Source organism: Dokdonella fugitiva (assembly GCF_004342425.1).
Lineage (GTDB): Bacteria > Pseudomonadota > Gammaproteobacteria > Xanthomonadales > Rhodanobacteraceae > Dokdonella_A > Dokdonella_A fugitiva.
This window is the reverse complement of record NZ_SLWQ01000007.1, coordinates 228,611-276,090: the sequence shown is the minus strand read 5'-3', so window position 1 is coordinate 276,090 and position 47,480 is coordinate 228,611. Positions and strand designations below refer to the sequence as shown.

General features: G+C 70.0%; 52 protein-coding genes and 3 pseudogenes (1 of these 55 cut by a window edge). 35 read left to right on the top strand and 20 right to left on the bottom strand.

Features of this window, described 5'->3' with window-relative positions; genetic code table 11:
- Positions 1–96: 96 nt before the first annotated feature.
- Positions 97–534, bottom strand: a complete 438-nt coding sequence (locus EV148_RS13810) for a hypothetical protein (protein WP_131999222.1) — start codon at positions 532–534, stop codon at positions 97–99.
- Positions 535–769: 235 nt separating this feature from the next.
- Between EV148_RS13810 and EV148_RS13800 the strand changes: the two are divergent.
- Positions 770–1,731, top strand: a pseudogene (locus tag EV148_RS13800) (integron integrase).
- Between the two features lie 303 nt (positions 1,732–2,034).
- Here EV148_RS13800 and EV148_RS13795 read toward each other — a convergent pair.
- Positions 2,035–2,769: a 16S rRNA (uracil(1498)-N(3))-methyltransferase gene (locus tag EV148_RS13795; RefSeq protein WP_131999216.1), complete on the bottom strand. Its 735-nt coding sequence runs from the start codon at positions 2,767–2,769 to the stop codon at positions 2,035–2,037.
- Positions 2,770–2,954: 185 nt separating this feature from the next.
- Between EV148_RS13795 and EV148_RS13790 the strand changes: the two genes are divergently transcribed.
- From EV148_RS13790 to EV148_RS13780, 3 genes are all read left to right on the top strand, one after another.
- On the top strand, positions 2,955–3,485 hold the full coding sequence (locus EV148_RS13790; RefSeq protein WP_131999214.1) for a hypothetical protein: 531 nt from the start codon (positions 2,955–2,957) through the stop codon (positions 3,483–3,485).
- Entirely contained in the window at positions 3,482–3,703 is a 222-nt protein-coding gene (locus EV148_RS13785) for a hypothetical protein (RefSeq protein WP_131999212.1), read from the top strand. The genes EV148_RS13790 and EV148_RS13785 overlap by 4 nt, the downstream gene beginning before the upstream one ends.
- 128 nt (positions 3,704–3,831) lie before the next feature.
- On the top strand, positions 3,832–4,641 hold the full coding sequence (locus tag EV148_RS13780) for a class I SAM-dependent methyltransferase (RefSeq protein WP_158287473.1): 810 nt from the start codon (positions 3,832–3,834) through the stop codon (positions 4,639–4,641).
- A gap of 112 nt (positions 4,642–4,753) precedes the next feature.
- Here the strand turns inward: EV148_RS13780 and EV148_RS13775 are convergent, their stop codons facing one another.
- Both EV148_RS13775 and bioA read right to left on the bottom strand, forming a co-directional pair.
- Positions 4,754–5,257 (bottom strand): hypothetical protein, encoded by a 504-nt coding sequence (locus tag EV148_RS13775; protein ID WP_131999208.1) that lies wholly within the window; start codon positions 5,255–5,257, stop codon positions 4,754–4,756.
- A 596-nt stretch (positions 5,258–5,853) separates the two neighbouring features.
- Positions 5,854–7,353: pseudogene (gene bioA, locus EV148_RS13770) on the bottom strand (adenosylmethionine--8-amino-7-oxononanoate transaminase); the annotation flags it as partial.
- Between the two features lie 73 nt (positions 7,354–7,426).
- Here bioA and gspG point away from each other — a divergent pair.
- The 13 genes from gspG to EV148_RS13705 all read left to right on the top strand — a co-directional run bounded on the left by gspG (position 7,427) and on the right by EV148_RS13705 (position 17,123).
- A complete protein-coding gene (gene gspG / locus EV148_RS13765; RefSeq protein WP_131999206.1) occupies positions 7,427–7,876 on the top strand; it encodes a type II secretion system major pseudopilin GspG in 450 nt (149 codons plus the stop codon).
- 123 nt (positions 7,877–7,999) lie between these two features.
- A complete protein-coding gene (gene gspH, locus EV148_RS13760) occupies positions 8,000–8,503 on the top strand; it encodes a type II secretion system minor pseudopilin GspH (RefSeq protein WP_158287472.1) in 504 nt (167 codons plus the stop codon).
- A complete protein-coding gene (gene gspI / locus EV148_RS13755) occupies positions 8,500–8,871 on the top strand; it encodes a type II secretion system minor pseudopilin GspI (protein ID WP_131999202.1) in 372 nt (123 codons plus the stop codon). Before gspH ends, gspI begins: the two co-directional genes overlap by 4 nt.
- Positions 8,872–8,888: 17 nt before the next feature.
- The gene (gene gspJ / locus EV148_RS13750; protein ID WP_158287471.1) at positions 8,889–9,701 is read left to right on the top strand and encodes a type II secretion system minor pseudopilin GspJ; all 813 of its coding nucleotides are present in this window, start codon (positions 8,889–8,891) and stop codon (positions 9,699–9,701) included.
- Complete coding sequence (gene gspK / locus EV148_RS13745) at positions 9,698–10,690, top strand: type II secretion system minor pseudopilin GspK (RefSeq protein WP_158287470.1); 993 nt, start codon at positions 9,698–9,700, stop codon at positions 10,688–10,690. Before gspJ ends, gspK begins: the two co-directional genes overlap by 4 nt.
- Before the next feature lie 60 nt (positions 10,691–10,750).
- Positions 10,751–11,953, top strand: a complete 1,203-nt coding sequence (gene gspL / locus EV148_RS13740) for a type II secretion system protein GspL (protein WP_131999196.1) — start codon at positions 10,751–10,753, stop codon at positions 11,951–11,953.
- Positions 11,950–12,441 carry a type II secretion system protein GspM gene (gene gspM, locus EV148_RS13735; protein WP_131999194.1) on the top strand — a complete coding sequence of 164 codons (492 nt, stop codon included), beginning with the start codon at positions 11,950–11,952 and terminating at the stop codon, positions 12,439–12,441. The genes gspL and gspM overlap by 4 nt, the downstream gene beginning before the upstream one ends.
- Positions 12,442–12,562: 121 nt before the next feature.
- Positions 12,563–13,327, top strand: coding sequence for a type II secretion system protein N (gspN, locus tag EV148_RS13730; protein WP_131999192.1), 765 nt, complete (start codon positions 12,563–12,565; stop codon positions 13,325–13,327).
- Positions 13,324–14,130, top strand: coding sequence for an inositol monophosphatase family protein (locus tag EV148_RS13725; protein WP_182518061.1), 807 nt, complete (start codon positions 13,324–13,326; stop codon positions 14,128–14,130). The genes gspN and EV148_RS13725 overlap by 4 nt, the downstream gene beginning before the upstream one ends.
- 250 nt (positions 14,131–14,380) lie before the next feature.
- Positions 14,381–14,941 carry an ADP compounds hydrolase NudE gene (gene nudE, locus EV148_RS13720; RefSeq protein ID WP_131999190.1) on the top strand — a complete coding sequence of 187 codons (561 nt, stop codon included), beginning with the start codon at positions 14,381–14,383 and terminating at the stop codon, positions 14,939–14,941.
- Positions 14,938–15,741, top strand: a complete 804-nt coding sequence (cysQ, locus tag EV148_RS13715; protein ID WP_131999188.1) for a 3'(2'),5'-bisphosphate nucleotidase CysQ — start codon at positions 14,938–14,940, stop codon at positions 15,739–15,741. The genes nudE and cysQ overlap by 4 nt, the downstream gene beginning before the upstream one ends.
- A gap of 88 nt (positions 15,742–15,829) precedes the next feature.
- Positions 15,830–16,618, top strand: coding sequence for a nucleoside triphosphate pyrophosphohydrolase (mazG, locus tag EV148_RS13710; protein ID WP_131999186.1), 789 nt, complete (start codon positions 15,830–15,832; stop codon positions 16,616–16,618).
- A 118-nt stretch (positions 16,619–16,736) separates the two neighbouring features.
- Positions 16,737–17,123, top strand: a complete 387-nt coding sequence (locus EV148_RS13705; RefSeq protein ID WP_131999184.1) for a VOC family protein — start codon at positions 16,737–16,739, stop codon at positions 17,121–17,123.
- 34 nt (positions 17,124–17,157) lie between these two features.
- Here EV148_RS13705 and murU read toward each other — a convergent pair whose 3' ends face one another.
- Genes murU through EV148_RS13690 form a run of 3 tightly spaced genes read right to left on the bottom strand, consistent with a single transcriptional unit; the run spans position 17,158 to position 20,060 of the window.
- Positions 17,158–17,829, bottom strand: coding sequence for an N-acetylmuramate alpha-1-phosphate uridylyltransferase MurU (gene murU, locus EV148_RS13700; RefSeq protein WP_131999255.1), 672 nt, complete (start codon positions 17,827–17,829; stop codon positions 17,158–17,160).
- A 2-nt stretch (positions 17,830–17,831) separates the two neighbouring features.
- Positions 17,832–18,887 (bottom strand): aminoglycoside phosphotransferase family protein, encoded by a 1,056-nt coding sequence (locus EV148_RS13695; RefSeq protein WP_131999182.1) that lies wholly within the window; start codon positions 18,885–18,887, stop codon positions 17,832–17,834.
- Positions 18,888–18,944: 57 nt separating this feature from the next.
- A complete protein-coding gene (locus EV148_RS13690; protein ID WP_131999180.1) occupies positions 18,945–20,060 on the bottom strand; it encodes a serine hydrolase domain-containing protein in 1,116 nt (371 codons plus the stop codon).
- Positions 20,061–20,184: 124 nt separating this feature from the next.
- Here EV148_RS13690 and EV148_RS13685 point away from each other — a divergent pair, with 124 nt between their 5' ends.
- The 10 genes and pseudogenes from EV148_RS13685 (at position 20,185) to EV148_RS13645 (ending at position 27,930) form a co-directional block, all read left to right on the top strand.
- The gene (locus EV148_RS13685) at positions 20,185–20,631 is read left to right on the top strand and encodes an SUF system Fe-S cluster assembly regulator (protein ID WP_131999178.1); all 447 of its coding nucleotides are present in this window, start codon (positions 20,185–20,187) and stop codon (positions 20,629–20,631) included.
- 50 nt (positions 20,632–20,681) lie between these two features.
- Positions 20,682–22,166 carry a Fe-S cluster assembly protein SufB gene (sufB, locus tag EV148_RS13680; protein ID WP_220484975.1) on the top strand — a complete coding sequence of 495 codons (1,485 nt, stop codon included), beginning with the start codon at positions 20,682–20,684 and terminating at the stop codon, positions 22,164–22,166.
- The gene (locus tag EV148_RS13675; RefSeq protein WP_131999176.1) at positions 22,163–22,576 is read left to right on the top strand and encodes a hypothetical protein; all 414 of its coding nucleotides are present in this window, start codon (positions 22,163–22,165) and stop codon (positions 22,574–22,576) included. Before sufB ends, EV148_RS13675 begins: the two co-directional genes overlap by 4 nt.
- Positions 22,573–23,199 carry a class I SAM-dependent methyltransferase gene (locus EV148_RS13670; protein WP_131999174.1) on the top strand — a complete coding sequence of 209 codons (627 nt, stop codon included), beginning with the start codon at positions 22,573–22,575 and terminating at the stop codon, positions 23,197–23,199. The genes EV148_RS13675 and EV148_RS13670 overlap by 4 nt, the downstream gene beginning before the upstream one ends.
- A gap of 14 nt (positions 23,200–23,213) precedes the next feature.
- The gene (sufC, locus tag EV148_RS13665; protein ID WP_131999172.1) at positions 23,214–23,993 is read left to right on the top strand and encodes a Fe-S cluster assembly ATPase SufC; all 780 of its coding nucleotides are present in this window, start codon (positions 23,214–23,216) and stop codon (positions 23,991–23,993) included.
- Positions 23,990–25,255, top strand: coding sequence for a Fe-S cluster assembly protein SufD (gene sufD / locus EV148_RS13660; RefSeq protein ID WP_131999170.1), 1,266 nt, complete (start codon positions 23,990–23,992; stop codon positions 25,253–25,255). The genes sufC and sufD overlap by 4 nt, the downstream gene beginning before the upstream one ends.
- Positions 25,252–26,490: an aminotransferase class V-fold PLP-dependent enzyme gene (locus EV148_RS13655; protein WP_131999168.1), complete on the top strand. Its 1,239-nt coding sequence runs from the start codon at positions 25,252–25,254 to the stop codon at positions 26,488–26,490. The genes sufD and EV148_RS13655 overlap by 4 nt, the downstream gene beginning before the upstream one ends.
- 3 nt (positions 26,491–26,493) lie before the next feature.
- Positions 26,494–26,889 (top strand): annotated as a pseudogene (gene sufU, locus EV148_RS18980) (Fe-S cluster assembly sulfur transfer protein SufU); the annotation flags it as partial.
- A 51-nt stretch (positions 26,890–26,940) separates the two neighbouring features.
- Entirely contained in the window at positions 26,941–27,483 is a 543-nt protein-coding gene (locus tag EV148_RS18975) for a GNAT family N-acetyltransferase (protein ID WP_241988100.1), read from the top strand.
- A 132-nt stretch (positions 27,484–27,615) separates the two neighbouring features.
- Positions 27,616–27,930 carry a Rieske (2Fe-2S) protein gene (locus EV148_RS13645; RefSeq protein WP_131999164.1) on the top strand — a complete coding sequence of 105 codons (315 nt, stop codon included), beginning with the start codon at positions 27,616–27,618 and terminating at the stop codon, positions 27,928–27,930.
- Positions 27,931–28,048: 118 nt separating this feature from the next.
- Here the strand turns inward: EV148_RS13645 and EV148_RS13640 are convergent, their stop codons facing one another.
- From EV148_RS13640 to EV148_RS13630, 3 genes are all read right to left on the bottom strand, one after another.
- Positions 28,049–29,434 carry a sensor histidine kinase gene (locus EV148_RS13640; protein ID WP_131999162.1) on the bottom strand — a complete coding sequence of 462 codons (1,386 nt, stop codon included), beginning with the start codon at positions 29,432–29,434 and terminating at the stop codon, positions 28,049–28,051.
- A gap of 28 nt (positions 29,435–29,462) precedes the next feature.
- Positions 29,463–30,143, bottom strand: coding sequence for a response regulator (locus EV148_RS13635; protein ID WP_131999160.1), 681 nt, complete (start codon positions 30,141–30,143; stop codon positions 29,463–29,465).
- A gap of 114 nt (positions 30,144–30,257) precedes the next feature.
- Positions 30,258–30,602 carry a hypothetical protein gene (locus EV148_RS13630; RefSeq protein WP_131999158.1) on the bottom strand — a complete coding sequence of 115 codons (345 nt, stop codon included), beginning with the start codon at positions 30,600–30,602 and terminating at the stop codon, positions 30,258–30,260.
- Between EV148_RS13630 and EV148_RS13625 the strand changes: the two genes are divergently transcribed.
- The gene (locus EV148_RS13625) at positions 30,583–31,716 is read left to right on the top strand and encodes a PepSY-associated TM helix domain-containing protein (RefSeq protein WP_158287469.1); all 1,134 of its coding nucleotides are present in this window, start codon (positions 30,583–30,585) and stop codon (positions 31,714–31,716) included. The two genes, EV148_RS13630 and EV148_RS13625, sit on opposite strands and share 20 nt — an antisense overlap.
- Before the next feature lie 198 nt (positions 31,717–31,914).
- Here the strand turns inward: EV148_RS13625 and EV148_RS13620 are convergent, their stop codons facing one another.
- The 7 genes from EV148_RS13620 to EV148_RS13590 all read right to left on the bottom strand — a co-directional run bounded on the left by EV148_RS13620 (position 31,915) and on the right by EV148_RS13590 (position 38,120).
- Complete coding sequence (locus EV148_RS13620; RefSeq protein WP_131999154.1) at positions 31,915–32,592, bottom strand: Fe2+-dependent dioxygenase; 678 nt, start codon at positions 32,590–32,592, stop codon at positions 31,915–31,917.
- 103 nt (positions 32,593–32,695) lie between these two features.
- Positions 32,696–35,020, bottom strand: coding sequence for a catecholate siderophore receptor Fiu (locus EV148_RS13615; RefSeq protein WP_131999152.1), 2,325 nt, complete (start codon positions 35,018–35,020; stop codon positions 32,696–32,698).
- Between the two features lie 346 nt (positions 35,021–35,366).
- Positions 35,367–35,951 (bottom strand): HutD/Ves family protein, encoded by a 585-nt coding sequence (locus EV148_RS13610; RefSeq protein WP_131999150.1) that lies wholly within the window; start codon positions 35,949–35,951, stop codon positions 35,367–35,369.
- A 174-nt stretch (positions 35,952–36,125) separates the two neighbouring features.
- Positions 36,126–36,641 (bottom strand): GNAT family N-acetyltransferase, encoded by a 516-nt coding sequence (locus EV148_RS13605; protein ID WP_131999148.1) that lies wholly within the window; start codon positions 36,639–36,641, stop codon positions 36,126–36,128.
- 4 nt (positions 36,642–36,645) lie between these two features.
- Positions 36,646–37,107 (bottom strand): SET domain-containing protein, encoded by a 462-nt coding sequence (locus EV148_RS13600; protein WP_131999146.1) that lies wholly within the window; start codon positions 37,105–37,107, stop codon positions 36,646–36,648.
- Between the two features lie 91 nt (positions 37,108–37,198).
- Positions 37,199–37,501, bottom strand: coding sequence for a ComEA family DNA-binding protein (locus EV148_RS13595; RefSeq protein WP_131999144.1), 303 nt, complete (start codon positions 37,499–37,501; stop codon positions 37,199–37,201).
- 145 nt (positions 37,502–37,646) lie between these two features.
- Positions 37,647–38,120: an Lrp/AsnC family transcriptional regulator gene (locus EV148_RS13590; RefSeq protein ID WP_131999142.1), complete on the bottom strand. Its 474-nt coding sequence runs from the start codon at positions 38,118–38,120 to the stop codon at positions 37,647–37,649.
- Positions 38,121–38,203: 83 nt separating this feature from the next.
- On the opposite strand from EV148_RS13590, the gene EV148_RS13585 reads away from it, so the two are divergent.
- The 5 genes from EV148_RS13585 (at position 38,204) to EV148_RS13565 (ending at position 42,285) form a co-directional block, all read left to right on the top strand.
- Positions 38,204–39,199, top strand: a complete 996-nt coding sequence (locus EV148_RS13585) for a threonine ammonia-lyase (protein ID WP_199222785.1) — start codon at positions 38,204–38,206, stop codon at positions 39,197–39,199.
- A 23-nt stretch (positions 39,200–39,222) separates the two neighbouring features.
- Entirely contained in the window at positions 39,223–39,849 is a 627-nt protein-coding gene (locus tag EV148_RS13580; RefSeq protein WP_241988091.1) for a glutathione S-transferase family protein, read from the top strand.
- Positions 39,850–39,881: 32 nt separating this feature from the next.
- On the top strand, positions 39,882–40,073 hold the full coding sequence (locus EV148_RS13575) for a hypothetical protein (protein ID WP_131999140.1): 192 nt from the start codon (positions 39,882–39,884) through the stop codon (positions 40,071–40,073).
- 141 nt (positions 40,074–40,214) lie between these two features.
- Positions 40,215–41,696, top strand: coding sequence for a M20 family metallopeptidase (locus tag EV148_RS13570; protein WP_131999248.1), 1,482 nt, complete (start codon positions 40,215–40,217; stop codon positions 41,694–41,696).
- Positions 41,697–41,814: 118 nt separating this feature from the next.
- Entirely contained in the window at positions 41,815–42,285 is a 471-nt protein-coding gene (locus EV148_RS13565) for a GNAT family N-acetyltransferase (RefSeq protein ID WP_199222784.1), read from the top strand.
- A 1-nt stretch (position 42,286) separates the two neighbouring features.
- On the opposite strand, the gene EV148_RS13560 is transcribed toward EV148_RS13565, so the two are convergent.
- The gene (locus EV148_RS13560) at positions 42,287–42,922 is read right to left on the bottom strand and encodes a LysE family translocator (protein ID WP_199222783.1); all 636 of its coding nucleotides are present in this window, start codon (positions 42,920–42,922) and stop codon (positions 42,287–42,289) included.
- A 125-nt stretch (positions 42,923–43,047) separates the two neighbouring features.
- Between EV148_RS13560 and EV148_RS13555 the strand changes: the two genes are divergently transcribed.
- Complete coding sequence (locus EV148_RS13555; protein ID WP_131999136.1) at positions 43,048–43,830, top strand: dimethylarginine dimethylaminohydrolase family protein; 783 nt, start codon at positions 43,048–43,050, stop codon at positions 43,828–43,830.
- 171 nt (positions 43,831–44,001) lie between these two features.
- Here the strand turns inward: EV148_RS13555 and EV148_RS13550 are convergent, their stop codons facing one another.
- Positions 44,002–45,207, bottom strand: a complete 1,206-nt coding sequence (locus EV148_RS13550; RefSeq protein ID WP_131999134.1) for a hypothetical protein — start codon at positions 45,205–45,207, stop codon at positions 44,002–44,004.
- 163 nt (positions 45,208–45,370) lie between these two features.
- On the opposite strand from EV148_RS13550, the gene EV148_RS13545 reads away from it, so the two are divergent.
- The gene (locus EV148_RS13545; RefSeq protein ID WP_131999132.1) at positions 45,371–46,378 is read left to right on the top strand and encodes a pirin family protein; all 1,008 of its coding nucleotides are present in this window, start codon (positions 45,371–45,373) and stop codon (positions 46,376–46,378) included.
- Here EV148_RS13545 and EV148_RS13540 read toward each other — a convergent pair.
- Positions 46,288–47,480, bottom strand: partial view of a glutamine--tRNA ligase/YqeY domain fusion protein gene (locus EV148_RS13540; RefSeq protein ID WP_131999130.1) — the 3' portion only. Its footprint extends 541 nt past the window's final position; 1,193 of the gene's 1,734 nt are visible here — the last part of the coding sequence; the start codon falls outside the window, past its right edge — the gene reads right to left on this strand; it ends in the stop codon at positions 46,288–46,290. The genes EV148_RS13545 and EV148_RS13540 overlap by 91 nt on opposite strands.

Here is a 47,480-nt window from a genome sequence, read left to right as displayed (position 1 = left end):
ACCGCAAGGCCGAATACACGACTGCAACCGCACCGCTTGCCAAAGCGAACTCACTCGGTCACTTGCAAGGGGAGTCCATACATGAATTGTTAGGCGTCACGCGAACAGCTTGTTTGGAAACGAGTTGTGAGGAATGGTGCCCTTTAGAGAGCCGGCCGATCCCCGAGCACGACAGCTAGAGTTTGGCGGAACAGTAATGGTGATGCTCTGGCTTGCTGCGCTACCGACATCGATAAGCGTATTGATCTCATCCTCAGTCAATGCGCAGACCGTAGAGCGTGCGCACACAAGGCACACAAAGACATCAGACTTTGATGCCATGGCAGCCTTGATAGCCTTGAGCTCTTGAGGCTGAAAAACGAATTGCCAAGAGCCGTTGCCCGTCTTGCGGTATTTGATAAAAACTTCGCGGTCAGTATTGACCATGTAGTGTCCGTAATGCTCCGAGCAGCGATTGAGCGCCTTGAACGACTTGTGCTCAACGATTTGCGTGAGCGCGATGCCGTGATACTGATCTTGTTCTTGTACCTTCATGTGAGCCTCCCTGTTGATGGTTGTGACGCCTAACTACAATTAGACCCCGCAAGCGGAGCGTTGCACGGCATCGTGATGGTTGACGGGCGGCCGGTCAAGCCGTTTTCCTACGCGCAATCAATCACCTGGCCGATCGCGGGCAGCTGGCTGCAGCAACGACACTGCCGCGCAACATCCACGAGCTGAGGGCGTAATGGATTACGCATTCGGAAACAGGGGCGTAACGGGTGGCTCGATGCCATCGCGGGCGCCGCGCCTGTTGGATGACGTTCGACGCAGGATGCGGCTCAAACACTACAGCTTGCGCACGGAGCAGGCATATCTGGGGTGGATCCGCCGATTCATCCTAGCCAATGGCAAGCAGCATCCGCGCGGACTCGGTGCCGCGGAGGTGGAGGCGTTCCTCACTTCGCTGGCGACGGAAGGTGGCGTCGCGGCGGGCACTCAGAACCAGGCGCTGTCGGCCATCCTATTCCTGTATCGGGAGGTGCTGCGCATCGACCTGCCATGCTCAACAACGTCGTGCGCGCGAAGCGTCCGCGTCGTCTGCCCGTGGTGCTGTCGAAGGACGAAGTAAGCCGGTTGCTCGCGGTGATGGACGGGCGCACCTGGTTGCTCGCGAGCCTGCTCTACGGTACGGGCATGCGGCTGATGGAATGCCTGCGCCTGCGCGTGAAGGACATCGACTTCGCGCGCAATGAGATCCTCGTGCGCGACGGCAAGGGCGGCAAGGACCGTCGCACGGTGCTGCCGCGCTCGCTGATCGAATCGCTTCAGCGCGAGATCGAGCGTTCTCGCCGATTGCACGCCTTGGACCTTGCCGACGGTCGCGGCTCAACGCGACTTCCGCATGCATTGGCGCGCAAGTACCCGCGGGCGGCCTGCGAGTTCGGCTGGCAGTTCGTCTTCGCAGCGGCGCAACGATCGCGCGATCCGCTCGATGGCACGGAGAGGCGCCATCATCTCGACGACGCGGTCCTCGCGCGCGCGCTCGCCCGTGCACGCCAGGTCGCCGGGATCACGAAACCGCTCAGCGCCCATTCGCTGCGGCACAGCTTTGCGACGCACCTGCTCGAAGGCGGCTACGACCTGCGCACGATCCAGGAATTGCTCGGCCACAAGGACGTGTCGACGACGCAGATCTACACGCACGTGTTGAATCGCGGTGGACGCGGCGTCGTCAGTCCGCTGGATTGAGTGGCTCGTCCACGAAACGACCGGCGCAGCGTATCGGGTGCGGATCGGCTGCGCGAATTTCCGACATCGCGCTTCGTCATCGGCGGGATGGCAGAGCGATCCGCCGGAGCGCATCCCCGCGCTGACGGTGCACTGCGCGCGATCCATCGCGCGCACCCTTCGGGTCTTTTCTCGCGACTCCCGCCGGCGCCGAGGGACCTGGTAGAGCGGAGCAGGAGCGAGCGAGCAGGAGCAACTCACGCTCGTTGTTTCGGCGAAAGCCGGGGGCCAGCGTCTTCGGCTCGACCCGGCAGCGTCGTGGCGTCAGAGGTCGCCGTGGATCGCCTGCAGCGCGGCGAGTGCCGCGAGCCCGGCGGTCTCCGTGCGCAGGATGCGCGGGCCGAGGCGCAGGCCGCGGAAACCCGCCTGCGCGAGCGTCGCGAGATCGTGTTCGGACAGCCCGCCTTCCGGGCCGACGACCAGCGTTGCACGCGTGCCCGGGTCGAGCGTGCGTGCGTCGGCGTCGCCGCGCGGGTCGAGCGCGAGGCGCAGCCCGGCTTCTTCGCCGAGAGAGGCGGCCCAGTCGCCGAGCTTCATCGGTTCTGCGAGTTCGGGCAGGCGGTTGCGGCCGCACTGTTCGCAGGCGGAGGCGAGCACGGCTTCCCAGTGAGCGACGCGCCGCTCGGCGCGTTCGGCGTCGAGCTTCACCTCGGTGCGGTCGGTCACGAGTGGCACGATGCGTGCGACGCCGAGTTCGGTCGCCTTCTGCAGGATCCAGTCCATCTTCTCGCCGCGCGCGACGCCCTGGCCGAGCGTGATGCGCAGCGGGCTCTCGCGGTCCGCGCTCGCCACGGGCTCGAGCACGCGCGCGCTGACCGCGCGCTTGGCGAGTGAAGCGATCTCGCCCGAGAACTCGCAGCCGTCGCCGTTGAACAGGCGCAACGGATGGCCGCGATCGAGGCGCAGCACGCGCGCGATGTGTTCGCCCGCCTGCACCGGCAAATCCACCTCGCGACCGGGATGCAGCGGTTGCGGAACGTAGATACGGGGAATGCGCATGGAATTTCCGGAACGTGAAACGGGCGAAAGCGTGGATGCTCACCATACCCACGCTGAATGTCCACAGTACCGCGCGAGGCGGGCCGCCGATAGTCCGCGCTCGAAGGCCTCGTGGCGGAGTACATTGCGGCGATGGAGCGTTGCAGTGATGGAACGCGTTCTCCCCGAAGCGGCCGAGGAGCGACATGATGGCTGTCTTGGCGTGCTGCCTCTGGTGGTTCCTGTTCGGCCTGCTGCTCGGCTGGCTCGGGAACTGGTTGCTGCAGCGACATGTGCGACGCACCTCGGCCCCGGTGCCGCCTGCCGTCGCCGCGCCGTTGCCGGAACCAACGCCGTCGCCGGCACCGCCGCCCCCGATCGACGAGCCGCCCGCATCGCATGCGCCGGTATCGCATGCGCGCCTCATCGACGTCGGCGCCGCGCGCGCGGCCGGATTCAACCTGCGGCACGCCGACGACCTCACGATCATCGAAGGCATCGGCCCCAAGCTCGACGAACTGCTGCGCTCGCACGGCGTGAACGGCTTCGCCGCGCTCGCCGCACTCGATCCCGAGCGCATGAACGCGATCCTCGAACAGGGCGGTCCGTACTTCCGTTTCGCCAATCCGTCGACCTGGGCACGCCAGGCCGCGCTCGCGGCCGACAACCGCTGGAGCGAACTCAAGGCGCTGCAGGAAGAACTCATCGGTGGCATCGATCCGGAGGTCGGCCCGTGACCGCGCCCGCGCCGCACGACCTTCGCGCCGAGCGCAGCCACGCGCGCTGGACCTGGACCATCGCCGGCGTGCTGATCGTGCTGCTGCTCGTACTCTGGGCACTCGGCCGCGGCCCGGGCGGCGCCGCGGCGTGCTGCGCGGTCCCCGCGATCCACGCCTCGTCCGCCGAGCCGTCGTCGGATCGCGCACCGGACGCCGAGCCCGTGGTCAAATCCTGAGGGCCCAACCCGTGGTCACACGCCTGCGTGAAGGCTCCATGCGAACGAGCTCGTCGCGTTCGAGATCGCCGCACGACGCTACGCTGTATTCGAGCATCGCGGCCACGTGTCGGCGATTCACGACACCAATGCCGCGATCGGGACGACGCACTGCCAGCGAGCGGCCTGCGCGTCGCGGATGCACGATCCTCGAACCCCATTGCGAGACGTTCCGTCCGCGTACGGGCGAAGGAGGGTTTCCCTCTGGATTCCGCTCGACGAACGAGCCTCTCTGCACCCGACCCCATCATCGGAGGAGCGACATGGCGACATCGACAGCCGACGCCGGCGATGCGAACCGCCGCACGATCGCAGGCTACGAGAACTGCGCGCGAGATTACGCCGCCGCGGTGGAGCGCGTTCCTGCCGGTGTCGGCGAGGCCGCGCTGCGTCGCCTTGCCGATGGCCTGTCGCGCGGAGCGCGCGCGCTCGAGATCGGCTCCGGTCCCGGCTGGGATGCGGACTTCCTCGAGACGCTCGGCGTCGCGGTCGATCGCACCGATGCAGCCGGCGCGTTCCGCGCGTTCCACGCCGAGCGCGGTCACGCGGTGGCGGCGCTCGACGTAGTCGAGGACGCGCTGCCGGGCCCGTACGACGCGGTCGTCGCGCTATGCGTGCTGCAGCATGTCGAGCGCGCACGCTTCGACGAGGTGCTGCGCAAGATCGCCGGCGCGTTGCATCCGGGCGGGCTCTTCCTTGCGTCCTTGCGCGAAGGCGAGGGTGAGGACTGGGAACATGGCGAGTCGGGCGACTACCGCCTAGTGCTCTGCGCCGCGGACGAAGGAGATCGGATCGATCGGCGGAGGAAGCGTCGCGTAGTTCTAATCCGAGGCGATCGCGGAGGATTCAAACGGATAATTCCTCCGTCCCCTTTGTTTCTTCCGTCCCCTTTGATTTGAAGGATTCAAACGGATAGTTCCTCCGTCCCCTTTGTTCCCGGACTGTCCGAGAAACTCGGGGTGATCCACTCCGTCCCCATTGGTGCGAGGGGTAGAAAGCTAAACGGAACTCCTAGTTCTCCTTACACAACTTCTTGACGCGAGCACTATCCACTGACCAGCCTCCAAGATCGATGACATCACTTGGTACGCCAAATCCTGGTGGATAGCTGTACTCCCAAATTAGGTCAGCGGCACGACCGGCAAGTGCCTCGTCGATATCGCCAAACATTTCAGAGAGTTTCACATAATGCGTGACCTTCGACCTCGCACCCAGCCAAATTTTGGCTTGAGCTGGCCTCTTGCGGTTGCTCTCCTTAACCGCATCCCCTGCAAGAAGACTATCGCGCGATCCCTTGAAGACAAGCCGCAAGCTCATCCCGTTGCCTTTGTAGTTCCAAGGCGCGAAGGAATCCGGAATACCCACACGCCGATCCGTCAAATTTTCAATTCCAAATTCCATAGCCGGTCTATTCTCAAAACACGACATGTATACAGAAACACTGAGCCGACGACCATCAGCCGCCATCAGGCCGATGGCCACCAGCTTCGAGAGCCCTACCAATACGGCCGTCATTTTGTTGGCCTCTGGTCCATACAGTCAGGCGTATGATTGTAGTCGCCCCTCGCAACACAGGGAAGCAGCCTTTTCTTGATATCGTTGGCTCTATCCTCGCAGACATTGTAGCAATTCGCGTCGGTCGCATGGTTGTATGGATTAGGCATGAGACATTTCAACTCATCATTGAACGCGTTATTTTCGCTGGTCATGTGATCACTCGATGTCAGGAATATCATCGTAACGTCCTTACCCTGATTCCCCTTACACGCGTCCGCCCCGCAGTCGTCCTTGTGCCTTCGGAGTCAGGTCGCCTGTGGCGCGTTGTAGTCGTTGTAGATTCGCGAACCAGCGTCGAAGGCTACGACATTGAGCAATGGGCTTCTCATCTCAAGCGCGGCGTGCTGGTTGAAATCACGAATCCCTCTGGCGTGCATCTCGTGCATCACGCTGATCTGGACTAAGACTTCGAGCTCTTGCGTCGCGCAACGGTCTAACTATGTGTGTATAGACTCCCCTTGCAAGTGACCGAGTGATTTCGCTTCTGGCAAGCGGTGCGGTTGCAGTCGTGTATTCGGCCTTCGGGTGAGTGTCGTGGATCGGGTCCGGCTCGCTCAGCGCAGCGCGACGTCGATGCCCTCCGCCGCAACCGCGACCATCCGGTCGATCTCCTCCGGCGTGATGCAGTACGGCGGCATGAAGTAGACGACGTTGCCGAGCGGGCGCAGCAGCATTTCGTGGGCGAGACCGTGGCGGTATACGCGCAGGCCGCGGCGTTCGGCGGCGGGGAAGGGTTCGCGCGTGCGCTTGTCCTTGACCAGCTCGATCGCGGCGATCATGCCGCTGCGGCGCACGTCGGCGACGTGTGGGTGGTCGGCGAGCGGTGCGAGGCGCGCGTCGAGGTGCGCGGCGAGTGCGCGGTTGCGTTCGAGCACGGGTTCGTCGCGCAGTACCGCGAGTGTCGCGAGCGCGGCGCGGCAGGCAATCGGGTTGCCGGTGTAGCTGTGCGAATGCAGGAACGCCTTGCCGGCGGAGTATTCGGCGTAGAACGCGTCGTAGACATGCGCCGTCGTCAGCACCGCGGACAGCGGCAGCGTGCCACCCGTGAGGCCCTTCGAGAGGCAGAGGAAATCCGGCACGATGCCGCCCTGTTCGCACGCGAACAGCGTGCCGGTGCGGCCGAAGCCGACCGCGATCTCGTCGGCGATCAGGTGGATGTCGAACTCGTCGCAGAGCGCGCGCAGGCCGGTGAGGTACGACGCATCGTGCATGCGCATGCCGCCCGCGCACTGCACGAGCGGTTCGACGATGATCGCGCAGCATTCGTGCGCGTGGCGCTCGAGGATCGCGCGCAGTTCATCGAGGCGGCGCCTGGCGCACGCGGCGGCGCTTTCGCCGGGTTCGGCCTCGTACGCATCCGGTGACGGCGCGAAGATCGGTTCGAGCAACAGCGGCGCGTAGGTGTGCCGGTACAGCGCGACGTCGGTGACCGACAATGCGCCGAGCGTCTCGCCGTGATAGCCGCCGGTGAGCGCGATGAAGCGCGTGCGCTCGCCGCGGCCGCGGTTGCGCCAGTAGTGGAACGAGAGCTTGAGTGCGACTTCGATCGCGCTGGAGCCGTTGTCGGCGTAGAAGACGCGCTGCAGGGAGCGATCGCCATCGATGGCGACGGGCGGATGTCCCGCCCCGACGTCATGCCCGCGAAAGCGGGCATCCATGGTGCTATGCGGATCCCCTGGAAAATGGATTCCCGCTTCCGCGGGAATGACGCCGTGGGTTTGCGAGTGCCGGTGCAGCGACGACACGCTCGCGGGCGAGCCGTTACCCCGCGGCGCGATGCGCACGAGTTCCTCGGCCAGCTGCACCGCCGGCTCGTGCGTGAAGCCCGCGAGCATCACGTGGTCGATGCGGTCGAGCTGGTCCTTGAGCGCGGCGACGATGCGCGGATGGCGATGGCCGAGCAGGCAGGTCCACCACGAGCTCACCGCGTCGAGCCAGCGGCGGCCGTCGTGGCCGTACAGCCACGCGCCTTCGGCACGCGCGATCGGCAGCATCGGCAGGGTTTCGTGGTCGTGCATCTGCGTGCACGGATGCCAGACCACGGCGAGGTCGCGCGCGGCGAGTTCGGAGGCGTAGAGCGTCATGACTGCTATGATCCGGGCGGACCCCTTCGCCCACAAGCTCGCCATGCCACACAGCCCCCAGCCCCCAGCCGCCAGCCCCCGTGCAGCGCGCGGCTTCACCCTCATCGAGATCCTCGTCGTGGTCGTGATCCTCGGCATCCTCGCCGCGATCGTCGTGCCGCGCGTGATGGAGCGCCCGGGCGAAGCGCGCGTCACGCGTGCGCGCCAGGACATCCAGGGCATCGTCACCGCGCTCAGCATGTACAAGCTCGACAACTACGCCTATCCGAGTACGGAGCAGGGCCTCGACGCGCTCGTAACGAAACCCTCGGGCCAGCCCGATGCGCCGAACTGGAAAGGTCCGTATCTCGAGCATGCGCCGAAGGACCCTTGGGGCCACCCCTACCAGTACGCGCAGCCCGGCCAGCACGGCAGCATCGACGTCTACAGCCTCGGCGCCGACGGCAAGCCGGGTGGCGACGGGGAGGCGGCGGATGTGGGGAATTGGGAATAGGAAGGCAGGGAATGGGGAATGGGGAATAGGGAATGGTCCAAGCCGAGCGCGGTGGCCGATCGTCCCGTGCCCTTCGACGCCCGCCACCATGTGGGCTGTGGCCCCGACCACTTGCCATTCCCCATGCCCCATTCCCGAGCCTTGGGCTTCACCCTCATCGAAGTCCTCGTCGTCGTCGTCATCGTCGCGGTGCTCGCGACGGCGCTCGTGCTCGCGGTCGGTGGCGGCAGCGAGCGCAAGCTCGCCGGGGAGTCGGAGCGGTTCCAGGCATTGCTCGGCCATGCCTGCGAGGAGGCGCAGCTCGGCGGGCGCGAGATCGGCGTGGTGCTCGGTGGAGATGGTTATGCGTTCCTGCGCCTGGACGGATCGCAATGGCGCCCGTTCGCGCGCGACGACGAATTGCGCGCGCGTGCCTGGCCAGCCGGCCTCGCCTTCGAGTTGCGTCGCGACGGTCGCATCGTCGAAGGCGCGGGCGGTGAACGCGCAGTGCCGCAACTCGTCTGCTTCTCGTCCGGCGAACTCACGCCGTTCACGTTGACGCTGTCGCTCGGCGACGCCGCATCGCGGCGCATCGACGGCGACGAGGACGGCGACGTGCGCATCCGGTCGATCGAGGCGCCGCGATGAGGCGCGCGCGCGGCTTCACCCTCGTCGAAGTGCTCGTCGCGCTCGCGGTCGTCGCGATCGCATTGCTCGCGCTCACACGCGCGGCGAGCGTGCAGGTGCAGTCGTTCGATGGCCAGCGCGAGCGCACGCTGGCGGGCTGGGTCGCCGCCAACGTGCTCACCGAGACGCGCCTCGCGAGCGCATTCCCGGCGACCGGCCGCAGCGACGGCCATGTGACGTTCGCCGGGCGCGACTGGCGCTGGGTGCGCGACGTGCAGGCGACCGCCGATGCCGAGATCCGCCGCATCGACGTGCAGGTCTTCGCGGGTGCCGCGTCCGAACCGTCGGCGAGCCTGAGCGGCTTCGCCGGCACGGCGTTGGGGCCATGAAGGCGGGGGAAAGGGGAATGGTTCAACCCGCTCCGATGACCGTCGCGGCGACGGACCGGCCCGTACCCCGCGACGCCCGTGTCCGGGCGCAGCGCTGCTTCGACCATTCCCCATTCCCCATTCCCCACTCCCGCACACCGGGCTTCAGCCTGATCGAACTCCTCGTCGCGCTCGCCGTGTTCGCCGCGCTCGCGGCGGCCGCGTACGGCGGACTCGGCGCGATCGCGCGCACGCGTGGTGTGCTCGCGGTACAGCAGGACCGCTTCGCGGCGATCGCGCGCACGGTGGCTTCGCTCGAGCGCGACCTGCGCCAGGCCGTCGCGCGCCCGGTGATCGGCAACGAAGGCGCCATGCAGCCGGCGCTGGTCGGCAGCGCGGGCGCGATCGAGCTGTCGCGCCTCGGTTACGCGAACCCGCTCGCCGAATCGCGCAGCAACGTCGAGCGTGTCGTCTACACGGACGAACGCGGTACCGTGCGCCGCGGCCGCTACCTCGTGCTCGACCGCGCGCCGAATTCGCTGCCGCTGCAGCGCGACCTGCTCGCGCGCGCGGGCGAGCTGCGCTTTCGCTACTACGGCTGCGACGGCGCGTGGCGGGATGCCTGGCCGCCACGCGAACCACTTGCCTGCCAGGCGGATGCGCAAGCGCAGGGCCAGCTGCCGCGCGCGGTCGAGTTCCGCTTCGCACCCGAAGGGCTCGGCGAGATCCGCCGTATCGTAGAATTGCCCTCGCCATGGCCGGCCAGGGCCGTCGCGGCGCCCGGCGATGGCGATGCGCCCCCGCCTGGCCGCGGCGGGCGCGAGCAAGCGGCGAGCAGGGGGGGCGCGTGATCGCCCGCTCGCGCCAACGCGGCGTCGCGCTGCTCGTCGCGCTGCTCGTCGTCGCGATCGCGGTGATCCTGGTCGCCGCGTTGCTCGACCGCGGCGAGCTCGCGTTCGCGCGCACGCGCAACAGCCTGCGCGAGCAGCAGGCGGAGGCGTATTCGCTCGGCCTCGAAACCTACGCGGCGCAGGTGCTCATCGCGGCGAGCAACGAGGTGGACTCGAATGTGAGCCCGTGGGCGATGCCATTGCCGCCGCAGGACGTGCCCGGCGGCGTGATCCGCGCAACGATGCGTGACATCGACGGCTGCTTCAACCTCAACAACCTCGCGCCGCCCGCGCTCGGCGGAAACCCCGCGCTGTGGGCGCCGACGTTCGGCGGCCTGCTCGCCGCGCTCGCGCTCGATCCGGGGATCGCCGCGGCAGTCCAGGGCTGGCTCGATCCCGAGCAGGCAGAGGTCGCCGAGTCCGCGCGCTACCTCGCGCAATCGGTGCCGTACCGCGCCCATGGCGGCGTGTTCGCGCACGTGTCGGAACTGCGCCTCGTGCGTGGCGTCGATGCGGGCGCGTACGCCAAGCTCGCGCCGCACGTGTGCGCGCTGCCGCCCGGCACCGCGATCAACGTGAACACCGCAAGCGCGCCCGTGCTGCAGGCGCTGCTGCAGGACGCGACACCCGCGGTCGCGCAGTCGTTATGGCAGGACGGCAGGGCACTGAACCAGACCGTCTCGCAGTTCACCGGCCAACTCGCGCCGCTCGGCGTGAGCCTGCGCAGCCCGGCGCCGCCGATCGACGTGCACAGCCGCTATTTCCTCGCCCGCGGCGACATCGTGCTCGACGGCGTGCCGTACACGTTCTTCAGCGTGATCGAGCGCGGCCAGGGCCGCGGGGTGCGCGTGCTCGCGCGCAGCCGCGGCGCCGACGACGCGCTCGTCGCCGCCGCTCCGGTGCGCGCCGAAGCGGACATCGGTGGCGACGCGGGAACGCCGCCGCGCTGAGCGCGCGGCGGCGGTCGCGCTTCGACTACAATCGCCGCGTTTGCCGCCACGCCTCCCTCCATGTCCGACCGCCTGCTGCTGCGCCTCGCCCCCGACGGCGGCCTGACCTGGTTGCGCCAGTCAGGCGCGCGCGCGACCGCGTCGGTGGCCGGCGCGCCGCCGGCCGACGTGCTCGCGCGCGCCGACGAGATCGTCGTGCTCGTGCCGGCCGAGGAGGTGCTGCTCACCGAGGTGACGCTCAGCGCGCGCAACCGCGCGCAGCTCATGCAGGCGCTGCCGTTCGCGGTCGAGGAACAGTTGCTGGCGCCGGTCGAGGAACTGCATTTCGCCGCCGCCCGCCCGGTCGAGGGCAAGCTCGGCGTCGCGGTCGTCGCCAGGGCGGTGTTGCGCGGCTGGCTCGAACGGCTCGACGCGGCCGGCGTGCGCGCCGATGCGCTCGTCCCCGAATCGCTCGCGGTGCGCGCGGCCGGCCCGCAGGCGTGCGTGATGCTCGAGGAAGCGCGCGCGGTCACGCGCCTCGCGCCGTGGTCCGCATTCGCCTGCAGCCTCGCCGAGCTGCCGGGCTGGCTCGCGCTCGCCGGGCCGAGGCACGCGCTCGAAGTGTTCGATTTCCGCGCCGGCGCGCCGCTCGCGTTGCCGCAGCACGTGCAGGCGTATCACGCGCGCCAGCACGATCCGCTCGCGTTCCTTGCCGGCGGGCTGGCGCAACTGCCGTTGAACCTGCTCGACGGCGAGTTCGCGCCGAACCACCGTGGCGCGCGCGGCCAGCGCTGGTGGCGCATCGCGGCGGCACTCGCCGCGGCGGTGGTGGTGCTCGCACTGGCCGGGCTCGGCGCCGACGTCTGGCGCCTGTCGCGCGAATCCGCGCGCCTCGAGGCGCAGTCCCGCGATGCGCTGCACGAAGCGTTCCCGGACCTCGATGCGAACCAGCTCGCACGCCTGAGTCCCGGGCAGCTCATGCGTGGCCGGCTCGAACACGAGCACGGCAGCGTGCAGGCGAACGGGCTGCTGCGCCTGCTCGACCAGCTCGGCCCCGTGCTCGGCAACGGCAGCACGCGCACCCAGCTGCGCGGGCTCGAATATCGCAACGGCGTGCTCGAGATCGCGCTGCACGCGGCCGACACCGGCTCGCTCGACTCGGTGCGCGAGCAGGTCGCGACACTGGGCCTCGCGGCCGAGCTGACCGCCGCCAATGCCGCGCAGGACGGTGTCGATGGTCGCGTGCGCATCGAAGGCGCCGCGGGCCGCGGAGGTGCGCCATGATCGGCGCATGGTGGCATGGGCTCGCCGCGCAGGAGCGACGCGTGCTCGTCGTCGGCGGCATCGTCGCCGCGTTGTTGCTCGGCTGGGCGCTGCTGTGGCATCCGCTCGCGCAGCGGCGCGCCGAGCTCGAACGCGAGCTGGATCGGCAGCGCGAGGAGCTCGCGTTCGTCCAGGCCGGCGCGCAGGAGATCGCGCGCCGGCGCGCGACCGGCGTGCAAGCCGGCGCCCAGCGCGCGGGCAAGTCGCTGCTCGCGCTCGCCGATGCGACGGCGCGCAGCGGTGGCCTCGGCGATGCGCTGCGGCGGGTCGAACCGGCCGGCGCGAGAACGGTCAAGCTCGCGTTCGAATCGGCGCGCTTCGACGTGCTCGTCGCCTGGATCGAAGCGCTTGCGACCAGCTACGGCGTGGAAGCGGTCGAGCTGTCGGTCGACCGCGCCGATGGCGTCGGTTTCGTCAACGCGCGCGTCACCCTGCAGGACGCACCGTGAGGCGTGCGCGGCCCCCGGCATCGTTTGAACATCTTCTTCACGCCATGCTAAGAAGCGCGCCGGCACGCTGCGAGCCGCGACGCCGCCGGCCCGTCCACGACCTCCGCGATCCCGACCTGCCATGCGCCTGCTGAAAACCCTCGTCATCCTCGTCGTCGTCGCCCTCGTCATCGGCGCCATCTGCCTGTGGCGCCTGCCGGCGGACGTCGGCTACCGCTACGGTGCCCGCTATTTCGGGCCGCTCAGCCTGGCCGGCGTCAGCGGCACGGTCTGGGACGGCCACGCCGACGGCGTGAGCCTGTTCGGCAATGACCTGGGTGAACTCGACTGGACCGCGCGCAAGCAGCCGCTGCTGCGCGGCGATCTCGTCACGGACATCCGCATCAAGGGCGGCGACATCGACATCGGCGGCGTGCTCACGCGACGCAGCAATGGCGCGATCGAGGCCGAAGGCCTGCGCTTCAGCGTGCCGGCGTCGCGCTTCGAACCGCTGTTCGACGGCAAGCTGCGCCTGCTCGGCACGGTCAGCGGCGTGCTCGACGGGGCGACCTGGTGGAACGCGAGCCTGTCCGGCGCGTCCGGCAGCGCGCGCTGGAGCGAGGTCGGCGCGGTCGGCGAGGTCGAGGCGCATTTCACCGACGTGCTGGTCGATTTCGCCTCGCAGCCGGACGGCAGCGTGAGCGGCACCGTGCACGACGACGGCCGCGGCAACATCGCCGTCGAGGGCCGCTTCGTGCTGCGCCCGCCGATGCTCGACGGTGAAGCGACGCTGCGTGCGCGCAACGGCGACGCACAGGCACTGGAGACGCTGCGCCACATCGGCGAGCCGCAACCCGACGGCAGCTCGCATGTCGTCGTGCACGGCGGCATGCTGCGGCTGCCGTGAGCGCGCCGCTCGACGAGGCCTTCATCGCGCGCGCGCTCGCCGCCGCGCACCGCGCCGCGGATGCGGCCGCGGCCGTGATCGCGCCGCGCTGGCGCGCACGCGATTTTTCCGTCGAGACCAAGAGCGACGCGACGCCGGTGACCGAAGCCGACCGCGAGGCCGAGGCGGCGATCAAGCGCGTGCTGCGCGACGCGTTCCCGACGCACGCATTCCACGGCGAGGAAGAGGGGCTCGAAGGCGACGGCGAGCTGGTCTGGCTCATCGATCCGATTGACGGCACCAAGGCGTTCGTGCGCGGCTACCCGATGTTCTCGACGCAGATCGCGCTCATGCATGCCGGCGAGCTCGTGCTCGGCGTGTCGGCCGCTCCCGAATACGGTGAACGCGCCTGGGCCGCGCGTGGCGGCGGTGCGTTCCTGCGCGACGCGCGCGGCGAGCGGCGCCTCCGCGTCGCCGATACGCAGGCATTCGACGCGAAGGCGGCGATCTCGACCGGCAACCTCAAGTCGCTCGCGGCGTCGCCCGCGCGCTGGGCCGCGTACGCCGACCTCGTCCGCCGCGTCGGCCGCATCCGCGGTTACGGCGATTTCCTGCACTACCACCTGCTCGCCCGCGGTGCGATCGACCTCGTGATCGAGTCCGACCTCAACATCCTCGACATCGCCCCGCTCGTCGTGATCGTGCGCGAAGCGGGGGGCATCTTCACCGACCTCGACGGCCACCCGATCGGCCTCCACACCCGTAGCGCACTGGCGGCCACGCCCGCGCTGCACGCCCGGGCGCTCGCCGCCTTCAACGCCTAGCCGCAGGGAAGCCGCAGGTCGGAAGCTTCGGACACGAAGAAGAGCAAGCCGTCGGAAGATTGAAACATGGCACACGCGGAGGGAGCGCTTCCAACCAGGAAAGGGCTTCTTGCCCTGCGTTCTCCGTCTGCTCCCTGTTTCAGGCTTTTCCCTGATTTCCTTCGTGGCCTGCGTGTCCTTCGTGTTTCAGGCTTCGGCCTATTTGGGCCGACAGAAGGCGGCCGAAGCGGCGGCGCGATACAATCGGCGGATGCGAACGCCCCCGAAGATTCTCGCCACGCGTGTCGTCGACCGCAGCCGGTTCCTGCGTGCGGAGCAGGTCGACCTCGAGTTCTCCAATGGCGAGCGGCGCACGTTCGAGCGCCTGCAGAGTTCGGGGCTCGGGGCTGTCATTATCGTGCCGATGCTCGACGACGACACCGTGCTGCTCGTGCGCGAGTACGCGGTCGGCGTCGACCACTACGAGCTCGGCCTCGCCAAGGGGCGGCTCGATCGCGACGAGACGGCGGAGCAGGGCGCCAATCGCGAGCTCAAGGAGGAGATCGGCTACGGTGCGCGCGAGCTGCACATCCTCGGCACGCTGTCGGTCTCGCCCGGCTACATGACGGCGATGACGCACGTCGTCCTGGCGCGCGACCTGCACGAGGAGCGGTTGCCCGGCGACGAGCCCGAGCCGCTCGAAGTCGTGCCGTGGAAACTGTCCGAACTGCATCGCCTGCTCGGCAGCCCGGAAGTCACCGACGGTCGCTCGATCGCGGCGCTGTTCATGGCGCGCGAATACCTCGCCGGCCGTTACCGGCCGCAGCCATGAGCCGCGACCTCGATCATCTCGCGCGTGCCGCCGGCGCGATCGCCGAACGCGCCGCCACGGCGATCCTCGACGTCTATGACTCCGACTTCGCGGTCGAGCACAAGGACGACCGCTCGCCGCTGACCGCGGCCGACCTCGCCGCGCACCGCGTGATCGTCGACGCGCTGCGCGCGCTCACGCCCGACCTGCCGGTGCTGTCGGAGGAATCGTCCGCGCTGCCATGGTCCGAGCGATCACGCTGGACGCGCTACTGGCTCGTCGATCCGCTCGACGGCACGCGCGAGTTCATCAAGCGCAACGGCGAGTTCACCGTCAACATCGCGCTCATCGACGACCATCGCCCGGTGCTCGGCGTGGTGCAGGTGCCCGTCGGCGGCGATCTCGCCTGCGCCTGGGAAGGCGGCGGCGCCTGGCTGTCGGTGCGCGGCGGGAAGGCGCGCCGCCTCGGCACGCGCCGGCGCGCCTCGCCTCTCGTCGTCGCGGGCAGCCGCTCGCATGCTTCCGAACACGAGGCGCAACTGCTCGCGCGGCTCGGGCCCTGCGCGAAGCTGCCGCTCGGCTCGTCGCTGAAGTTCATGCGCATCGCTGCGGCCGAGGCGGATCTCTACCTGCGCCTCGGCCCGACCTCCGAATGGGACACCGCGGCCGGCCAGTGCGTGCTCGAGCAGGCCGGCGGCGCGGTGCTCGATTTCGCCGGCGAGCCGTTCCGCTACAACACGCGCGAGTCGCTGCTCAATCCGGATTTCTTCGCGGTCGGCGATCGCGACGCGGACTGGTCCGCGCTGCTCGCCCGGCCCTGACGCCACCGTAGGGATCCAGCCGAAGGCGGATCCGGCCTTCGCGCCTCGATCCGCCCTGAGGTTTTGCCCCAGCCCCCAGCCGCCGCCAATGCCCACCACCAACGACCTCCTCGCCATCATGGCGCGCCTGCGCAGCCGCGACGGCGGCTGCCCGTGGGACCTCGAGCAGACCTTCGAGACGATCGCGCCGTACACGATCGAGGAAGCCTACGAGGTTGCCGACGCGATCGACCGCAAGGACTATGCGCATCTGCGCGACGAACTCGGCGACCTGTTGCTGCAGGTCGTGTTCCATGCGCGCATGGCCGAGGAGGCGGGCCACTTCGCGTTCGCGGACGTCGTCGACGCGATCTGCGACAAGATGCTGCGCCGGCATCCGCACGTGTTCGGCGATGCGCGCGTCGACTCTGCCCAGGCGCAGACCGCGAGCTGGGAAGCGCTCAAGGCGAAGGAGCGCGCCGCCGCCGGCGACGCGGACGACAGCGCGCTCGCCGGCGTCCCGCGCGGCATGCCCGAATGGCAACGCGCGCTCAAGCTGCAGCAGAAGGCCGCGCGCGTCGGATTCGACTGGCCCGACGTCGGGCCGGTGTTCGACAAGTTGCACGAGGAGATCGAGGAGGTGCGCGCCGAATTCGCCGCCGGCGCGGACCCCGCGCGCCTCGCCGACGAGATCGGCGACGTGCTGTTCGTCTGCGTCAATCTCGCGCGCCATGCGCAGGTCGACGTGTCGCAGGCGCTGCGTCATGCCAACGCGAAGTTCGAGCGTCGCTTCCGGCGCATGGAGTCACTGGCCGCGCAGGATGGGACGCGCCTCGCCGCGCTCGGCCTCGACGCGCAGGACGCCTACTGGGCGCGCGCGAAGGCCGAGGAACGCTGAGGGCGGGCGCTCATTCGGCCGCGCGACCCGCGGGCATGCCCGTGCGTGCCGGCGGGTGCGGTAGCATCGAGTGTCGCCGCCGCGCGCCGTCACATTCCTTTCTCGCGAGGTAGCTGCCATGAAGCGTGTCACGGGCATCGGTGGAATCTTCTTCAAGGCGAAGGACCCGAAGGCGCTCGGCGCCTGGTACAAGACCTACCTGGGCGTCGACGTGCAGGACTGGGGTGGCGCCTCGTTCCGCTGGAACGGACCGGACAACCCGCAGGGCGCGGGCACGACGGTGTGGAGTCCGTTCGCCGCCGACACGACGTATTTCGCGCCGAGCACGGCGCCGTTCATGATCAACTACCGCGTCGACGACCTGCACGCGCTGCTCGCGGTGCTGCGCGACGAAGGCGTGCTGGCCGAGGGCGAGGTGCAGGAGTCCGAGTACGGAAAGTTCGCCTGGATCGTCGATCCGGAAGGAAACAAGATCGAGCTGTGGCAGGCACCGGCGGGCCAGTGAGGCGGCGCGCGTGCACAGACGGTCGCGGCGACGCTCAGGCGTCGTTCGTGACGGGGTCGAGCGCGCGCAACTGTTCCGGCGTGCCGATGTTGAGCCAACAGCCGTCGTAGCGCTCGCCGGCGAGCCGGCCCTCGCGCATCGCGCGCTTGTACATCGGCAGCAGCTTGAAGCGCGCCGCGGTCTCGCCGGCGACGAGCGCGGGGCGATAGACGCCGATGTTGCCGAACGTGAGTCGCTCGCCGACGCCTTCGTCGTTGAGCCGCCCGCGGTCGAGGCAGAAGTCGCCGCGCGGATGGAAATCGGGGTTGGGCACCATGACCAGATGGGCGAGCCCGTCGGGTTCGCGCGGCAGGCGCGCGTAGTCGTAGTCGCTGACGATATCCGCACTGACGCCGATGAAGGGTTCGTCGCCGAGCAGGGCGAGCGCATGCCTGATGCCGCCGCCGGTTTCGAGCGGGCTCGGTCCTTCGTAGCTGTAGAGGATGCGCAGGCCCCAGCGCGCGCCGTCGCCGAGCGTGGCGGGGAACTGCTCGGCGAGATGGGACGTGTTGACGACGACCTCGCGCACGCCCGCGGCCGCGAGTTTCTCGAGGTGGCGTTCGATCAGCGTGCGCCCGCCCGCGCGCAGCAACGGCTTGGGCGTCGCATCGGTGAGAGGTCGCATGCGTTCGCCGCGCCCCGCGGCGAAGATCATCGCGCGGCGGATCGTCATGCGTCGGGCTCGCGCGGACGGGTGATGTCGCGTTCGCCGAGCGCGCGCTCGAGCAGGGCTACGAACGCCGCGAGTTCGGGATAGCCGTGCGCGACCTGGGCCACGTAGCGCCAGACCAGCGGCAGGTCGCCGAGGTACTGCGCCTTGCCGTCGCGGTACCAGAGCCGGCAGAACAGGCCGAGCACCTTGACATGGCGCTGCAGGCCGACGAGGTCGAACCAGCGGCGGAAGCGCGCGCCGTCGACCTCGATGCCGATCAGGTGCGCGTGGCGCAGGCGCTCGCGGTAGGCGGCGACCCATCCGGCGATGCGCTCCTGCGGCCACTCGATGTAGCAGTCGCGCAGCAGCGAGGCGAGGTCGTAGGTGATCGGCCCGGCGACGGCGCCCTGGAAATCGACGATGCCCGGACTCGTCAGCAAGTGAAGTCCGCCAACCGCGTGCGTATCGGCCGCCTCCCCGCACACGAGCAGGTTGCGGCTGTGATAGTCGCGGTGCATGAACGTGCGCGGTTGTTCCAGTGCCGCGTGCGCGAGGAACGTGAATGCCGCTTCGATCACGTCCCATTCCTCGCATTCGGGCGCGTAGCCGAGGTGCCGCTGCAGGAACCACTCCGGCAGCAGCTCCATTTCCGTGACGAGACGGCCGCGGTCGAACGCCGGCAAGCCGCTCGTGTCGACGTGCACCTGCATGCGCAACAGTGCATCGAACGCGTCGCCGTAGAGGCGGTCGGCGCTGTGCGCGTCGAGTTCGGGCAGGTAGGTGCGCGTGCCGAGATCCTCCATGAGCACGAAACCCTCGGCGCGGTCGACCGCGAGCACTTCGGGGGCGTGCAGGCCGGCCGCGCGCAGGCGCGCACCGACGTCGAGCCAGGCCTCGAGTTCGGCGGCGTCGTGCGGTGCATCCATGAGGATGCGCGCCGGCGCGCCGGGCGAATGCACGCGCCAGTAGCTGCGCGTGCTCGCGTCGGCCGACGCGGGTTCGATCGAGGCGTCGGCGGCGAGCGCAGCTTCGGCGAAGCGTCGGCGGGCGTCGGCTCGGGGATCGCGGGTCACGGTGGGTCCTGTGCGGCGAAGGCGCTGCAGTCTAGCAAGCGCGCCGCGCGACGCGCGTCACGGCAGCTCGCTGCCGTCGCGGAACACCTCGTCGCCGATCTCGACCGGGACGCACGCGGCCAGCGGCTGCGCGCGCACGAGCGCATCGATGTCGACGATCGCATCATGCGACTGCTCGCCCATAGCCGGCCAGGTCGTCGCCTGCTGCTCGACCATGATGACCCCGTAGAAGCCGCCGTCGAAGTCGACCCAGGGCGCGTAACCGAACTTGCCGATGCTCGAGATCGCCGGCCGCGCGGGCGGCGGCGGGAAGGTCTCTATCCAGGCGCCGATGCCGTAGGCATGCCGTCCGTCCGCGCCGGGCGGCGAGTAGGCGAGCGCCGCGCCGGCGGTCTGGTCGCTGGCGAGCGTTGCGATCGCCTGCGGCGAGAGGATGCGCCAGCCGTTGCCGACGCCATCGCCGAGCAGCATCGCGAGCACGCGCGCGTAGTCGGGCAGGCTCGCCTCGGCGCCGCCGGCGATGCGGTAGTTCGCGGTCGGGCCGAGTCCCTGCCAGTCGATGCCCGTTGCGCCGAGCGGCGCGCCGACGTGCGCCTGCCAGCCGGCCTGCCAGTCCTCGCCGCCACGCACCTCGGCGACTTCGCCGCCCACCTGCATCGAGATGCCGCCATAGGCGAACCAGGCGCCGGGCGGCGGGAACGGCATCTCGACGTGGGCGGCGATCCACGCGACGTCCTCGGCGAGCGTGACCGGCAGCGCGAGCACGAGGCTGTCGGAATCGTCACCGTAGCCGGCCGTGTGCGAGAACATCTGGCGCATCGTCATCGTTCCCCCGAGGCCAGTGAACGCCGGCAGGTAGCCGGACACCGGCGCATCGAGCGCGATCGCGCCGCGATCGACCAGCTGCATGATGCGCACGCCCGCGAGCAGCTTCGATGCGGACGCCACGGGCACGCGCACGCTGTCGTCGTAGGCGGACGGGCCGCCGCCCGCGTGCAGGTACTGCTTGAACACGAGGCCGCGCGGGGTGCCGATCGCGATGCCCGCGTCGGCGACGCCGGCGCCCTGCACGAGCTGCTGCACGCGCGTGGAGACCGCCGTGAAATCGCATCCCCCCGCGGTCGCGGCGGGCGCGGCGACGACCATGGCGAGCAAGGCTAGGCAGCTGCGCATGGCGATCCTTCGTCGTGGGGTTGCCACGTTGAACGCGGCCGGGCGGGCCGCGTTGACAGGACGGTTTGACCCTGCCGGCCTTAAACAGTACTATTTCGGTACTGATTAACTCCGCCACGCCGCCATGCTCCGCGTCAGCAAGCTCACCGATTACGCGACGGTCGTCATGACCTGCCTCGCCGGCGCCGGCGACGGCGTGCTGAGCGCGCAGGTGCTCGCCGAACGTGCGCGGCTCGAACTGCCGACCGTGAGCAAGCTGCTCAAGCAGCTCGCGCAGGCCGGGCTGGTCACGTCCGCGCGCGGCATCAACGGCGGCTATCGCCTTGCGCGCGCGCCCGAGCGCATCACGATCGCCGACATCGTCACCGCGATGGAAGGGCCGATCGGCATGACCGAGTGCAGCGCCCATGCCGGCGTCTGCGGGCACGAGTCGCATTGCGGCGTGCGCGTGAACTGGCAGCGCATCAACCACGCGATCGCCAGCGCACTCGAAAGCGTCACGCTCGCCGACATGCTCAAGCCGCCACCGCGGCGCGCGGGGACGATCCCGCTGCGCGTCGCGACGGCATGAGTGCGGCGGCGAACGGAATCAGCCTCACGAACCCAGCAACAGGCAGCCCGATGGCCACCCAGACTCCGACCGCAATCGAGATCGAACGCACGCGCGAGCCGAACGGCAACGCGGCGGTCGAGGCGGCGCTCAATCGCCGCTACGAGGCCGGCTTCGTCACCGACATCGAGAGCGAGAGCCTGCCGCCGGGGCTCGACGAAGGCGTCGTGCGGGCGATTTCCGCGCGCAAGAACGAACCGGAATGGATGACCGAGTGGCGCCTCGCCGCTTTCCGCCACTGGCTCACGATGACGCCGCCGCACTGGGCCAAGCTCGAGATCGACCCGATCGATTTCCAGGCCATCAGCTATTTCTCGCAGCCGAAGAACCGCCCCAAGTCGCTCGACGAGGTGGATCCCAAGCTGCTCGAGACCTACGACAAGCTCGGCGTGCCGCTGCACGAACGCGCGCGCCTCGCCGGCGTGGCGGTCGACGCGGTGTTCGATTCGGTCTCGGTCGGCACGACCTTCCGCAAGGAGCTCGCCGCCGCCGGCGTGATCTTCTGCTCGATCTCCGAAGCGGTGCGCGAGCATCCCGAACTCGTGCGCAAGTACCTCGGCAGCGTCGTGCCGACCGGCGACAACTACTTCGCCGCGCTCAACTCGGCGGTGTTCTCCGACGGCTCGTTCGTGTTCGTGCCCAGGGGCGTGCGCTGCCCGATGGAACTGTCGACGTACTTCCGCATCAACGCGCGCGACACCGGCCAGTTCGAGCGCACCCTGCTCATCGCCGAGGAAGGCGCGAGCGTGTCCTACCTCGAAGGCTGCACGGCACCGATGCGCGACGAGAACCAGCTGCACGCGGCGGTGGTCGAGCTCGTCGCGCTCGACGACGCCTCGATCAAGTATTCGACCGTGCAGAACTGGTATCCCGGCGACGAGAACGGCGTCGGCGGCATCTACAACTTCGTGACCAAGCGCGGCGACTGCCGCGGCGCGCGTTCTAAGATCTCCTGGACCCAGGTCGAGACCGGTTCGGCGATCACCTGGAAGTACCCGAGCTGCGTGCTGCGCGGCGACGACTCGGTCGGCGAGTTCAATTCGGTCGCGCTCACGCACCACCGACAGCAGGCCGACACCGGCACCAAGATGATCCACATCGGCCGCAACACGAAGTCGAAGATCGTCTCGAAAGGGATCAGCGCCGGGCGCGGGCAGAACACCTATCGCGGCCTGGTCAAGGTCGAGAAGGGCGCCGACGGCGCGCGCAACCACACGCAGTGCGATTCGCTGCTGATCGGCAAGAAGTGCGGCGCGCACACGTTCCCGTACATCGAGGTCAAGAACCCTGGCGCGATCGTCGAACACGAAGCGACGACGTCGAAGATTTCCGAGGACCAGCTGTTCTATTGCCGCAGCCGCGGCATCGGCGAGGAGGACGCGGTGTCGATGATCGTCGACGGGTTCTGCAAGCAGGTGTTCAAGGAGTTGCCGATGGAATTCGCCGTCGAAGCGAAGAAGCTGCTCGAGGTTTCCCTCGAAGGAGCGGTCGGGTGAAGCGCCTGGCCGTGTTCTTCTTCGCGCTCGCGACCGTCGCCGCGCACGCCGCGGGCGCCGGCGACGAGCGCTACCTCCCGGACATCCGCGGCCGCCTCCGCGGCGTGAGCGCGTACCCGCCGACCAATGTCTGCCTGCGTCACAGCGGCTCGGAAGCCACGCAGTGTGCCTACACCGACATGGAAGGGCGTTTCTACATTCCCTCGTTCGGTTCGGTGCGTTCCAGGGCGGAGACGGAAGGCGACGACACGCCCGGCGGCTATCCCGAGTTCTGGCTCGAGCTCGGCACGCGCACCGGCGTCGTCACGCGCCTGCATTCCGTGCGACTCGGCGATCGCCGTGCCGAGCTGCACCTGGAGTGCAACCTGGAGCGGACGGCGGATCCGTGCGAGGCGAAGAACCCCGGATGAACACCGCCCTCCGCCACCACTGGGACGCCGTCTACCGCACGCGGGCGGACACGCAGACGAGCTGGCACTGCGCGCATCTGGACACGTCGCTGCGCCTGCTCGACGCGCTCGGACTCGATGCCGGCGCGCCGGTCATCGACGTCGGCGGCGGCCGCTCGACCTTCGTCGACGACCTGCTCGCGCGCGGCCTGCGCGAGGTGAGCGTGCTCGACGTCGCCGGCGAAGCCCTCGCACAGGCGCGCGCGCGGCTCGGTGCGAGCGCCGCGCAGGTGCACTGGATCGCCGGCGATGCGACCACGGTCGAACTGCCCGCGGCGCATTTCGCGGCGTGGCACGACCGCGCGGTATTCCACTTTCTCGTCGATGCGGACGCGCGCAGGCGCTACGCCACGACGCTCGCATGCACGGTGCGTCCGGGCGGGCACGCGATCATCGCGACGTTCGCGCCCGACGGCCCGGAGCGTTGCAGCGGATTGCCGGTGCGTCGGTACGACGCCGCCGCGCTCGCCGCCGATTTCACACCGGCGTTCTCGCTCGTCGCAGCCGAGCGCGACCTCCACCGTACGCCCGCAGGCGGCGAGCAGGCGTTCACCTACGTGCTGTTGCGCCGGGCAGGCGCCTGAAACCAGGACATCCGATGCTGAAGATCGACGACCTCCATGTCCGCGTCGCGGGCAAGGAAATCCTCAAGGGCCTCTCGCTCGAGGTCGCCGCGGGCGAAGTGCACGCGATCATGGGACCGAACGGCGCCGGCAAGTCGACGCTCGGCAACGTGCTCGCCGGGCGCGAGGGCTACGAGGTGACCGCGGGCACGATCGAATACCGGGGACGCGACCTGCTCGCGCTCGAGCCCGAGGAGCGCGCGGCCGAAGGCGTGTTCCTCGCGTTCCAGTACCCGGTCGAGATCCCCGGGGTCAACAACACCTATTTCCTGCGCGCCGCGCTCAACGCGCAGCGCAGGCATCGCGGCGAGCCCGAGCTCGACTCGATGCAGTTCCTCAAGAAGGTACGCGAGAAGCTCGCGGTACTGCATCTCAAGGACGAACTGCTGCACCGCGCGGTCAACGAGGGCTTCTCCGGCGGCGAGAAGAAGCGCAACGAAATCTTCCAGCTCGCGCTGCTCGAGCCGCGCCTGGCGATCCTCGACGAGACCGACTCGGGCCTCGACATCGACGCGCTGCGCATGGTCGCCGACGGCGTCAACGCGATGCGCGATCCCGGGCGCGCATTCCTCGTCGTCACGCACTACCAGCGCCTGCTCGAGTACATCGTGCCCGACGTCGTGCACGTGCTCGCCGATGGACGCATCGTCGAGAGCGGCGACAAGTCGCTCGCGCTCAAGCTCGAGGAGCACGGCTATGCGTGGATCGCCGGGCGCCACGCGCCCGCGCCCGAGGGTGCGGGAGCCGCCGGATGAGCGCGCTGCTCGATTCGCTGCTCGGCGAGCGCGCCGCGCCGGCAGCGCTGGCCGGCGTGCGCGACGCCGCGATCGCGGCCCTGCGCGACCGCGGCCTGCCCGGGCCGCGTGACGAGGCGTGGAAGTACACGAGCCTGCGCGCGCTGGAGCAGCGCCGCTACGTCGACGGTGATTGCGGCGCGCGCACGCGCCCGGTCGACGTCGCGTTCCTGCCCGGACCGTTCGCGGCGCGCCTCGTGTTCGTGAACGGCCTCCATCGCGAGGGCCTGTCCGCGGCCGGCGCCGTCACCGGGCTTGCGATCGAGCGCCTCGGTTCGCGTCCGGACGAACTGGCCGCGCTGCTGCGTTCGCCGCCGCCGGCTGACGCCTTCGGCGAACTCAACGCCGCGCTCGCGCTCGACGGCGTGCGCGTGCGCGTCGCCGCGGGCGCGCGCATCGAGGCGCCGGTGCAGATCGTCCACGTCGGCGCACCGGCGGACGGCGACGTCGCGTGGAGCCTGCGCGTGCAGGTCGAGCTCGGCGCGGGCGCGCAGCTGCGTCTGGTCGAACACCACGTCGGCAGCGCGTCGAACGCGAATCTCGCCAGCATCGTCACGGCGTACCGGCTCGGGGCCGGCGCGCGCCTCGAGCTCGTGCAACTGCAGGACGCCGCGGACGGTGGCACGCTCGTCCGTCGCAGCGACGCCATGCTCGAGGCGGAGGCGGCGCTCGACCTGCACACGATCGAAGTGGGCGCGCAGCTCGCGCGCCACGATCTCGTCGTCGGCCTCGCCGGGCGCGGCGCGCGCTTCCGTTCGCGCGGCGTATTCGCCTTGCACGGCCGGCAGCACGTCGACACCCGCCTCGCGGTCACCCACCTCGCGCGCGACACCGCCTGCGACATCGCCTGGCGCGGCGTCGCCGACCAGCGCTCGCGCGGCGTGTTCCACGGCGCGATCACCGTCGCCGCCGGCGCGGACGGCGCCGACGCGCAGCTCGCCAACAAGAACCTGTTGCTCTCCGCGCAGGCGGAGATCGACACCCAGCCCGTGCTCGAGATCCATGCCGACGAGGTCAAGGCGGCGCACGGCGCGACCGTCGGCCAGCTCGACGAGCGTGCGCTGTTCTACCTGCGCTCGCGCGGCCTGCCACTCGATCTCGCCCGGCGCGTGCTCGTCGCCGCGTTCTGCGGCGCGGTGCTCGACGGCCTCGAGCCGGCCCTGCGCGCGCACGTCGACGCGCTGCTCGCCACGCGCCTGCCGCAGGCGGAGGTGCTGTCATGAACAACCTGCAAGGCCACGTGCTCGATGTCGCGCGCGTGCGCGAGGACTTCCCGCTGCTCGCGCGAACCGTGCACGGCAAGCCGCTCGTCTACTTCGACAGCGCGAACACCGCGCAGAAGCCACGCGTCGTGATCGATGCGGTGGACCGCTACTACCGCGAGTTCAACGCCAATGTCGCGCGCGCCGTGCACCAGCTCGGCGAGGAAGCGACCGCGGCCTACGAGGGTGCGCGCGACAAGCTCGCGCGTTTCCTCGGCGCGCCGTCGCGCGACGAGATCGTGCTGACCAGCGGCACGACCCAGGCGATCAACCTCGTCGCCTACAGCTGGGCGCTTCCCCGCCTGCGGCCCGGCGACGAGATCCTCGTCACGACGATGGAGCACCACGCGAACATCGTGCCGTGGCAGCTCGTCTGCGAGCGCACCGGCGCGCGCCTCAGGGTCGCGCCGATCAGCGAGCGCGGCGAACTCGTCGTCGAGCGCTTCGTCGAGGCGCTCACGCCCGCGGTAAAGCTCGCCGCGGTCGCGCACGTGTCGAACGTGCTCGGCACGATCAATCCGGTGGCCGAACTCGCGCGCGCGACGCGCAGGCGCGGCATCCCGCTGCTCGTCGACGGCTCGCAGGCGGCGCCGCACCTCGCGGTCGACCTGCGCACGCTCGGTTGCGACTTCTACGCGATGACCGGCCACAAGCTGTTCGGGCCGACCGGTACCGGCGCGCTGTGGGCCAGGCGCGAGATCCTGCACGACATGCCGCCGTTCTTCGGTGGCGGCGAGATGATCCGCGAGGTGCGCTTCGAGGGCACCACGTTCGCCGACCCACCGCATCGCTTCGAGGCGGGCACGCCGAACATCTCGGGCTTCGTCGGGCTCGGCGCGGCGATCGACTACCTCGGCGGGCTCGACCATGCCGCGCTCGTGGCGCACGAGCGGGCGCTGCTCGACCACCTCACCGACACGCTGCGTGCGGTGCCCGGCGTGCGCCTGTTCGGCGAAGCCGCGCACAAGGTGCCGGTGGTATCGTTCCTCGTCGATGGCGCGCACGCGCACGACCTCGCGACCTTGCTCGACCACGAAGGCATCGCGCTGCGTTCGGGCCATCACTGCGCCCATCCGCTGATGCAGTTCTTCGGCGTGCCGGCGACGCTGCGCGCGTCGCTCGCGTTCTACAACACGCACGAGGAAATCGAGCGCTTCGTCGCCGCGCTCGCGCGCGTGCGCACGCTGCTGGCCTGATCGATGGACGACGCCGGTCCACTGTACCCGCAGCTCGTGCTCGAGCATCGCCGCAACCCGCGCAACCGCGGGCGGCTGGACGCGTGCACGCACGCGGCCGACGGCGTGAATCCGCTCTGCGGCGACCGCCTGCGCATCGAGTTGCGCTGTGTCGACGGGCGCATCGCCGAGCTGCGCCATTCGGGCGAAGCCTGTGCGGTCACGGTCGCGACCGCCTCGATGCTCGGCGAACTCGTCGAAGGCCTCGACGCCGCGGCGGTTGAGGTGCTCGGCGGGCGCTTCGCCGCCTATATCGAGGGCCGCGGCGACGCGGCCGGCCTCGAGGCGCTCGCGGCAATGGCCGGTTTGCAGCAGCATCCCGCGCGGCGAAAATGCGCGCTGCTGCCATGGGCGACGCTGCGCGCCGCACTGGCCGGCTCGACCGCCGCGACCACTGAAACGGAGATCCGGATGCACGCCCGTACCGCCATCGCACCGTTCGCGTTCCGCGCAGCGACCGACGCCGACGTCGAGGCCGTCGTCGATCTCGTGCAGTCGGCTTATCGCGGCGAAGGCAGCAAGCAGGGCTGGACCACCGAAGCGGACATGCTCGACGGCCGGCGCACCGACGCGGCGGGTGTCGCCGCGCTGCTCGCCGCGCCGCACAGCAAGGTCCTGCTCGCCGAATCGGCCGATGGCCTGCTCGCCTGCGCGCACGTCGAACGGCAAGGCGACGCGGCCTATTTCGGCATGTTCTCGGTTCGCCCGCGCTTGCAGGGGGGCGGCATCGGCCGCGCGGTACTCGCCGAAGCAGAACGCATCGCGCGCGAGGAGTGGGCGTGCCGCGAGATGCAGATGACCGTGATCTCGATCCGCGACGAACTCATCGCCTGGTACGAACGCCGCGGCTACCGCCGCACCGGCCAGTACAAGCCGTTCCCGTACGGCGACGAGCGCTTCGGCATCCCGAAGCGCGACGACCTGCGCTTCGAGTTGCTCGTGAAGGCACTTTAGGTTCGAGGGCGCCGCAAAGCCTGAAACACGAGGCACTCGGAGCCCACAGAACAGAAGGCGGAGTTCCAAGCTTCCTTCGTGTGCTTCCGTGTTTCATCTTCGATTCCCGATCCGGCCACGGAGCGACAAGCGATGAATTGGGTGCGTGTGTGTACGACCGCCGAGCTGCTGCCCGGTGAGTATCGCGTGGTGTGGGATGGCGACACGCCGATCGCAGTGTTCAACCTCGACGGCGACTACTACGCGATCGAGGACGTCTGCACGCATGACGGCGGCGAGCTTACCGGCGGTGTCATCGAAGGGCGCGAGATCGAATGCCCCCGCCACGGCGCGCGCTTCGACATCACGAGTGGCGCCGCCCTGTGCCCGCCCGCGTACGAACCCACCGCGAAGTTCCCGGTCAAGGTCGAAGCCGGCGCCGTCTGGACGCGCGATGACCGGAGTTGAGGATTCGGGAGCTCACGCCTGAAACACGAAGGGAAGCAAGGCTCCCGGAGAATCAAGCCGACGCTTTTCCCGATCCTGCTTTCCTTCGTGTCCCGGGCTTCGGGTCTCGATGACGGGATCACTTCGCAACCGCGGCGAAGCGGAGCGTCGCGCGCAGGCCGCGGCCGTCGCGGCCGCGGCCGAACATGACGGCGGCGCCGTGGCTGTCGGCGATGCGGCGGACGATGGCGAGGCCGAGCCCGGAGCCTTCGCGGCGACTCTCGGGCGGACGGAAGAAACGTTCGCCGAGGCGCGGCCACCATTCCTCGGCGACGCCGGGGCCGGAATCCTCGACCGCGAGCACGATCGTGCGCAGTTCGCATTCGAGCGATACCGTGACCGAGCCGTTTTCGCCGGCGTAGGTGAGCGCATTGTCGACGAGGTTGACGAGTGCTTCGCGCAGCATCACCGCGTCGCCGGCGACGTCGGCGCCGTGCAGCGGGCCCTCGTAGCCGAGGTCGATGCGCGCGGCGAGCGCGTCGGGCACGCGCTCGGCGACATGCTCGCGCGCGAGGCGGGCGAGGTCGACGGTGCTCCATTCGATGCGGTTCTCGCCGGTCTGCGCGCGCGCGAGCGCGAGCAGCTGCCCGGCGGCGCGGCCGGCGCCCGCGGACAGGCGCTCGACGTGCACGAGCGCGTCGCGCACGCTGTCGGGCCGGGGATCGCCGAGCGCGCGCTCGGCCTGCAGGCGCAGGCCGGCGAGCGGCGTGCGCAACTGGTGCGCGGCGTCGGCGATGAAGCGTTCCTGCAGCTCGAGCAGCTCGCGCAGGCGCGCGAGCAGGGCGTCGATCGTCTGCGTGAGCGGTCGGATCTCGAGCGGCACTTCGCGCTGGTCCAGCGGCGACAGGTCGCGCGCGCGACGCTGCGCGAGCTGCTCGACGAGCGGATCGAGCAGGCGCAGGCCGCGCGTGACGCCGAACCACACCAGCACGAGCACCAGCGCGATCAGCAGAAGCACGATCGGCAGCGTGCCGACGAGGATCTCGCGCGCGAGCGCGTGGCGCTCGCCGAGCGTCTCGGCGACGGACACGATGATCGCGTCGCTGCCGTCCTCGCCCGCGAGGGCGAGCGAGGCGATGCGCAGGGGGCGGCCGTCGGCGACGATCGAATCGAGCCGCGGCGGCGCGCCGATCGCCGGCACCGGCGCCGGCACGGGCAGGTCGAAGTTCGACGCGAGCACGCCGTGGCGCAGGCTGCGCACGGCGTACCAGGTCGGCTCCGCCGACTCGTACTCCATGAGGATGCGCACCTGCGGGCTCAGCTCGTCGTGGCCGGAGTCGCTGCGGATGAGGCGTTCGAGTGCACGCGCGCCGTCGGCGAGCGAGCGGTCGTAGCTGATGTTCGCGTAGTGCAGCGCGAGCACGTAGATGAGCACGCCGCTGCCGAGCCACGCCAGCGCCATCGGCACGACGAGGATCGTCAGCAGGCGCCGGCGCAGGCTGGTAGGGCGGGGCGCGCGCGTCATCGCGGTCCGATCATGCGCAGGCGCTCGCTCACCCGCCCGCCCCGTCGCCCGCTTCGAGCAGGTAGCCGAGCCCGCGCACGGTGCGGATGCGCACGCCGCTGCCGTCGAGCTTGCGGCGCAGGCGGTACACCGCGATGTCCAGGCCGTTGTCGGTGAGCGTCGTGTCCCAGCTGCACAGCGCTTCGATCAATTGCTCGCGACTCATCACGCGGTCGAGCCGCGAGGCGAGCGCCTCGAGCAGGCCGAACTCGCGCGGCGTGAGTTCGAGCGCCGTGTCGTCGACCTGCGCGCGCCGGCGCGGCAGGTCCAGGCGCATGCGGCCGAGCTGCAGCTCCGGCACGCCCTGGGTCGTGCGCCGGCGCAGCAGCGCGCGGGCGCGCGCTTCGAACTCGCGCAGCGCGAACGGCTTGACGAGGTAGTCGTCGGCGCCGAGGTCGAGCGTGCGCACGCGTTCCTCGAGTTCCTCGCGCGCGGTCGCGACGAGCACCGGCACCGCGTCGGCGCGGCTGCGCAGACGGCGCAGCAACTCGACGCCGTCGACGTCGGGCAGGCCGAGATCGAGCACGACGAGATCATAGGGATGATCGCGCAACGCCGCGTCGGCCTGGCGCCCGTTGTCGAGCCGGTCGACCGCATGGCCGGCATGGGCCAGCGCGGCGCCGATCGCATCGGCGATCGCGGCATCGTCTTCGATGATCAGGATGCGCATGGGTGCATTCTAGGAAAAAGCGGAAGACCGAAACGCGAAGGGCACGAAGGAGGAGCAGCAGGAAGAGATTGAAACACGGAGCCCACGGAGCAAGCGACGCGTTCCCGATCGGTCCTAGCGCTCGTTCGCGCGGATGCGCCGCGTTGCCGCGGCCGGCGACGGCCGGCGCTCGTGCGGCGAATGCGCAGGTGGCGCCGCCGCGGCCTGCGCCGGGCGTGGCCGCACGATCGCATCGAACGGCACGACGTCGGCGCCCGGATCGAACCGGCACGGCCCGTCGGCGAGGTCACCCGCGACGAGCGTCTCGCACTGCTGCTGCAGGTCGGCGACCTGCGCGTTTTCGCCGCTCCGTCGAAGGCTTTGCTGAATACCGCTAATAATATTGAGAACGATTCGCATTTGTGATCCAATCGGGGCTTGCCCTTGCGTGGATCCGGTCGTGCGTCCTTCGTTGCTCAAACGCGTGCTGTTTCGGCTGCACTGGCTGGCTGGTATCAGTGCCGGGCTCGTGCTGGGTGCGGTGGGGCTCACGGGCGGGCTGCTCGGGCTCGAGCAGCCGGTGCTGGCGTGGCTCAACCCGGCGTTGCACGTCGATGCGGCCGGGCGCGCGTTGCAGACGCCGGATCGCTGGATCGAGGCGGCACGTGCGGCGATGCCCGGGTATACGGTGCGCAGCGTTTCCTGGGAGGGGCCGGATCATGCGGTCGGCGTGCGCCTCGCGCGCGCGGGCGCGCGGCCGACCGAGGTCGCGCTCGATCCGTACTCGGGCGCCGTGCTCGGCGCGGAGCGTGGCAAGGCGTTCTTCGCCTCGGCGGAGCGGATCCATCGCAATCTCGCCGCGGGTCCCGTCGGCAAGCAGATCGTCGGCGCGAGCACCGCGCTCATGTTCGTGTTCATCGCGACCGGCATCTACCTGCGCTGGCCGCGTCGCGCGCGTTCGCCCTCGGCGTGGCTGCGCATGAACACTGCCGCGAAAGGGCGCGGATTCTGGTGGCAGTTGCACGCGGTCGTCGGCACCTGGTTGCTGGTCCCGTACCTGCTCGCCGCAGCGACCGGCCTCTGGTGGTCGTACGACTTCTATCGCAACGCGCTCAACGGGCTCGCCGGCGTGCCCGCGCCGCAGCGTCGTGCGCCCGCGGGCGACGCTCCAGTCGCGGCCTCGCTCGATGCGGCCTGGGCTGCGTTCCAGCGCGAAGCGCCGGAGGCGACGCGCGCGAACATCGCGACGACGACCGCCGCCGATGGCGCGCTCGAGATCCGCTACCAGACCGCGGCGAGCCCGCACGATCGCGCCTGGGACAGCCTCAAGCTCGATCCCGCCGACGGCAGCGTGCGCACGCGCGAGGCGTACGCGGACCAGCCACGCGGCCGTCGTTTCATCGCGTCGTTGTTCCCGTTGCATTCGGGCAGCTGGTTCGGCGTGCCCGGGCGGATCGTCGCCGCGGGGGCCGCGTTGCTCATGCCGTTGTTCGCGCTGAGCGGCCTGTGGATGTGGGTGCTGCGCCGGCGCAACGCCGCGCTGCGTCGCAGGGCTGCGAGCGCGCAGGCATCGCTCGAGGTTCGCACCGCATAGCGCTGCAGCCGGCGAGGTCCGTGCCTGCCACGGCAGAGCCTCGTGGACCGCCTCGTGCCTTCCCGTCGAATTGCGTTCCGGTACCGATGCATTCGAGCGTCGTGCAGCGCTGCAGCGGATCGGACGCGCTTCACCGGCACCGACGGTCGGGACAGGCGGGCCCTGCGTGCGCGGCCCGCAGGACGCCTGCGGTGCGGCTCACGTTTCGGACCACTCGCGCAACAGGTTGTGATAGACGTTGGTCAGGCGCAGCACCGCAGCGGTGTCGGCGCCGCTGCGCGTGAGTGCCTGGATCGACGTATCGAGTTCGAACAGCGCGAGTCGATGCCGATCCTCGCGCACGAGGCTCTGCACCCAGAAGAACGCCGCGATGCGCGCGCCGCGCGTGACCGGCGCGACGCGGTGCAGGCTGCTCGATGGATACAGGATCAGGTCGCCCGCGGGCAGCTTCACCTCGTGCTCGCCGTAGGTGTCGCTGATCACGAGTTCGCCGCCGTCGTATTCGTCCGGCTCGGCGAGGAACAGCGTGCAGGAGACGTCGCTGCGCATCTGCTCGCCGCCGGGCAGGGCCATCACCGCACCGTCGACGTGGAAGCCGTAATGGCCTCCGCCCTCGTACCGGTTGAAGCGCGGATGCAGCGTGCGCCGCGGCAGCGCCGCGGCATGGAAGAGCGCGCTCGCCGCGAGCGCATCGAGCACGATCGCGCCGAGGCGCTGGCGCAGCGGCGAAGCGTCCGGCAACTGGAGGTTGCGCTTCACGCGCGCACCCTGGTCGCCGACGGTTTCGCGACCATCGGTCCATTCGGCCCGATCGAGCTCGGCGCGCAGGTGCGCGATGCGCGGGGCGTCGAGGATGGCGGGGATGTGCAGCAGCATGGGATGCGTCCACGCGATGCGGGCCTCCATTCTCGCATCGTCGCCGTCGACGGTGGCTTCCTGCCAGCGTCGCGCGGGCCGCCGGGCGGCCGGCGCGCGAGGATCAGAAGCGGAAGGAAGCGGTGAGCATCGCCGAGCGCGGCGCGCCCGGATTGTAGCGATAGCCGCTCTTGTTGATCGCGGCCACGTAGTCCCTGTCGAACAGGTTGTACACGTTGAGCTGCAGGTCGAAGTGCTCGTTGACCGGATAGCTCGCCATCGCGTCGAACACCCACCAGGCATCGACCTTGGTCGGCGTACCGATCGCGCCGTCGTTGCCGCGCTTCATCTCGCCGGTGTAGCGCGCGCCGCCGCCGAGCACGAGGCCGAACGGCGTCCTGTACGTCGTCCACGCCGTGAACGCGGCGTCGGGCGTGTAGGCGAGGTCGTCGGACCCGTCCTGCGAGACGTGGCCGCCCTTCTCGACGGTCGCGTCCATCGACGTGTAACCGGCGGAGATGCTCCACGCTTCGCTGATCCTGCCGACGAGGCCGAGCTCGACGCCTTCGACACGCTTCTTGCCGACCTGGTAGTAGAGCTGGTCGACCGGGTCCTGCACGATCTCGTTGCTGATGTCGGTGCGGTACAGCGCGGCGGTCAGCAGCAGCTTCGCGTCGAACAGTTCCCACTTCGTGCCGAGTTCGCCGGTCTTCGCCTTCTGCGGATCGAAGATCGGGTTGTCGAGGCTGCTCGCGGAGGTGCTGAACGCGAGCGAATTGCCGCCCGGCGGCTGCTGCGAAACACCGTAATTGAGGTAGACGCTGCTGTCGGCGGTCGGCTTGTAGAGAAGGCCCGCCTTCCAGTTGAACAGCGTGCCCGACTTGTCGGCATTCGCACCCGGGACGATCGTGCCGGCGGGCAGGCTGCCGCACGCGGTCACGCCGCTCGTGGTGCAGACGACCGCGCTGCGGTAGTCGGTGTCGTAGTGGTCGAGCCGCACGCCGGCGTTCGCCTGCCAGCGTTCGTCGAAGGTGATCGTGTCGAACAGGTAGGCCGCTTCGGTGTCGGTGCGGCCGTCACCGTAGGCGCCGTTCCGGCCCCAGACGAGGCCGCCGACGTGCGCGTCGGGCCGGTACAGGTTCGCAGCGGGCCAGGTGCTGCCATTCAATGCGCCGAGGCCGGTCGAGATCGCGTCCTCGCGCGTGAACTCGACGCCGGTGCTGACGTCGTTGCCGACGCGGCCGAACTCCGAATGGACGCGCAGGTTGGTCTGGTTGGTGAGGATGCGGTTGGTCAGGTCCTTGAAGTTCGGATTGCTGCGCTTGAGCGTCCACGTCGACGGATCGGTGATATCGGGCGTGGCAAGGTTCGCCGCGGTCGCGGTGAACGAGGTGATGAGGTACTGCTGGTGCGTGCGACCCCAGCGCGTCGTGTTGACGAGCTTCAGGTCGTCGCTGAAGTCGTGCTCGACGAGCAGCGTGGCCATGTCGGTCTTGCTGTCGTCGTGGTCGTCGCGCGTGCCGTAGAAGTTGTACGGATCGACGCGCGGCGCGGCGCCGATCCCGGGCCGGGTCGGGTCCGGCGACGTGTAGCCCGGCAGGCCGATGGTCGGGATCGCACCATCAGGCACGTTGTCTTGCTTCAGGTGCAGCAGGTCCAGGAAGACGCGCGTCGGCGTGCCGAGCCCGAACGCGAACGTCGGCGCGATGCCCCAACGGTCGCGCTCGACCTCGTGGCGGCCCGGCACGCCACTGTCCTGCGCCATCACGTTCAACCGGAACGCCGCGCCGTCGAGGCCGTCGATGCGCGTGTTCCAGTCGGCGGTGGCGCGCTTCTGGTTGCCGCTGCCGTAGGCGACCGTGCCGCCGATGCGCTCGGCCAGCAGCGGCTGCTTGCTGACGAGGTTGATCGAGCCGCTCGGCGCGGTGCGGCCGTAATCGCTGCCGGACGGACCCTTGGTGACTTCGATCTGGTCGACGTTGAAGGTATCGCGCGAGATGCCGCCGAGGTCGCGCACGCCGTCGACGTAGATGCTGCCGGAGCTGTCGAAACCGCGCATGTAGACCGTGTCGCCGGTCGACGTGTTGCCGTTCTCGCCGGCGTAGAAGGTGCCGACGCCCGCGCTGTTGCGCAGTGCCTCGGTGAGGGTCGTCGCCGCCTGCTCCTGGATCAGGTCCGCGGCGATGATCTGGATCGTCTGCGTCGTGTCGACGAGCGGCTTGAGGTACTTCGGGCCGGCCATCGTGTCGACCTTGTAGCCTTCGACGGCGTGGCCTTCGACGTTGATCGTCGGCAGGCTGTTGGCTCCCGCCGCGTCGGCGAGGGCATCGGCGTCGGCATCGGCGGCGTGCAGTGGTGACATCGCGAGCGCGATGCCCGTGGCGAGGGTGGCGGCGGTGGTGCGTGGACCGCAGGCGACGGGATGCTTGCGGCTCTTGATGTACGACATGGACAGCTCCGTTCCGTGCATGGCCGCGCGCGGCAGCAGGGCCACGCGTGGCGGAGGGTTCCAGACGGCTGCCGCCGGGTACGGCTCCCGCGGAGCCCGCGGGCAACCAGCGGGCGTCCGGAGCTCCCCCTCTGGGTGGCGTCCGATCCCACGAATTAGAACCTAAATGAGAATGATTAGCAATAAACGCAACAGCCATGGAGCGCACCCCGTGCGCGACCGCAGGCCGCCGCACGTCGGTCGCCCACAGGGTTGGGCTCCTGCAATGGATTCGCGGGCGCAGCGTTGGACTCGCAGGCCGCCGAACCGCACCTCGGTCGCCCGCGCAGTGGGCTCGTGCAGCGAGTCAGCGCGAGGCCGCGAGGAACTTCACGAGCACGAGCTCGCCACTGCCTTCGAGCACGAGGCGGTGACCGCCTTCGCGGAAATCGGCGAGCAGCGATGCGCCCGCTTCCAGCGTGATCGCATCCGCCTCGCCGCGTGCGCTCGCATGGCCGGCGAACACGTGCACGAACCACTCGGCGTCGCGCTCGGGAAAGATCACCATCGGCCCTACCAGCGGCCGCGCGATCACTTCGGCACGGACCGCGTCGCGGCGCGCCATCACGTTGAAGTCGCGCGTCGGGCCGGCGACGAGGCGGCAGTCCACCTTCGCCTCGCCGGCGAAATGCACGCGCTCGAAGCGCTGCACGAGCCGGCGCGGTGGCGCATCGTCGATGTCGAGCTCGATGCCGTTGCCGTCGAGCAGGAGCAGGTCGCGATCGACGCCGGGGAAGGACGAGAACGGGCCGTCGCTCTCGATCTCGGCGATGCTGATGCGCCAGCGGAAGTCGTCGCCGCCGCTGCGCGCGATCTCGGTGGTCCAGCCACCGTCATTCTTCCAGCGCGTGCGCTGGCAGGACGACGACGGGATTCGCAGCAAGGGACTCATGCGGTTTCCGGTCACGGGAGAGTGCCCGCACTGTAACGCGATCGCGCAGACGGCTCGCCGGGCGGGTCCTGCAGGGGCCTCACGGGTGCCACCCGATGGGCGCGCCGCCCGCCGCGTCCGATTTCGCGCACGGCGGCCCGCATGCGGAAAAAACGCCCCTGATGTCCGCCGCGGTCAGCGATCCGGATGGTAGCTGTAGACGAGCGTCGCGTGGCCGAGGAAATCGATCGTCGTCGCCTGGCGGCCGCCGAGGCGGCGCGCAACGCGCTCGGATGCGCTGTTCTCGGCGCGTATGAGGCTGATCGCGCGCGACGCGTGCAAGGTCCCGAAGGCGAAGTCGAGCGATGCGCGCGCCGCTTCGGTCGCGTAGCCCTTGCGCCGGTGTGCGGGCACGAGCATCCAGCCGAGTTCGAGGTCGGGCCAGCCTTCCGGGAAGTGCAGGCCGACGCGGCCGACGAACTCGCCGCTGTCGCGCAGTTCGACCGCCCACATGCCGCAGCCGCGCAGCGCCCAGTGGCCGAGCAGCATCGCCATCGAGCGCCAGGCATTCATGCGGTCGAGCGGCTGGCCGTCACCGACGAAGCGCGTGCTGCTCGCATCGGCGAGCATCGCCGCGTATGCCTCGAAATGGCGTTCGCCGAGCGCGCACAGGCGCAGGCGTTCGGTCACGAGCGTGGGAATCTCGATCATCGGTTCAGGCGAGCAGTGCGGCGAGCGCGGCCGTGGAAGCGCGCAGGCTCTGTTGCCAGTCGTAGCCGACGATGCGCTCGCCGGTCCGCGCGTCGCGGAACTCCTCTTCCTGGCCGGGCGCGAGGAGGTGGCGATAGTCGACCGTGACTTCGGTGCCCGCGGCGAGGTCCGCCGCGGCGAACACGAAACCGAGGTGCCACAGCCCGCTCGGCTCGAATGCATGGTTGATGTAGCACTCGTCCGGCCACTCGGGCGTGACGGTGTAGCGGTCCTCGAACCAGCGCACCGTCGCCGGCAACAGGCGCGCGGCGTCGGGCAGGGCGTGGATCTCGTCGAACGTGTAGACGCGCGCAATCGCGTCGGGCGCGGTGATGAGGCGCCCGCGCGCGACCGGCTCGTCGAGGAACAAGCCCTGTCCTGCGCCCGTGATCAGAGACGGGCCGATGTGGTAGCGGGGGAGGATCATCGCGTGCGACCGCCGTTCGGCGGGGCGCGAGTCTAGCAGAGTGCCGGCGGCGTGCCGCGTGCCATCGCGCGATCCGCGGCCACGCGCCCCGCTAGGGGCCGCGGAACATCGGTCGCGGCGACTCCGGCGTGCTGCCGACGATCACGATCGCATCGCGGTTCGCCTCGATCGTCTTGCTGCCGATGCCCTTGACCTTGCGCAGGTCCTCGACGCGCGCGAACGGCCCGTTCGCCTTGCGGTAGGCGACGATCGCCTCGGCCTTGACCAGACCGACCCCGCTGAGCGACTCGGCCAGCGTCTTCGCATCGGCATGGTTGATGTCCACCTGCGCGAACGCGACCGCCGGCAGGAGCAGGCAGCACAGGCAGAACAGGAACCGGCGGAACAGCTTCATCGATGCGGTGTGGCGACAGCCGCGCAGGGTGGCGCGATGGGGGCCAGTCTAGGAGAGCCCCGGGCGCGGAGGGAGTGTCGCGGCGCACGTGGCGCTGTAGGCGAGGCGCGATCGTTCGCGTAGGAAATTTCCTACACCATGCGGTTCAGTCCGCATCGAGCGGCACGCCGAGGCCGCGCTTGAGCGTGCCGAGCACGACGCGCGTGCGATAGCGGCGCACGTTGGTGTTCTCGGCGAGCAGGCGCTGCATGAAGGCTTCGTAGGCGTCGACGTCGCGCGCGGTCACGACGAGCACGTAGTCCTCGTCGCCGGTGACGTACCACGCTTCCTGGATCGCCGCCTCGCGCTCGAGCCAGCGCTTGAGGCCCGCCACGAGTTCGCTGCGATCGCCGTCGACGACGAGGTCGGCGATCATCGTCAGCGGCCGGCCGACGCTGCGCGCGTCGACGATCGCGATGTCGCCGGTGATGACGCCTTCGTCGCGCAGGCGCGCGACGCGGCGCTGCACGGCCGAAGCGGACAGGCCGATCTCCGCGCCGATCGTCTCGGCCGGCAGGCGCGCGTCGCGCTGGAGCAGGGCGAGGATCCTGCGGTCGAGTTTGTCGAGGGTTGCGGGCATCGTGCGTCGAAGCTCGGGAACGCGCGCGGAAGCCGCGCGACCGCGCCGGCATACGCGGCCGCGCCGCGCGGGCGGACTCTAGCATGGTCGCCGTGTTCGACGACCCGCGGCGTGCCGCACGACCGATGACCCCATTGCTTGCCATCGAAGCCATCGAGGCCGCGCGCGGCCACATCGACCCGGCCCATCTCGATACGCCCGTCGCGACGAGCGCGGCGCTCGACGCCGCGCTCGGTTGCCACCTGCTCGCGAAGATCGAGACCGCCAATCCGATCGGCTCGTTCAAGGCGCGCGGCGCCGACGCGTTCGTCGCCACCGCGCTCGCGCCCGGCGAGGCCGTCGCGTGCGCTTCCGCCGGCAACTTCGGCCAGGGCCTCGCACGGGCGTGCGCGCGGCGTGGCCACGCCTGCACGGTGTTCGTGTCGCGCCACGCCAATCCGCTCAAGGTCGAGGCCTTGCGGCGCTTCGGCGCCGACGTGCATGTCGCCGGCGAGGATTTCGACGCAGCCAAGGATGCAGCGCGCGTGTACGCCGGCATGCACGGGCTGCGCTTCGTCGAGGACGGCGCCGAGCCCGCGATCGCCGAAGGCGCCGGCACGATCGGGCTCGAACTCGCGCCCGGCCACGCGTTCGACGCGATCACCGTGCCGCTCGGCAACGGCGCGCTGCTCGCCGGCGTCGGCAGCGCGTTGCGCCTTCGAGCACCGCGGGTCGAGATCGTCGCGGTGGTCGCGCGCGCCGCGCCGGCGATGCAGCGCTCGCTGGTCGAAGGACGCGTGGTGCGGACGGACGACGCGCCGACGATCGCCGACGGCATCGCCGTGCGCGTGCCGATCGCACGCACGCTCGGCCTGCTGCGCCGCTGCTGCGACGACGTCGTCGACGTCTCCGAGCAGCATCTCGTCGATGCGATCGTGCTGCTGCATCGCCATCTCGGTCTCGTCGCCGAACCCGCGGGTGCGGCAGGCGTCGCCGCCGTGCTCGCGCGGCCGCGGCGCTACGCCGGTCGCCGCGTCGCGACGATCGTCTGCGGCGCCAACCTCGCCGCGCCGTTGCGCGCGCAACTGCTCGGCGCATGACCCATCCATACGGAAGCCCCGCCATGATGAAACTGCTCTGCCAATCGCATTCGCCCTACGCGCGCAAGGTGCTCGTCGCGGCGCATGAGCTCGGCCTTGCCGGCGAGCTCGACGTCGTCCACCACGAGACGAGCCCGCTGCTCGCCAACGATGCGGTCTTCGCGTGCAATCCGCTCGGCAAGGTGCCCGTGCTCGTGCTCGACGACGGCTTCGTGCTGTTCGACTCGGACGTCATCTGCGCCTGGCTCGACGACCTGCATGGCGGTGCGCGGCTCGTTCCCGCCGACGCGCCACGGCGCTGGCGCGCGCTGCGCCTGCAGGCGCTCGCGCAGGGGATCGCCGATGCCGGCATCGCGGTGCGCTGGGAAACCGAGCGGCGTCCGCCCGGGCTGCGCTGGGACGAACTGCGCGACGGCCACCTGCGCAAGATCGCCGCCGCCTGCGACCTGCTCGAGCGCGAGCTCGACGATGGCGGCGACGCACCCGACATCGGCGCGATCGCGATCGCTACGGCGCTCAGCTGGATCGACTTCCGCGGCGTATACGCATTCCGCGACGGCCGCCCGCGCCTAGCCGCGTGGTACGCGCGCGTCGACGCGCGACCGTCGATGCGCGCAACGACGCTGTCCGGCGACACGCAGGACGGCTGAGACGACTCCCTACCCGTACTGGAGCATCCATCATGCATTCGTCCGGCAAGGACCTCCTGTTCATGCACGGCCACATCGTCGATGCCGATCTCGCGCGCCGCCTTGCCGGGGCCGGCCAGCCGGTCCCGTCGACGCCGCGCGCCCGATTCCCCTCGTGGCTTCGGCGCTTCGCGGACCTGCTCGGCTGGCTCGGCTGCGGGGCCGTGCGCGCCTGGCCGAACTGAGCGCGGCCCGGGCGCCGGCGGGCGCGGCACGCGAAGATGACGCGCCGATCCGCTACGATTCACGGCTCGCGAATGCCCGGTACGACGCCGGGCTGCGGTCGCCGTGCCGCGCGCGCCATGTCCAGCGAACAAGGTGACCAGATGGATTCCAACGCACTCAGCGGTTTCGTCGGCGGCCTCTGGGACGAGCAGATCGTCCCGCAGCTCACCGAGTACATCCGCATCCCGAACAAGTCGCCGATGTTCGACGCGCAGTGGGCCGAGCACGGCTACATGGACCAGGCGGTCGCGCTGATGGAAGCGTGGGCGAAGGCGCAGCCGATTCCCGGCATGCAGCTCGAAGTGGTGCGCCTCCCCGGCCGCACGCCGCTGATCTTCATCGAGATCCCGGGGCAGGGCGAGGACACCGTGCTGCTCTATGGGCATCTCGACAAGCAGCCGGAGATGACCGGCTGGTCCGCGCATCTCGGGCCGTGGAAGCCCGTGCTCGACGGCGACCGCCTGTACGGCCGTGGCGGTGCCGACGACGGCTATGCGATCTTCGGTTCGCTCGCCGCGATCATGGCGCTGCAGGCGCAGGGCATCCCGCACGCGCGTTGCGTGGTGATGATCGAGGCGTGCGAGGAATCGGGCAGCTACGACCTGCCGTACTACGTCGACCATCTCGCCGCACGCATCGGCAAGCCGTCGCTGATCGTCTGCCTCGATTCGGGTTGCGGCAACTACGACCAGCTCTGGCTCACCACCTCGCTGCGCGGCCTCACCGGCGGCAACCTCACCGTGAAGGTGCTCGAGGAAGGCGTGCACTCCGGCGATGCCTCGGGCGTCGTCGCGTCGAGCTTCCGCATCCTGCGCCAGGTGCTGTCGCGCCTCGAGGACGAGACGAGCGGCCGCATCAAGCCGCAGGAACTGCACGTGGAGATCCCGGCGCAGCGCGTCGCGCAGGCGCAGCGCACCGCACAGATCCTCGGCGACGCGGTGTACTCGAAGTTCCCGCTCGTCGACGGCATGCAGCCGATGAACGCCGACCTCGCCGAGCTCGTGCTCAACCGCACCTGGCGCCCGGCGCTGTCGGTGACAGGCATCGGCGGCCTGCCCGCGCTCGATTCGGCCGGCAACGTGCTGCGACCGTACACGGCGGTCAAGCTGTCGCTGCGCGTGCCGCCGACGCTGGATGCGGCGAAGGGCGGCGAATTCCTCAAGCGCCTGCTCGAGTCCGATCCGCCGTACGGCGCCAAGGTCACGTTCGACCTCGAGAAGGCCGGCAGCGGCTGGGAAGCGCCGGCGCTCGCGCCGTGGCTCGAAGCTGCGGTGGACGCCGCGTCGCAGCAGTTCTTCGGCGCGCCGGTCGCCTACAACGGCGAAGGCGGCTCGATCCCGTTCATGGGCATGCTCGGCGAGAAGTTCCCCGGCGCGCAGTTCATGATCACCGGCGTGCTCGGCCCGCATTCGAACGCGCACGGCCCGAACGAGTTCCTGCACGTGCCCACGGGCAAGCGCATGTCGATGTGCGTCGCCAAGGTCGTTGCCGACCACTACGTCGCGAGTACCCAGGGCCTCACCCGCGGCGTCGCCGCAAGCCACGCGCACACGGTCAAGGGCGAAGACGGCTGCTGCGACTGACGGTGCTTCGTCGGGCGGTTGCAGGGCCTTGCTCCTGATCCCTGGAATCCCGTCAGCGCCTCGACAGGACGCGGCCGCATCGGTGCCATCGCGCGCCCGCGTTCGCGCCGATGGGGGCGTGAAGCTGTCGTCCATGGAGATTGCCATGACCGTGACCGTGACCGTGCGCGCTGCGCGTACCTACGACGCCGGAGCGATCGCCGAACTGTGCGGGGAACTCGGCTACGCGTCGACGCGCCAGCAGGTGGTTTGCCGGCTCGCCGCGATCGAGGCCGAAGGGCAGGGCTGCGTGCTGGTCGCCGAAGACGCGGCCGGCATGCTGGTCGGCTGGCTGCACGTGGGCCAGGCCGCGTCGCTGACCGACGACGTCGAAGGCGAGATCCGCGGGCTGGTCGTGCGCGAAGGCTCGCGCGGTGCCGGGGTCGGTGCGCGGCTCGTCGAAGCCGCCGAGCAGTGGGCGCGCGCCCATGGCTGCGCGCGCATGCGCGTACGCAGCCGCCTCGAGCGCGAACGTGCGCATCGCTTCTACGAACGCTTCGGCTACGCGCGGCGCAAGACCCAGGTCGTGTTCGACCGGCCGCTCGGCTGATTCAGCGCGAGCGCGCCTGCGTGGCCATGTGCACTGCGAGACCGCCGAGCACGCTGCCCATGAACCAGCGCTGGAGCCTGAGCCAGGCCGGGCGGCGGGCGAGGAAGCCGGAGATCGAACCGGCCAGCACGACGACGCTGCCATTGACGAGCATGCTGATCGCGATCTGGATCGCGCAGAGCAGCAGCGACTGCGCGAGCACGTGGCCTGCGGCCGGATCGATGAACTGCGGCAGCAGTGAAAGGTAGAGCAAGGCGGCCTTCGGGTTCAGCAGGTTCGTCATGAAGCCCATCGTGACGAGCTTGCGGCGCGAATCTTTCGGCAGCTCGCGCGGCGCGAACGGCGAATGGCCGCCGGGCTTGAGCGCCTGCCAGGCAAGCCAGCCGAGGTAGAGCGCGCCGCCGAAGCGCAGCACGTCGTAGGCGAGCGGCACGGCGAACAGCAGCGCGGTGACGCCGAACGCGGCGAGCAGCGCATAGACGACGAAACCGAGCGCGGTGCCGGCGAGCGAGGTGAGGCCCGCGGCAGGGCCCTGGCTGATCGAGCGCGAGGTGAGATAGATCATGTTCGGCCCTGGCGAGAGTGCCATGCCGAGGCAGAGCAGGCTGAAACCGAGTGTCGCGTGCGGCAGCGTCATGGACGGCTCCACTGGGAAGCGCGCAGTCTGCCGGAGACGCGCAGCGCGCGACAGGTCCATTTCGACGGTGCCATCGCGCGATTTGGGCGAGAATCGGTGCCTTCGGTTACCTTCGAACGCCAGCCATGCCCATTCCAGCCTTGATCGCGATCACGCGTGACGTCAGCCCGAGCCTCGCCGCCTGCGAACTGTCCTTCGTCGAACGCGCGCCGATCGACCTCGACCGCGCGATCGAACAACATCGCGCCTACCGCGCCGCACTCGCGACGCTCGGCTGCGAGGTGCACGACCTGCCCGCGCAGCCGCAATGCCCCGACGCGGTGTTCGTCGAGGACGTCGCGGTCGTCGTCGACGAGGTTGCCGTGATGACGCGCCCAGGGGCCGAGTCGCGCCGCGGCGAAGGCGCGACCGTGGCGCCGCTGCTCGCGCGCTGGCGCACCCTGCGCGCGATCGAAGCGCCCGGGACGCTCGACGGCGGCGACGTGCTGCGCATCGGCAAGCGCGTCTACGTCGGCCAATCCGCGCGCAGCAATGCGGACGGCATCGCGCAATTGCGCGCGTTGCTCGCGCCCCACGGCTACCTGGTGCAGGGCGTGCCGATCCGCGGCTGCCTGCATCTCAAATCCGCGGTCACCGCGCTCGCCGACGACGCCGTGCTCCTGCAGCCGGCGTGGGTCGACCGCGAGGCCTTCGCCGGTTTTCGCCTCGTCGAGGTCGACGCCGCCGAGGAGCATGCGGCGAACGTGCTGCGCATCGGCGAGCGCGTGGTCTCGCCCGCGTGCTTCCCGCGCACGCATGCACGCATCCGCGCCGCAGGCATCGAGGTCGTCGCCGTCGACGTGTCGGAGTTGCAGAAGGCTGAAGGAGCAGTCACGTGTTGCAGCCTCGTGTTCGAGACGGGGCCGTGACCGGCGCACACCGGCAGGAGCGCGCCCTGGACGACCGGTGACGCGGCGAGGGTCGATGGTGCGGTCGCGCACGGGGTGCGCTCCTGGAGATGGAGAACCGTGGATCGAGGCGCGCCGATGCCGGATCCGCCGCCGCACGGCTCGGTCCGGCTTACGCATCCTTCCCAGCTCTCAGCCCTGTAGCGGCTTCGGTCGCGATGCCCCAGGCCCTGGCCCCAACCGAACCGCCTCGAGCGCCCCATACGACGCCTCCATCCAGCGCGCCGCAACCTCGCGCAACGCCTCCGTCACCGCCGCGTTCTTGCGGGCGCGATCGTCGGCGAAGGCTTCGTAAGGGCGCTTCGCATGGCGCTCGAAGGTCGCCGCGTAGCGCTGCGCATCCACGCCCGTCGGATCGAGCCCGAACAGGCGCGGGATGCGCGACCGCAATGCGTCCGACGAGGGATCGAGGAGCTCGGCGTAGTTCACGAGGCGTTCCGCCTCGGCATGCGGCACGACGGCCGCGCAGATCGAGCCGAGCACGCGGGCTGCGTGTTCGATCGGTCGGATTTCGACGCCGGGCGCCGGCGGCGCGAGCCAGGCCTCGGGCAGCATGCCCGGCACGACGTGGCGGCCCGCTTCGCGTGCGTGCGAGACGAGCACTTCGAGCGGCGCGCGATAAGCGAACAGCCATGGCACGCCGGGCAGCAGCGTGCCCAGCGCACCGAGCGCGAGCGCATGCCACGCGTCGAGCTTGATCACGACGCGCGCATCATCGCCCGCAGGCTGGCGCAACGCGGCGAGCACGCCGCGGAACGCGCGCGCGCCGGGATCCATGCCGGACAGTGCCGCCATCAGCGCCGTGTCGAGCAGACCCGGCTCGCTGATCACGCGCGTGCCCGGCCAGGCTTTCAGCGCTTGCGCGATCAGCGTCGAACCGCAGCGCGATTCGTGCAGGACCAGCCCGGTGAGCGGCAACGCGTCGGCCTCGAGTTCGGCGACGAATCCGGGCGTGAGCGGCGTGCGCTGCGCGAACCAGCGGTTGAACGGGCGATAGCGCAGCGCAGCGACGACTTCTTCATGGAACGGTCGGTCCGCCACCGTGCCGCAGCCCCAGACGATTTCGGCGCCGTCGGCACCCCACTCGAGCGCGAGCGGCTGCCAGCCGCGGCGCTGCCCGGATGGCCACGCCCGGTTCGGCGGGCACGGCGGAGCTGCGCGCTCGAATGCGAGGGCTGCCAGCACATCGGCGTCGTCCGCATGTCCGCGCCGGGCATTCGCCGCGAGCAAGGCGACGCGGAAGTCGTCCGGAGAGGCGATCGACGCGAGCTCGGCGGCCGTTCCCGGATCCTGCAGCATCCAGGCGGCGCAGCGGGCGAGGGCGTCGGCAGGAATCATGTCGGGCATCCGTGGATCATAACCGCCTCGTCCTCGCGGGCGGCTCAGCGTTTCCCCACGGCAACGGCGCGTCGCGGCGGTGGCGACTACCGCGTCGGGCCCGGCGGCCCTATGTTGGTGGCAGGAGAAGGCCGCCCGTCCGGGCGAGCCGTCGGAGATCGGGATGAAGAAGGTTCTTGCCGTGCAGGCCGCGCCGCGGCCGCACTGGGTTGGCGACGGGTTTCCCGCGCGCTCGATGTTTTCGTACAACAGCCACGGCCAGGCGTTGAGCCCGTTCCTGCTGCTCGACTACGCGGGGCCGATGGCGTTCGAGCCGGCGGCGCGACCGCGCGGCGTCGGCGAGCATCCGCACCGCGGCTTCGAGACGGTCACGATCGTCTACGAAGGCGAGGTCGCGCACCGCGATTCGACTGGCGCGGGCGGGCGCATCGGCCCGGGCGACGTGCAGTGGATGACGGCGGCATCGGGCATCCTGCACGAGGAGTTCCACTCCGAGGCGTTCACGCGCAGCGGCGGCCTGCTCGAGATGGTGCAGCTGTGGGTCAACCTGCCGGCGAAGGACAAGATGTCCGCGCCCGGGTACCAGACCCTGCTCGACGCGGAGATTCCGCGCGTCGCGCTGCCCGGCGATGCCGGCAGCGTGCGCGTGATCGCGGGTGAGTACGCAGGCCAGCGCGGCCCCGCGCGCACGTTCACGCCGGTCGACGTCTGGGATGTGCGCCTCGCCGCTGGCCGTCGCGCGGCGTTCGAGCTGCATGACGGCCACACGACCGCGCTCGTCGTGCTGCACGGCACCGTGCTCGTCAACGGCAGCGAGATCGCGCGCGAGGCGCAGCTCGTCGTGCTCGATCGCGCGGGTTCGACGATCGAGGTCGAGGCGAACGGCGATGCGACGTTGCTGCTGCTCGCGGGCGAACCGATCGACGAGCCGATCGCCGGTTACGGCCCGTTCGTGATGAACAGCGCCGAGGAGATCCAGCAGGCGATCGACGACTTCAACAGCGGTCGCTCGGCCGCATCGCGCAGCCTGCGTGAGTCGAACCGCGCCCGTCGCCGCTCGCGCGGCGCGGGCGCATCGCCTCAGCCCTTGGCGAACGAATCGCGCAAGGTGACCGTGCGATTGAACACCGGCTTCGCGTCGGCGTGGTCGGCGAGGTCGGCGACGAAATAGCCGAGGCGTTCGAACTGCAGCACGTGCTCGCGCTGCGCCGCGGCGCCGGCCGGTTCGATCCACGCCTGCACGACGCGCTTGGAATCGCGGTTGATGTGGTCGGCGTAGGTCTTGCCATCGCTCGTGTCGTCGGGGTCGGCGACCGTGAAGAGGCGCTCGTACAGTCGCACTTCGGCGGCGACCGCATGCTTCGCGCTGACCCAGTGGATCGTGCCCTTGACCTTGCGGTCGGCGCCCGGCATGCCGGCGCGCGTGTCGGCATCGAGCGTGCAGCGGACCTCGGTCACGCGGCCGTCGGCGTCCCTGGCGACGTCGGTGCAGCGCACGATGCCGACGCCACGCAGGCGCACTTCGCCGCCCGGGACGAGGCGGTGGAAGCCCTTCGGCGGCACTTCGAAGAAGTCGTCGCGCTCGATCCAGAGTTCGCGCGAGAACGGCACGCGGCGCGTGCCGAAATCGGGGTTCTTCGGATGGTTGGCGAACTCGATCGTTTCCTCGTGCGCGGCACCGAGGTTGGTGATCACGAGCTTGAGCGGGTCGAGCACGGCCATGCGGCGCGGCGCGTTCGCGTCGAGCACTTCGCGCACGCAGCCTTCGAGCACGCTGAACTCGATCACCGAGTTCTGCTTGGTCACGCCCGCGCGCTCCCAGAACGCGCGGATCGCCGCCGGCGGGAAGCCGCGGCGGCGCAGGCCCGCGAGGGTCGGCATGCGCGGATCGTCCCAGCCGTCGACGAGGCCGTCGGCGACGAGGGCCATGAGCTTGCGCTTGCTCATGACCGTGTAGTCGAGGTTGCCGCGCGCGAATTCGATCTGCTGCGGGCGGCTCGGCGGGCCGGCAAGGCCGGCGCGGCGCATCGGCTCGACGATCTCCGGCATCGACGGCAGGTCGAGCTGGTCGAGGCACCAGTCGTACAGCGGGCGATGGTCCTCGAACTCCAGCGTGCACAGCGAATGCGTGATGCCTTCGACCGCGTCCGACACGCAGTGCGCGTAGTCGTACATGGGGTAGATCGGCCATGTGTCGCCGGTGTTCTGATGCGTGACCTTGCGGATGCGGTACAGCGTGGGGTCGCGCAGGTTGATGTTGCCCGACGCCATGT

Excerpts from the sequence above, each read along its gene's own strand:
- EV148_RS13810 (WP_131999222.1), bottom strand. The coding sequence starts at position 534 with ATGAAGGTACAAGAACAAGATCAGTATCACGGCATCGCGCTCACGCAA.
- EV148_RS13795 (WP_131999216.1), bottom strand. The coding sequence starts at position 2,769 with ATGCGCATTCCCCGTATCTACGTTCCGCAACCGCTGCATCCCGGTCGC.
- EV148_RS13790 (WP_131999214.1), top strand. The coding sequence starts at position 2,955 with ATGATGGCTGTCTTGGCGTGCTGCCTCTGGTGGTTCCTGTTCGGCCTG.
- EV148_RS13780 (WP_158287473.1), top strand. The coding sequence starts at position 3,832 with ATGCCGCGATCGGGACGACGCACTGCCAGCGAGCGGCCTGCGCGTCGC.
- EV148_RS13775 (WP_131999208.1), bottom strand. The coding sequence starts at position 5,257 with ATGACGGCCGTATTGGTAGGGCTCTCGAAGCTGGTGGCCATCGGCCTG.
- gspG (WP_131999206.1), top strand. The coding sequence starts at position 7,427 with ATGCCACACAGCCCCCAGCCCCCAGCCGCCAGCCCCCGTGCAGCGCGC.
- gspH (WP_158287472.1), top strand. The coding sequence starts at position 8,000 with ATGCCCCATTCCCGAGCCTTGGGCTTCACCCTCATCGAAGTCCTCGTC.
- gspI (WP_131999202.1), top strand. The coding sequence starts at position 8,500 with ATGAGGCGCGCGCGCGGCTTCACCCTCGTCGAAGTGCTCGTCGCGCTC.
- gspJ (WP_158287471.1), top strand. The coding sequence starts at position 8,889 with ATGGTTCAACCCGCTCCGATGACCGTCGCGGCGACGGACCGGCCCGTA.
- gspL (WP_131999196.1), top strand. The coding sequence starts at position 10,751 with ATGTCCGACCGCCTGCTGCTGCGCCTCGCCCCCGACGGCGGCCTGACC.
- gspM (WP_131999194.1), top strand. The coding sequence starts at position 11,950 with ATGATCGGCGCATGGTGGCATGGGCTCGCCGCGCAGGAGCGACGCGTG.
- gspN (WP_131999192.1), top strand. The coding sequence starts at position 12,563 with ATGCGCCTGCTGAAAACCCTCGTCATCCTCGTCGTCGTCGCCCTCGTC.
- nudE (WP_131999190.1), top strand. The coding sequence starts at position 14,381 with ATGCGAACGCCCCCGAAGATTCTCGCCACGCGTGTCGTCGACCGCAGC.
- cysQ (WP_131999188.1), top strand. The coding sequence starts at position 14,938 with ATGAGCCGCGACCTCGATCATCTCGCGCGTGCCGCCGGCGCGATCGCC.
- mazG (WP_131999186.1), top strand. The coding sequence starts at position 15,830 with ATGCCCACCACCAACGACCTCCTCGCCATCATGGCGCGCCTGCGCAGC.
- EV148_RS13705 (WP_131999184.1), top strand. The coding sequence starts at position 16,737 with ATGAAGCGTGTCACGGGCATCGGTGGAATCTTCTTCAAGGCGAAGGAC.
- EV148_RS13690 (WP_131999180.1), bottom strand. The coding sequence starts at position 20,060 with ATGCGCAGCTGCCTAGCCTTGCTCGCCATGGTCGTCGCCGCGCCCGCC.
- EV148_RS13685 (WP_131999178.1), top strand. The coding sequence starts at position 20,185 with ATGCTCCGCGTCAGCAAGCTCACCGATTACGCGACGGTCGTCATGACC.
- sufB (WP_220484975.1), top strand. The coding sequence starts at position 20,682 with ATGGCCACCCAGACTCCGACCGCAATCGAGATCGAACGCACGCGCGAG.
- EV148_RS13670 (WP_131999174.1), top strand. The coding sequence starts at position 22,573 with ATGAACACCGCCCTCCGCCACCACTGGGACGCCGTCTACCGCACGCGG.
- sufC (WP_131999172.1), top strand. The coding sequence starts at position 23,214 with ATGCTGAAGATCGACGACCTCCATGTCCGCGTCGCGGGCAAGGAAATC.
- sufD (WP_131999170.1), top strand. The coding sequence starts at position 23,990 with ATGAGCGCGCTGCTCGATTCGCTGCTCGGCGAGCGCGCCGCGCCGGCA.
- EV148_RS13655 (WP_131999168.1), top strand. The coding sequence starts at position 25,252 with ATGAACAACCTGCAAGGCCACGTGCTCGATGTCGCGCGCGTGCGCGAG.
- EV148_RS18975 (WP_241988100.1), top strand. The coding sequence starts at position 26,941 with ATGCACGCCCGTACCGCCATCGCACCGTTCGCGTTCCGCGCAGCGACC.
- EV148_RS13645 (WP_131999164.1), top strand. The coding sequence starts at position 27,616 with ATGAATTGGGTGCGTGTGTGTACGACCGCCGAGCTGCTGCCCGGTGAG.
- EV148_RS13640 (WP_131999162.1), bottom strand. The coding sequence starts at position 29,434 with ATGACGCGCGCGCCCCGCCCTACCAGCCTGCGCCGGCGCCTGCTGACG.
- EV148_RS13635 (WP_131999160.1), bottom strand. The coding sequence starts at position 30,143 with ATGCGCATCCTGATCATCGAAGACGATGCCGCGATCGCCGATGCGATC.
- EV148_RS13620 (WP_131999154.1), bottom strand. The coding sequence starts at position 32,592 with ATGCTGCTGCACATCCCCGCCATCCTCGACGCCCCGCGCATCGCGCAC.
- EV148_RS13615 (WP_131999152.1), bottom strand. The coding sequence starts at position 35,020 with ATGTCGTACATCAAGAGCCGCAAGCATCCCGTCGCCTGCGGTCCACGC.
- EV148_RS13610 (WP_131999150.1), bottom strand. The coding sequence starts at position 35,951 with ATGAGTCCCTTGCTGCGAATCCCGTCGTCGTCCTGCCAGCGCACGCGC.
- EV148_RS13605 (WP_131999148.1), bottom strand. The coding sequence starts at position 36,641 with ATGATCGAGATTCCCACGCTCGTGACCGAACGCCTGCGCCTGTGCGCG.
- EV148_RS13600 (WP_131999146.1), bottom strand. The coding sequence starts at position 37,107 with ATGATCCTCCCCCGCTACCACATCGGCCCGTCTCTGATCACGGGCGCA.
- EV148_RS13595 (WP_131999144.1), bottom strand. The coding sequence starts at position 37,501 with ATGAAGCTGTTCCGCCGGTTCCTGTTCTGCCTGTGCTGCCTGCTCCTG.
- EV148_RS13590 (WP_131999142.1), bottom strand. The coding sequence starts at position 38,120 with ATGCCCGCAACCCTCGACAAACTCGACCGCAGGATCCTCGCCCTGCTC.
- EV148_RS13585 (WP_199222785.1), top strand. The coding sequence starts at position 38,204 with ATGGTCGCCGTGTTCGACGACCCGCGGCGTGCCGCACGACCGATGACC.
- EV148_RS13580 (WP_241988091.1), top strand. The coding sequence starts at position 39,223 with ATGATGAAACTGCTCTGCCAATCGCATTCGCCCTACGCGCGCAAGGTG.
- EV148_RS13575 (WP_131999140.1), top strand. The coding sequence starts at position 39,882 with ATGCATTCGTCCGGCAAGGACCTCCTGTTCATGCACGGCCACATCGTC.
- EV148_RS13570 (WP_131999248.1), top strand. The coding sequence starts at position 40,215 with ATGGATTCCAACGCACTCAGCGGTTTCGTCGGCGGCCTCTGGGACGAG.
- EV148_RS13560 (WP_199222783.1), bottom strand. The coding sequence starts at position 42,922 with ATGACGCTGCCGCACGCGACACTCGGTTTCAGCCTGCTCTGCCTCGGC.
- EV148_RS13555 (WP_131999136.1), top strand. The coding sequence starts at position 43,048 with ATGCCCATTCCAGCCTTGATCGCGATCACGCGTGACGTCAGCCCGAGC.
- EV148_RS13550 (WP_131999134.1), bottom strand. The coding sequence starts at position 45,207 with ATGATTCCTGCCGACGCCCTCGCCCGCTGCGCCGCCTGGATGCTGCAG.
- EV148_RS13545 (WP_131999132.1), top strand. The coding sequence starts at position 45,371 with ATGAAGAAGGTTCTTGCCGTGCAGGCCGCGCCGCGGCCGCACTGGGTT.